We start from the raw sequence: 56346 nt of genomic DNA on the forward strand, positions 1-56346 counted from the left end.
GGACCCCGGCCACCGTCCCGAGCAGGCCGCCGACCACACCCAGCCAGGTGAAGATGTACACGTGCGGGTCGGAGATCAGCCTCCACGGGAAGATCGCGATCCCGACGACGCCGGTGATCAGCGCCCCGGTACGGAAGTCGACCAGTCGGGGCAGCAGGTTGGCGAGGTCGTAGGCCGGCGAGACGACGTTGGCGGCGATGTTCACCGACAGCGTCGCGATCAGGACGGTCAGCAGCGCGAACAGGATGCCGACCGGGTTCTCCATCTTCGCGGCGAGTTCGATCGGATCCCACACCGGTGCGCCGTAGACGGCCTACGAGCCGGAGGTGACGAGGACGGACAGCAGCGCGAAGAGCGTCATCGTGGTCGGCAGGCCGAGCGCCTGCCCGCGGATCTGGGCGCGCTGGCTGCCCCCGAAGCGGGTGAAGTCGGGGATGTTGAGCGACAGGGTCGACCAGAACCCGATCATGCCCATCAGCGCGGGGAAGAAGACCTTCCAGAACCCGCCGCCCCAGCCCAGTTCGGACGGCTGGTCGAGCAACGGACCGAACCCGCCCGCCTTCACGGTGATCCATGCCAGCAGCGCCAGCGCGCCGACGATCACGAACGGCGCGGCCCAGTTCTCGAACCGCCGGAGGGTCTCCATCCCACGGGCGATGATGGCCATCTCGATCAGCCAGAACAGCAGGAACGACACCCACTGCGTCCATGGATAGCCGCCGAACTCCGCTGCCGTGCGCCAGGATTCTCCCAGCAGCTTGCCGGCCAGCAGGAAGATCCCCTCGCCGCCGATCCAGCTCTGGATGCCGAACCAGGCGCAGGCCACCGCCGCCCGGATGAGCGCGGGCAGGTTGGCGCCGCGCAGTCCGAACGCGGCCCGGGCGAACACCGGGAACGGAATGCCGTACTTCGTCCCGGCGTGCCCGGTGAGCAGCATCGGCACGAGCACCACGAGGTTGGCGAGCGCGATGGTCAGCACGGCCTGCTTCCAGTCCATGCCGAGCGCGACGAGCCCCGAGGCGAGCGTCCAGGACGGGATGTTGTGGGCCATGCCGACCCAGAGCGCCAGGAAGTTGTAGGTGGTCCAGGTGCGCCGTGCCACCGGGACCGGCCGCAGGTCGTCGTTGGTGAAGCCGTTGGACGGCAACTCTCCTGCGGCCGGTTCGAGTTCGACCCGGCCGTCGGAGTGATGCCGCTGCCCGCCGCCGCTGGTCGCGGTGTCGGCCATGGTCAACTCCCCTCCGCGTGAATGGCGTTACGTCTGGGGTTGGCGGGACAGGTGCGGGATGACGTCGGTCCCGTAGGCGTCGATGGTGGCCTCGACGGCGTCGTGCATGGCGTAGACGGCGAACTGGTCGACGCCGAGGGAGCGGAGGTGCTCCAGGCGGGCGAGTTGGGCCTGCGGCGGGCCGATGAGGCAGAAGCGGTCGACGATCTCGTCCGGCACGAAGGCGGTGTCGGGGTTCCCGGCCCGGCCGTGGTGGCTGTAGTCGTAGCCCTGGCGGCCCTTGATGTAGTCGGTGAGGGCCTCCGGGACGAGCTCGGAGTGTGCGCCGTAGTGGCTGACCAGGTCGGCCACGTGGTTGCCGACCATCCCGCCGAACCAGCGGCACTGCTCCCGGGCGTGGGCGAGCGCGGCGGGCGAGTCGTCGGCGGTCACGTAGGCGGGGGCGGCGACGCAGATGGTGACGGCGTCCGGGTCCCGGCCGGCCTCGGCCGCTGCGGACCGCACCGCCTTGACCATGTACTCGGTGAGGTACGGGTCGGCCAGCTGGAGGATGAATCCGTCGGCCTGACGACCGGTCAGTGCGAGCGCCTTCGGCCCGTACGCGCCCATCCAGATGGGGAGTTGGGCGCCTGGGCCGACCCACGGAAGGTGCATCTCGGTGCCGTCCACCTCGACCGTCCGCCCCTCGGCCAGCTCCTTGATGGCGTGCATGGCCTGGGAGAGCCGGGCGAGGGTGGCGGGGTGGCGTCCGGCGACCCGCATGGCGGAGTCGCCGCGGCCGATGCCGCAGACGGTGCGGTTGCCGTACATGTCGTTGAGCGTGGCGAACAGGGAGGCGGTGACCTCCCAGGTCCGGGTGGAGGGGTTGGTGACCATCGGTCCGACGGTCAACCTCCGCGTCTCGGCGAGGATCCGGCTGTAGATGACGAACGGCTCCTGCCACAGGACGCAGGAGTCGAAGGTCCAGCCGTGGCTGAACCCGGCCTGTTCGGCGCGGATCATCCGGTCGATGAGCAGGCGGGCGGGCGGGTCGGTCTGCAGGACGAGGCCGATGTCCATGGGTGGCTCCGGGGAGGGTGGTTCCGCCGCCCGGGCGGTCGTGCGCACAGGCCCGGGCGGCGGCGCGGGAGAGTGGTCAGGTCAGGTACTGGCAGGTGTCGCGGCGCAGGAACGTGCCGTGGCCGGCCCGGCCGAGCCAGGTTTCGCCGTCCAGCACGACGGTGCCGCGCGAGAGCACGGTGCGGGCGCGGCCGGTGAGTTGGCGGCCCTCGTACGCCGAGTAGTCGACGTTCATGTGGTGCGTGGCGGCGGAGACGGTCTGCACGGCGGTGGGGTCGTAGACGACGAGGTCGGCGTCGGCGCCGGGCGCGATGGTGCCCTTGCGCGGGTGCAGCCCGAACATCCGGGCGGGCGTGGTGCAGGCGATCTCGATCCAGCGCCGACGGGTGATGTGCCCGTCCACGACGGCCTGGTGGAGCAGGTCCATCCGGTTCTCCACGCCGGGCAGGCCGTTGGGGATCTTCGAGAAGTCGCCGCGGCCGAGTTCCTTCTGCCCGGTGAAGCAGAACGGGCAGTGGTCGGTGGAGACCACCTGGAGGTCGTTGGCGCGCAGTCCGCGCCAGAGCGTCTCCTGGTGCTCGCGCGGCCGAAGCGGCGTGCTGCACACGTACTTGGCGCCCTCGAAGCCGTCGGCACCGGTCTCGGCGAGGTTGTCGGTGGAGAGGAACAGGTACTGCGGGCAGGTCTCGCCGAAGACGTTGAGCCCGGCGTCGCGGGCCTGGACGAGCTCGGCGAGGGCGGCGGCCGCGGAGACGTGGACGACGTAGAGCGGGCTGCCGGCGACCTGGGCGAGCTTGATGGCCCGGTGGGTGGCCTCGGCCTCCAGGAGTTCGCGGCGGACCTCGCCGTGGTAGCGGGGTGCGGTGTGCCCGGCGGCGAGGGCCTGTTCGACCAGGACGTCGATGGCGATGCCGTTCTCGGCGTGCATCATGATCAGCCCACCGTTGACCGCGCCGCGCTGCATGGCGCGCAGGATGCGGCCGTCGTCGCTGTAGAAGACGCCGGGGTAGGCCATGAAGAGCTTGAAGGAGGTGGACTCGCCGGAGTCGACGAGGGCGTCCATCTCCTTGAGGACGCCCTCGTTGACGTCGGAGACGATGGTGTGGAAGGCGTAGTCGACGGCGCAGTTGCCGTCGGCCTTGGCGTGCCAGGTGTCCAGGCCCTCGCGCAGCGAGCCGCCGACGGACTGCACGGCGAAGTCGACGATGGTGGTGGTGCCGCCCCAGGCAGCGGCCCGGGTGCCGGTCTCGAAGGTGTCGGAGGCCGAGGTGCCGCCGAAGGGCAGTTCCATGTGGGTGTGGGCGTCGACGCCGCCCGGGATGACGTAGTGGCCGGTGGCGTCGATGACGGTGTCGGCGCTCCAGGCCTCGGCGGCGGAGCTGCCGGTGGTGGCGAGGGCGGCGATGCGTTCGCCCTCGATGAGGACATCGGCGTGGAGTTCGTCGGCGGCGGTGATGACGAGGCCGCCGCGGACGATGGTGCGCTGGTGCGGGTCGCGGGTGGTCATCGCGCTGCTCCTCAGGCCTCGGCGAGCGGTCCGTAGGAGTCGGGGCGGCGGTCCCGGTAGAACGCCCACTGCTGGCGGACCTGTTCGATCAGGCCGAGGTCGAGGTCGCGGACGACGAGCTCCTCCTCCTTGTCGGAGGCGACGTCGCCGACGAACTGGCCGCGCGGGTCGACGAAGTAGGAGGTCCCGTAGAAGTCGTTGTCGCCGTACTCCTCGGTGCCGATGCGGTTGATGGCGGCGACGAAGTACTCGTTGGCGACGGCGGCGGCGGGCTGTTCCAGCTGCCAGAGGTAGGCGGAGAGGCCTCGGCTGGTGGCGGAGGGGTTGTAGACGATCTGCGCTCCGGCCAGGCCCAGGGCTCGCCAGCCCTCGGGGAAGTGGCGGTCGTAGCAGATGTAGACGCCGACCTTGCCGACGGCGGTGTCGAAGACGGGCCAGCCGAGGTTGCCGGGCTTGAAGTAGTACTTCTCCCAGAAGCCCTTGACCTGCGGGATGTGGTGCTTGCGGTACTTGCCGAGGTAGCTGCCGTCGGCATCGATGACGGCGGCGGTGTTGTAGTAGACCCCGGCCTGTTCCTCCTCGTAGACCGGGACGACGATCACCAGGCCGAGTTCACGGGCGAGGTCCTGCATCCGGCGGACGGTGGGGCCGTCGGGGACGGCTTCGGCCCAGCGGTAGTGCTCGGCTTCCTGGACCTGACAGAAGTACGGGGCGTTGAAGACCTCCTGGAAACCGATGATCTTCGCGCCCTGGGCGGCGGCCTCGCGGGCGTACCGCTCGTGAAGGGCGATCATGCTCTCCTGGTCGCCGGTCCAGCGGGTCTGGACGAGCGCGGCACGGACGATCTGCGACATGGATACCTCCGCAACTCCGCCGCCCGGCCATGGGGTCGGGCCTGCGGTCTGAGGGTTGACGGGGCGGGCGGGTCTCGTCTGCGGACCGACGGGGATCCACAGGGGTCTACGTGCGTAGAAAGCGGCCTGTAGACCGTAGGCCGGGCCTCGGTGGCCTGACAATACGTTGGCGGTAACGCATCTGGGGCGATCTCGTGACGCGGACACGCAGAGGGTCCTGGATGGGATGAAACGATCATTTACCCCGCGAGTGGGGTCCTTACGCATGCGAGTGCCGTTCGGCGGTTCCGGTCCAGAACGGCTCGACGGCCGGTCGGCCGCTCGGCCGGGGTGGATTAGCGCGGCGCAGCCGAAGGCGGCCGGCCGAGGGGTAACGGGCAGCCGGCGGCGAGCCGACCGGCGGCGGAGCCGGGCGATCCGGCCCCATCCGGCTTGACTTCGTCCGGTTGGCTCGGGAAGGATCCGGCGCATGGACACCGGCACCACTCTGGTCTGCCGCCTGCACGTCGATCTGCGACGCCAGGCGAGTTCCATCTGTGCCTGTTGACCTTGGCTCTCCGCGCTGCCCCCGCCCTGTGACGTCCGCCAGGGCCCGCGCCGCACACCCGCACCCAGCGTTCTGATTCCCGCCCCGCCCGGCGCATCCGCGCGTGCCGTGCCGCTCCGTCGGCCCGTGCCCTCGCCCGCCGCCGGACCAGGGCGCACCCCGCCGACGTTCCCGCTGCACCCGAGGACGCCCCCATGAGCCTGAACCTCGCCCCCGACGAACCCGCTGCCGCCCAAGCCCCGACCCCGGCACCGGCACCGGCACCGGCCAGAACAGCCAAGGCCAAGGCCACGGCCACGGCCACCGCCACCGCCACCGCGGAGACCCGCGCGCCGCTCACCCCGAGCGCCCTGCGCACCGTCGTCCGCGAACTGGCCGAACAGCCCGACCAGTGGATCCACCTCGTCCGGCTCTCCACCGAGGAGCGCTGGTATCGGCGGCTGGTGGCCGACGACGACCACGAGGTGTGGCTGATCAGCTGGCTGCCCGGCCAGTCCACCGGCTTCCACGACCACGGCGGCTCGCGCGGCGCGTTCACCGTCGCCCTCGGCGAGCTGGAGGAGCTGTCCCTCGGCGGGCCGGAGCAGGGCCTGCTGATCCGCCGGGTCCCGGCCGGCACCGCCCGCGCCTTCGGCCCCGAGTACGTGCACGACGTGCGCAACACCGCGTCCGGCCCGGCCGTGACCCTGCACGCCTACTCGCCCCCGCTGGGCTCGATGGCGCACTACGACCTGCGGGCCGGCGGGCTCGTCCGTACCTCGGAGGAAGGACCGGAGCAATGGTGACCACGATCGACGACCTGGTGGAGCGGGCCCGCGAGGGCGTCCACCGTCCGCGCGCCCGAGAGGCGTACCAGTCGCAGCTGGACGGCGCGCTGCTGGTGGACATCCGTCCGGCGGCGCAGCGGGCGGCGGAGGGGGAGATCCCCGGCTCGCTGATCATCGAGCGCAACGTCCTGGAGTGGCGGCTGGACCCGACGGGCAGTCACCGGATCCCCGAGGCGTCGGATTACGACGTCGAGGTGATCGTGGTCTGCTCGGAGGGGTACGCCTCCAGCCTGGCGGCGGCCTCGCTGCGCGAGCTGGGGCTGCACCGGGCGACCGATCTGGACGGCGGCTTCGTCGGCTGGGCGGCCTCCGGGCTGCCGACGCGCCGGGGCGGCTGAGAGTCTGGAGGGCCGGGGCGCTCGGCGGCTGACGGGCTGATCGTCCGGGGCCCGAGCCCTCGACCCGCCGTCAGGGTGTCCGTGTCCCACCCCTCTGACCTGCCGGAACGTCGGGCGTCCGGTCGGCCCCGGCCGTCCGGAGGCGGGGTCCGGGCCCCGTGCCGGGTGGTAAGTGAGAGACAGGAGATGATGCAGGTCATAGTCTGATCAGAGTTTCCGCCGGTCCGAAGCTGGGCAGCCACGCGGGCGGAAGAACGCCCGGGCGGTCGATCCGACAGACGCCGTCACGGCAGCGGCCGGTACGGCCCACGCCGTCGCCGCTTGTCGACGAACCGCCATCAACCGTACGACCGAAACAGGCGCCGCCTCCCCGGGGCGCCCTGACGAGGAAACTCCCCGTGATCAGATTCGAGGGCGCCGGCAAGCGCCACCCCGACGGCACCATCGCCGTCGAGGGCCTGGACCTGGACGTCCCGACCGGTCGGATAACCGTCCTGGTCGGACCGTCCGGGTGTGGCAAGACCACCCTGCTGCGCATGGTCAACCGGATGGTCGAGCCGACCTCGGGCCGGGTGCTGCTGGACGACACGGACGTCGCCGAACTGGAGCCCGCCAAGCTGCGCCGTGGCATCGGCTACGTGATCCAGCAGGCCGGCCTGTTCCCGCACCGCAAGGTGATCGACAACGTCGCCACCGTGCCCTACCTGCTCGGCTGGGACCGCAAGAAGGCCCGCGCCCGGGCCGCCGAACTGCTCGAACTGGTCGGGCTCGCTCCCGAGACCGGCAAGCGGTACCCGTTCCAGCTGTCCGGCGGCCAGCAGCAACGGGTGGGCGTGGCCCGCGCCCTCGCGGCCGACCCGCCGGTGCTGCTGATGGACGAGCCGTTCAGCGCCGTCGACCCGGTGGTGCGCGCCGGGCTCCAGGAGGAACTGCTGCGGCTCCAGTCCGAGCTGCACAAGACGGTGCTGTTCGTCACCCACGACATCGAGGAGGCCGTCCGGCTCGGCGACCAGGTGGTGGTCCTGCGCGAACACGGCCGGATCGCCCAGCTCGCCGACCCGCACACCCTGCTCACCACCCCCGCGGACGACGGCGTGGCCGCCTTCCTCGGCCGCGACCGGGGCCTGCGCGGCCTCGCCCTGCGCCCCGCGACCACCATCGCCGTCCGCCCGGTGGCCGACGGGCTGCGCTACGGCGGCTGGGAACTGGCGCTGGACGACGAGCGCCGCCCGATCGGCTGGATCGACCGCGACGCCGCCACCGCCGAGCTGCACCCGGTCTCCGGCTACCGGCCGGACGCCGACACCCTGCGCACCGCGCTGGACGCCGCCGTCCTCTCCCCCGCCGGGGCCGCCGTGGCCCTGGACGCCGACGGCCGGGCCACCGGCACCGCGAGCCGCGAGGCCGTCCTCGCCGCACTGTCCACCCCTGTGGCCGCCGCGGCGGCCGACGCAGCGGGCACGGCGGGCGGTGCGGGAGCCGGTGGCCCTGTGGACGCGGCGGGCGGTGCGGCAGCCGGCGCGGCGGCCGGTGACCTCACGGACGGGGCGGCCGGTGGACGGTGAACCGATCGTCCGCTGGTACTGGATCGGCGACCACCTCGGCTACCTCGGCGACCTGCTCGCCGACCACGCCGTGATCTCCCTGCTTCCGGTGCTCATCGGCCTGCTGCTGGCCGTCCCGCTGGGCCTGGCCTGCACCCGCTTCCCCCGGCTGTACCAACCGCTGTCCGCCGTCTTCAACATCGTCTACGCGCTGCCCTCGCTGGCCGTGTTCGTGGTGCTCATCCCCTACACCGGCCTCGCCACCCAGGCCACCGTGATGATCCCGCTCACCTTCTACGCGCTCGCCGTGCTGCTGCCGACCACCGTGGACGGCCTGCGCGCCGTCCCGGACCCGGTCCGGCAGGCCGCCACCGCGATGGGGTACGGGCCGTGGCACCGGCTGACCTCCGTCGAGCTGCCTGCCGCCGTGCCGTACCTGATCGCCGGGCTGCGGGTCGCGGCGGTGTCCAGCATCTCGCTGGCCAGCGTCGGCGCGCTGATCGGGCGCGGCGGGCTCGGCTACCTGTTCATCGACGGCTTCCAGCGCACGTTCCCGACCCCGATCGTGGCCGGCATCGCGCTGATCGCCGCCCTCGCGCTGGCCGTCGACCTGCTGCTGGTGGGCGCCCGCCGGCTGCTCGCGCCCTGGGCCGTCCGGGAGAAGGGAGCCGGTTCGTGAACTGGCTGAACTGGCTGGGCGACTTCTTCTCCGCCCCCGACCACCGCAGCGGCCCGGACTCGATCGTGCACCGGATCACCGAGCACCTGGTGCTCTCCGGCGAGGCCCTGCTGTTCGCAGCGCTGCTCGCCGTGCCGCTCGGGCTGCTGATCGGTTACACCGGGCGCGGCGTCACGCTCGTGACGGCCTTCGCCGGTGCCACCCGCGCCCTGCCGACGCTCGGCCTGGTGACGCTGGCGGTGCTGCTCGGCGGGGTCGGGGACACGGCCGTGCTGATCCCGCTGGTCGCGCTCGCCGCGCCGCCGCTGCTGGTGGCCGCCGTCGAGGGGGTGCGCGGCACCGACCCGGACGTCCGGGACGCGGCGCGCGGCATCGGGCTGACCCACCCGCAGGTGCTGTGGCAGGTCTGCCTGCCATCCGGGGCGCCGACCCTGCTGGCGGGCTTTCGCACCGCGACCGTCCAGGTGATCGCGACCGCCACCGTGGCCGCGTACGTCGGGCTGGGCGGCCTCGGCCGCTACGTCATCGACGGACTGGCCACCCGCAAGTACGCCGTCACCGTCGGCGGCGCACTGCTGGTGGTGCTGCTCGCGGTCGGCGCCCAGCTGTTCTTCGCCCTGCTCGCCCGGTACGCGCTCCCGCCCGGGATGCGCGCCCAGCGCCGGGCCCGCTGAACCTCGTTCCCCATCCTCTCCGGAAGGACATCTGTCACCATGTCGACAAACCACGGAAGCAGGCGCGCCGTCGTCCTCGGCACGCTCGCCGCACTCGCCCTCGGCGCCACCGCCTGCGGCTCCTCCGGCGGCGGCGACCCGCTCGGCGGCGGCTCCGCGGCGGGCTCCCCCGCCGCCTCGGGCGCCGGCGCCGGCTCGACGGTGGTCGTCGGCTCGGCGAACTTCCCGGAGAACGTGCTGCTCGGCTCGATCTACTCGCAGGCCCTCAAGGCCAAGGGCGTCAAGGTCGAGGAGAAGTTCAACATCGGCAGCCGCGAGGTGCTCTACGGGCAGCTCCAGAGCGGCAGCCTGAGCGTCCTGCCCGAGTACAACGGCTCGCTGCTCGCCTACCTGGACGCCAAGTCCACCGCCGCCACCACCGAGGAGGTGAACGCGGCGCTGGCCAAGACGCTGCCCGCCGCGCTGGGGATCCTCGACTCCTCCCCCGCCGAGGACAAGGACTCGCTCAGCGTCGCCCAGGAGAACGCCGACAAGTACGGCCTCAAGAGCATCGCCGACCTGGCCGCCAAGGCGGGCGAGTTCACGATAGGCGGTCCGCCGGAGTTCAAGTCCCGCCGCGAGCAGCAGCTCAAGGACGTCTACGGGCTGAACTTCAAGGAGTGGAAGCCCACCGGCGACGCCACCGCGAACGCGCTCAAGGACGGCACCATCCAGGTCGGCAACGTGTTCACCACCGACCCGAAGATCGTCCAGCTGAAGCTCGTCCCGCTGACCGACCCGAAGAACCTCTTCGGCGCGCAGAACGTCACCCCGCTGGTCAACAAGGCGAGTGTGAACCCCACCGCGACGGCGGCCCTCAACGCGGTGTCGGCCAAGCTCGACACGGCGGGGCTGACGGCGCTGATGAAGCGCGTCGCGATCGACAAGGACGACCCGTCGGCGGTGGCCAAGGACTGGCTGAAGGCCAACGGCCTCGGCTGACCACGCCTCGGCCGGCCCCTTGGCCGTGCCCGGTCGCGCCCCGGCCGTTCCTTGCTGGCGCCTCGCCCGCGCCCTGGCCGTGCCTTGCTGGCGCCTCGCCCGTGCCCTGGCCGTGCCTTGCTGGCGCCTCGCCCGTGTCTTGCGAACGCGGCGAGTCGGCGGCCCGGGAGGTCCCCCTCCCGGGCCGTCCGCGCTCGCGGGAGGATCTTCCCTTCGACGCCGCGGACATGACAGTGTGACGCCATGCGCACTCGTCTCCTCGCCGCCACCCTCACGGCATTCGCCGCGGTGAGCCTCGCTGCCTGCTCCAGCTCCGGACCGGGCCCCCACCCGGCCACCGCCGCGGCCGGCTCCCCCACCACCCCGGCCGCCGCCTCGGCTCCCGCCCCCGGCACCGCCTCGACGCCGTCGGCGCCCGAGTCGCCCTCGGCCTCCGCGCCCGACCCGGCCGCCTCCCCCTCGGTGCCCGCGGCCCCCTCGGCGCCCGCGCCCGACAGCCCCTCGGCCCCCGCCCCGGACTCCGGTTCCTCCGGAGCCCCCGCCCCGGCCAAGCCCACGCCCCCCAGCGACGCCGGCCTGCCCGGAAAGCCGGGCACCGACCTGACCGGCAAGCTGGTCGCCGCGCTGGACGCGATCGACCCTGCAATCGTCGGCGGCAAGCCGGACCAGGCCGTGGACCGGGCCCGCAACCAGTGCCAGGCGCTGTTCCAGTTCCCCAAGGACAAGTCGAAGCTGGTCGAGCTGGCCAACCAGCGCTTCACCTCGCCCGACCACCCGCAGGGCTTCGGACCGGACACCGCCGCGAAGATCAACGACGCGCTGCGGACCACCCTCTGCCCGCCGCCGGCGTGACCCGGAGCGTCCACCCGAACCGCCCGGTGTCCTGAGCACCGGGCCGCCGTGGCCGCGCTCCCGCCGACGGGCGCGCGGCCACGGCACCTTCGCTCTTCGGCGCCTTCGCTCTTCGGCGGATCCATCCTTCGGTGCATCCGCCCTTCGGCAGCGCGGCCACCCCGCCCCACCGGCCACCTCCGCCGCACCGCCCACCTCCACAGCCCCGGCCGCACCGCGCACACCCGGCCGATCGGACGGCCCTTCGGCCACGAGGGCGGTGTGTCGACGAACTGTTAGGTCTCTTGACAGACCAGTGGTCTAGTCCAACCATAAGCATGTCGATCCGACCGGGATGCACTGTGGGGGTGTGACCACCGGCGGCTGAGGCACTGCCCTGCCCTGCCCTGTCCCGCACCACCCCCGCTCCGTACGGCGTGCGCACACGCGTACCCGCCACCCGCCTCCGCGCGAGTCGGTGGGCTTCCGCGCGCCCGCACATCCGGACACCCAGCAGTCCCGCACGTCAGCACACCCACACGTCCGCACGTCCGGGCCCGCGCAGCCGACCCCACACGGCCGTCGCGCCCCGATCATGCGCGCATCCCCAACGTCCTGCCCCACCACGTATGTTGGAGAATCCATGCGTCTACGCAGAACCATCCAGGCGGCCCTGACAGCCTGTGCCACGCTGGCCGCCTCGGCCGGCCTGGTCGCCGCCGGGACGGGCTCCGCCCAGGCCGCGACCCCGCTCCCCAGCCGGGTCTTCGCCCCCTACTTCGAGTCCTGGACCGGGCAGAGCCCCGCCGCCCTGGCCGCCCAGTCCGGGGCCAAGCACCTGACGATGGCGTTCCTCCAGGCCGCCACCAAGGGCTCCTGCACCCCGTACTGGAACGGCGACACCTCCAAGCCGGTCTCCTCCTCGACCTTCGGCGCCGACATCGCCACCATCCGGGCCAACGGCGGGGACGTGATCCCCTCCTTCGGCGGCTACACCGCCGACAACACCGGCACCGAACTGGCCGACAGCTGCACCGACGTCAACCAGATCGCAGCAGCCTTCGAGAACCTCGTCACCACCTACGACGTCAGCCGGATCGACCTCGACATCGAGGACAACTCGCTGACCAACACGGCCGGAATCGACCGTCGCAACAAGGCGATCAAGATCGTGCAGGACTGGGCCGCCACCAACGGGCGGAACGTCCAGTTCTCCTACACGCTGCCGACCACCACCACCGGGCTCGCCTCCAGCGGTCTCGCCGTGCTGAAGAACGCGGTCAGCAACAACGCCCGGATCGACGTCGTCAACATGATGACCTTCGACTACTACGACGGCGCCACCCACGACATGGCGGCCGACACCCAGACCTCCGCGCAGGGCCTCTACAACCAGCTCGCCAAGCTCTACCCGTCCAAGACCCCAGCCCAGCTGTGGGGTTCGATCGGGATCACCGAGATGCCCGGCATCGACGACTACGGCGCGGCCGAGACCTTCACCGTGGCCAACGCCACCACCGTCTACAACTGGGCGGTGTCGAAGGGCATCAACACACTGTCCTTCTGGGCGCTCCAGCGCGACAACGGCGGCTGCCCGGGCAAGGCGGGGGACGACTCCTGCTCCGGCATCAGCCAGAACACCTGGGACTTCACCCACATCTTCGCGCCGTTCACCAGCGGCTCGACGGTGACCAACGACTTCTCCGTGGCCGTCAACCCCAACTCCGCGACGGTCACCGCTGGTTCGTCCACGTCGGCGGCCATCGCCACGGCAGTGACGGCGGGCTCGGCGCAGAGCCTCAACCTGTCGGTCAGCGGCGCCCCGGCCGGCGTCACCGCCACCGTCACCCCCGGCAGCGTCACCGCCGGCACCGGCGCCACCCTCAACGTCACCACCACCTCGGCGGTGGCGCCCGGGAGTTACCAGCTGACGGTCACCGGCAGCGCGGCCTCCGGCAGTCACACCGGCGTCTTCACCCTGAACGTCACGGGCACCCAGCCCGGCAACGACTTCTCGGTCGCGGTGAACCCGAACTCCGGCACCCTGGCCGCTGGTTCGTCCACGTCCGCGGCCATCGCCACGGCAGTGACGGCGGGCTCGGCGCAGAGCCTCAACCTGTCGGTCAGCGGCGCCCCGGCCGGCGTCACCGCCACCGTCACCCCCGGCAGCGTCACCGCCGGCACCGGCGCCACCCTCAACATCGCCACCACCTCTGCCACCACGGCGGGCAGCTACCCGCTCACCGTGACCGCCACCGGGCCGTCCGGCACCCACACCGCCACGTACGCGCTGACCGTCACCGGGACGACCCCGCCGCCGACCGGCCTGGTCAACGGCGGTCTGGAGACCGGCAGCCTCGCCCCGTGGACCTGCCAGAGCGGCGGCGCCGTGGTCTCCACCCCGGTCCACTCCGGCTCCTACGCGCTCCAGGCGGCGGCGACCGCCGGCCAGACCGGCGAGTGCTCGCAGACCGTCACGCTGAAGCCCAACACCAGCTACACGCTGAGTGGTTGGGTGCAGGGCAACTACGCGTACCTCGGCGTCAGCGGTGACGCCACCGCCAGCTCCTGGACCAACGCCTCCGGCTGGACCAAGCTGACCGTCCCCTTCACCACCGGCGCCTCCGGCACCGTCACCGTGTACCTGCACGGCTGGTACGGCCAGGGCAACGTCTTCGGCGACGACTTCTCGATCGCCTGAGCTGCGCCCGACGGCTGACGACTGACGACTGACAGGGAACGAATGACAGATAACAGCTGACAGATTTCATCATCTGTCAGCTGTTATCTGTTTTCTGTTTGTTGTTCGTCGCCGGTCGGCGGCCGTCAGCTCCCGGCCACCACCTCGACCTCCGCCGTTCTCATCCGCCCGGGCCGACACAGCGTCACGTACGCCACCATCGCCAGCACCCCGCTCGCCAGGACGACCACCGCCAGCAGCACCGACGACGGCCGGCCGCCGAGGCTGCTCAGCGGTGCGACCACCGCCCCGCACAGGAAGTTGCCGGTGCCGAGCAGTGCCGACGCCGTCCCGGCCGCCCGCGGCTCGACCAGGCTGAGCGCCTGCGCGGCCGTGTTCGGCAGGACCACACCCATGCTGCCCATCATCACGAACAACGGCGGGCAGAACCCGACCAGCCCGAAGTCCCAGACCGCCGTCAGCAGCACCAGCGCCACCCCGGCGACCACCGCCGTCGCCAGCCCGGCCAGCATCAGCCCCCGCGGGGCGAAGCGGCGCGCGAGCACCCGTCCGTTCAACTGCGTCATGACGACGATGGCCAGCGAGTTCGCCCCGAACAGCAGGCTGTAGGTCTGCGGCGAGACCTGGTACACGTGCTGAAGCACCGTGGACGACCCGCTGATGTAGCCGAACAGCGCACCGAAGGCGAAGGCGCTGGTCAGCGCCAGCCCGAGGAACGGCAGGTTGCGCAGCAACCGCCCCATCGTGCGCAGCGCCGCGCCCACCCCGCCGGTGCCCCGGTTCTGCGTCGGCAGGGTCTCGCGCAGCGCCCCGAAGGCGGCCAGGGTCAGGAGCAGCCCGAGCGCGGTCAGCGCGCCGAAGGTGCCGCGCCACGAGGTGAACCGCATCAGTTGCGCGCCGAGGATCGGGGCGAGGATCGGCGCCAGCCCGGATATCAGCGCGATGGAGGCCAGGAACCGCAGCATCGCGACGCCCTGGAAGCGGTCCCGGGCGACGGCCCGGCCGATGACCAGCCCGGCGGATCCGGCCGCGCCCTGGATGAAGCGGGCGATGATCAGCACCGTCAGGCTCGGCGCGATCACGCACACGACGCTGGCCAGGGTGTAGAGGACGAGCCCCGCGAGCAGCGGCGGGCGGCGGCCGTAGCGGTCGCTGAGCGGTCCGAAAAGCAACTGCCCGGCCGCGACCCCGAACATGGAGAAGGTGAGGGTGAGCTGGACGGCGGCCGGTTCGGCGACCAGGTCGTCGGCGATCTCGGGCAGCCCGGGCAGGTAGAGGTCGGTGGTGAGCGGGCCGAGCGCCACGAGACCGCCCAGGACGGCGATGGTGGCCCGGCCGGGGCGGGACTGGCCGGTGGTGGGGGCGGCGGAGGGAGCGGTCGACGTGTCGCCGGCAGGGCCGACGGTCGGGCCGGGCATGGGGCTCCTCACGGAACGGGGAACGGGACGGGACGGGGGCGGGACGGGTTTGTCCACGCTCCGTCCTATCGCAGCCCCGGCCGTTTCCGACAGCGGGGGTCCTCCCGCTGGTCCACCGTCGGCCACACCGGCGGCACCCGCGCACGACGACGGCCCGCCCGCACCTGTCGGTGCCCGGCGGGCCGGTCGGAGCCTGACGGCGTTCTCGGAGCCTCACGGCTTGCTCGGTGCGGGCACCCGGCGCGGTACACGGAACCCGGCGCAGCGCTTGGTGCCCGGCTCAGTGCAGGGTGCCCGGCTCAGCGCACGGAACCCGGCTCAGTGCTTGGTGGGCCGCTCCGCGCGCAGGGCCGCCTGCACCGCCGCGCCGTCCTGCCACGCGTAGAGCTGGTTGCCGGTGAGCGTCACGTTGTAGTGCCCGCAGGTGCCACTGGCCTTGGCCGCGACGCCCTCGGGGAACCAGCCGGCCTTGAGCGACAGCGGCACCGAGTGCGCGGACTTGCCGGGCAGGCCGGTGCTGCAGCCGACGGGCAGCCGGCCTTCCGGGAGGGTGGCGCGCAGCAGGCGGTCGTCGCCGGTGGTGGACATCAGGTACTTCACCGAAGAGGCGTTGTCGGGCAGCCAGGTCGGCATCGAACGGCGCTCGGCCTTGGCCTGGCTGCCGGTGTCGTAGGTGGCCTGCTCCTGGTGGCGTCCGTCGTACCACTCGGACACCCTCGGGCCGATTGCCACGGCCGCCACGGCGACGGCCATGCCGGTGCCCGCGACTCCCAGTGCGACCTTGCTCACGATGCCCTTCATGCCCGTCTGTCCTCTCCGTCTCCGGTTCCGGTCCGGTCGGCGAGGTCTGCCGCCCGGGTGTATCCATCGTGGCCCTTGCCGTCCCTCCGGAGCGTCACCACGAGGTCGCGATCTTGTCTCCATCCCACGGGGTACCGTCTCCACCTTCAGAGGTATGTCCAGCGGCCCGGTCTCGGGGTTACGCGGTGGGGCGCCCAGGCTGGCACACCGTCTTCAAGTGCCGCCCGGGCCTCGATCGAGCGTCACTCAAGCCGGCCTCCGGCGCAGCCCGGCCTGCTGCACCCGGATGCATCAGCGCGCCCCTGAGGCGTCGTCGGGCCCGGGGCCGGCGACGGTGCCGGCCCCGGGTCGGATCGCTGGTCGGATCGTTGGTCAGAGCACAGGCCGGACCGCCGATCAGAGCACCGGTCAGAGCACCGGTCAGATCGGCGCCGACACCGTCTCCGGCACCGGCCGGGCGACCGGGAAGGGTCGGCCGTCGAGGGTCCAGTGCGGGTCGATGGGGCGCAGCAGCGAGGCGTACACCTGGGCGGCGACGTCCGGGTGGCGGATCTCCCCGGTAGGCGGGCCGGCCGGGATGCCGTGCCCGGCGCAGGCGACCCAGGCCGTGCGCTCCTCGACGGTGCGGCCGCCGTGGCCGCCGGCGTCGACGTGGCCGTGGTCGGTGACGACGATGACGGTCCACTGCTCGTCGGCGTGGTCGGCGCGGCCTCGGACGGCGTCGAGCAGTCGGCCGAGGCGTTCGTCGGCGGTGCGCATGGCCGCCCGGTACTCGTCGCCGCAGCCGAGGAAGTGGGCGGTCTCGTCGACGGCGCCGAGGTAGACGAAGGAGGCCTCCGGGTCGGCGGTGCCCAGGACGTGGACGGCCTCGCGGGTGACCTCCTCGTCGACGGCCTCCCAGGCTTCGGGGGTGTCCTCGGCCGGGGCGATGTACGAGAGCCGGCCGGGGGCGCGGAACAGCGGGCCGCCGGACTCGTTGATCATCAGCGGGTCCCAGCCGGCCGCGACGAAGGTGCGGCGGCGGTCGCCGCGGGCGAGCCGGGTGGCGAAGTCGGGGAACACGTCGAGCCGGTTGCCGCCGAGGTGGTTGCCCCAGACACCGTGCTTGGCGGGCTCGACGCCGGTGACGATGGTGGCCCAGCACGGCCCGGACATGGTGGGCGTGGTGTCCGCCACGGTCACCGGCACCAGGAACCCGGCCTCGGCGAGCTCCTGGAGGCGCGGCATCGGCACGTGCTCCAGGTAGTCGTGGCGGACGCCGTCGATCCCGACGACGAGCACCCGGGGGCGGGGCCACTGGGCAGCGGACATGGCGGGGGGTTCCTTTCGGTCGTGCACACCCGGCCGCGCCCGCCGAGGGCGCCGCCGACCGCGCCATGCTCCACCGCGCGCCGTACCGTCCGGCATCCACCCGCCGAACGCGGGGTGTCCGCCGGGTGTCAGGCGGCCGTACGGACGAACCGGCGGTCGGCCCGGCCGAGTTGGGAGACCGGTCCGGCGGCGCGCAGCACGACGTCCAGGACGCGGTCCGGGTCGGCGGCGTAGCAGTGCGCGAACCACGGCAGGTTCGCCTCGACGACGGCCCAGTGCTCGACCGGGTCGTAGGGGTCCGCGATCGGGCCGACGTCCAGGGCGACGGCGCTGGGCAGGGTGTCGCCGACTGCCGCGAGCAGGAGCCGGGCGAAGGCGCCGGCCTCGGCGGTCAGCGGCGCCGGGTCGAGCCGGCCGAAGCGGGCGTAGCGGCTACCGGTGAGCACCTCGCCGTCGCGGACGAACAGCCGGTACTCGGCGGCGAAGGTCACCGGCTCGCTGACCAGGACGGGCGTGTCGGGGCCGATCCGGTCGCCGGCGCGCGGCAGGCGGGTGCCGTCCGGGTAGACCGCGGGCGGGAGCGACTTGTCGGCGGGTGGCTTGACGAACGCCGGGCGGCGCAGCGTCCACGCCTCGGCGAGGGTGGTGAGCTCGATCCGGCGCCGGGTGAACTCCTCGGGCAGGCGGGTGAGCCAGTCGTCGTCGGGTTCGAGCAGGGCGAGGCCGAGCGGTCCGGCGATCCGGGCCGCGGAGAGCGGGCCGCCGTACCAGTGGACGGGCCGCCCCGCGAGTCGCTCGACCGTGGCCGGGCCGTCCAGGACGGCGGTGTCGAGGCCGCGCCGGGCGGCGGCCTGGGTGAGCAGCGCGGTGGTGCTGGTCCGCTGGGCGGAGCTGAGCAGCACGTGGTCCGAGCGCACCTCGCGCGCCGTCGCTGCCGAGTGGGGCACGGTTGCGGGCGCCCCGCCCGGGCGCACCTCACCCGGGCCCGGCGCGGCGGGGCGCGTCACGGCTGGGGGCGGAACTCGTGGACGACCTCGATGCGGCCGACGATGTTCCGGTTGAACTCCGGCAACTCCTCGGCCGGGACCCAGAGTTCGAGGATCGTACGGCCGCTCGCCCGCTGCACCGGATAGCGGGCGAGGAAGGCGGTGTCGACCTCGAAGCGGGTGACGTAGCCGACGCCGGAGGCGGGGACGTTCCAGTCGCGGGCGATGCGGATCGCGTAGTCCTCGTTGAGGACGGGGTAGAAGATCGGCTGCTCGGGCAGCCGGGGCGGCCAGGCGCGCCGGCCGGACGCCTCGACCAGGGCCAGTTCCTCGGGGCCGGTGGGGCGCCAGAGGGTGGTGGTCGGGGCGGTGCCGGGCGTGGTGGGCTTGCTGTTCACGGTGGGCACGGTAGCCGGGCCGCGACGGCCCCGGCCACCGGAATTCCCGAGGTGGACGGCCCGTCAGTGGTAGGCGGACTCGCCGGTGATGGCCTCGCCCAGGATCAGGGTGTGGATCTCGCTGGTGCCCTCGTAGGTGAGCACCGACTCCAGGTTGTTGGCGTGCCGCAGCACCGGGTACTCGGTGGTGATGCCGTTGGCCCCGAGGACGGTCCGGGCGCTGCGGGCGATCTCCAGCGCCGTGCGGACGTTGTTGAGCTTGCCGAAGCTGACGTGCGGCGGGCGGGCCGCGCCCTCCTCCTTGAGCCGGCCGATCCGCAGGGCGACCAGGTAGGCCTTCTCCACCTCCAGCATCATCTCGACGAGCTTGTGCTGGGTGAGCTGGAATCCGGCGATCGGGCGGCCGAACTGGATCCGGCTCTTCGCGTAGTCGAGGGCGGCGGTGTAACAGTCGCGGGCGGCGCCGACGGTGCCCCAGAGGATGCCGTAGCGGGCCTCGTTGAGGGAGGAGAGCGGTCCGCGCAGGCCTGTGACGCCCGGCAGGACGGCGTCGGCGGGCAGGACCACCTCGTCGAAGGCGAGTTCGCTCGTGACGGAGGCGCGCAGGGAGAGCTTGCCGTGCACGTCGGTGGCGGTCAGGCCGCGCGCTCCGCGCTCGACCAGGAAGCCACGCACGCCCTCCTCGGTCTGCGCCCAGACGACGGCGACGTCGGCGATGCTGCCGTTGGTGATCCACATCTTGCTGCCGGAGAGCACCCAGTCGCCGCCCTTGCGCACCGCGCGGGTCCGCATGTTCGCCGGGTCGGAGCCGAAGTCCGGCTCGGTGAGGGCGAAGCAGCCGATCAGCTCACCCGCGGCCATGCCGGGCAGCCAACGCTGCTTCTGCTCCTCGGAACCGAAGGCGTGGATCGAGCGCATCGCGAGCGAGCCCTGCACCGAGACGAAGCTGCGCAACCCGGAGTCGGCCGCCTCCAGCTCCATGCAGGCGACCCCGTACGCCACCGCGCCGGCGCCCGCGCAGCCGTAGCCGTCGAGGTGCATGCCGAGCACGCCGAGGGCGCCGAGTTCGGGGGCGAGTTCGCGGGCCGGGAAGACGCCGCGCTCGAACCAGTCGCCGATGTGCGGGCGGATCCGCTCCTCGGTGAACCTCCGGACGGTGTCACGGATCAGCCGCTCCTCGTCGGAGAGCAGGTCGCCGACGGCGAGCAGGTCGGACGGGTCGATCCGGGTCGGCTTCGTCATCGAAGCTCCTTGTAGTGTCGGCGGGATATCGACGGGATCCCGGTCTCGGCGCGGTACCGGCGAGTATGGCGCAACCGCCCGGACGGTGGGCGGGCGCGAGCGAGTGAGGAAGACGACATGGCGGGCGAGGCGTACGCGGTCGGTCAGGTGACGGCGGAGGAGTTGGACGGCGCGGCGGAGGAACTGGCCGGGCTGCTGGTCGACACCGTCCACGGTGGCGGGTCGCTCGGCTTCCTCGCACCGCTGGGGCGGGCCGAGGCCGTCGCGTGGTGGCGGGCGCTCGCCCCGGAGGTCGCGGCGGAGCGGCTGCTGCTGTGGACGGTCCGGGCGGAGGCCGACGGGCGGCTCGCCGGGACGATCCAGCTGCGCCCGGCGGTGCCCGCGAACGGGCGGCACCGGGGCGAGGTCGCCAAGCTGATGGTGCACCCGGCGGACCGGGGGCAGCGGCTGGCCGGGCGGCTGCTGGCGGTGCTGGAGGAGCGGGCGGCCGAGCTGGGGCTTCGGCTGCTGGTGCTGGACACCGAGACGGACAGCCCGGCCGAGCGGCTGTACGAGGCGGCCGGGTGGACGCGGGTCGGTTCGGTGCCGGACTACGCGACCGACCCCTCGGGGCGCGCGCACCCGACGACGATCTTCTTCAAGGCGCTGGGCGGCTGACGGACCGCCCTTCACCCCACCCCGCACAGCCGCAGCAGCGCCGTCGCCGCCGCGCCCGCGACCACCACCGCCGGAAACGGCGCCCGCCGCAGCGCGAGCACACCGGCGACCAGGACGCCCGCCGGGCGGGCCCAACCGGCGAAGCCCTGGCCCTGAGTGAGGGCGCCGGTGGCGACCAGGGCGACCAGCAGTACGGCCGCGGCGACGGCGAGCAGGTGCCGCACGCGCTCCGAGAGGGCGAGCCGGTGGCCGAGGAGCGGCCCGGCGAGGCGGAAGGCGTACGTCCCGACGGCCAGCAGCAGCACGGCGTACAACGGCATCATCGGGCTTCCTCCCGCTCGATCACCGGGACGCCCGGCTCCTCGACCGACGCCCCCTTCCGCGACTCCCGCGACTCCCGCGAGTTCCGCGAGTTCTGCGAGTTCTGCGGCTCCCGCACCTCACGACCCTCCCGCACCTCACGACCGTCACGGCCCTCGCGACCGTCACGGCCCTCGCGACCCTCGCGCGTTCCGGGCCGCCCGGCGAACAACAGCCCGACGAGGGCGAGCAGGACGGGCAGCCCCGCCGGGACGAACGGCGTGGCCGCGACCGCGACGACGGCGCCTGCCACGGCGGCGGTACGGACGCGGCGGTCCGCGAGCGAGGGCAGCACGAGCGCGAGCAGCACGGCGGGGAAGGCCGCGTCGAGGCCCAGCGCGTCCGTGTCCCCGATCAGCCCGCCGGCCAGGGCCCCGAGGACCACCGAGACGTTCCACACCACGAACAACGCCAGTCCGCAGAGCCAGAAAGCGGCCCGTCGCCGTCGCCCGTCGTCCTGCCGCAGGACGAACGCGGCGGTCTCGTCGGTGATCAGCTGCGCGCCGAACACCCGCCGCCACCACGGGCCGTCGAGCACGTCGGCCACGGCGAAGCCGAAGGGCAGCAGCCGGGCGTTGAGCACCAGTCCGGTGGCGACGGCGGCGAGCGCACCGCCGCCGGACAGCACCACGCCGACCGCCGCGAACTGGGAGCCGCCCGCGAAGACGAGGACGGAGAGCGCGACCGGCACCCACAGGGGCAGGCCGCCGGAGGCGCTGATCGCACCGAAGGAGGCGCCGACGAGCGCGTCGGCGAGGCAGACGAGAGCGATGTCCCGAAGGGTGGCACGCTCCAGTGTTCGGAGTGGCGAACGCATGTCCAACAGCCTGAACCCAACGCCCGCCGTTCGTCAAGGCGAACGATTGGACCGACAGGGCGAACGGCGGGCGGATGCGGACAGCCGCCCTCACGAGTGGCAGCATGAACGGCACCAGCCGCACGGGAGCCGGAGAAGGAGCCAGGAGAGCGTGAGTGGCAAGCATGAGTGACCGGACCACCCCGAGCGCGGGTTCCGGCGCGGACCTGATCGGCCTGATCTCCGTCTCCATCCGGCGCGAGCGCGAACGCGGCGGGCTGTCGATGGCGGAGCTGGCCCGGCGCGCGGGCATCGCCAAGTCGACGCTCTCCCAGCTGGAGTCGGGCGCGGGCAACCCGAGCGTGGAGACGCTCTGGGCCCTCGCCGTCGCACTGAACGTGCCGTTCAGCCGCCTGGTCGACCCCCCGCGCCCGGCGGTCAAGGTGATCCGGGCCGGCGAGGGCCCGGTGACCCACTCCGAGCGCGCCGACTACGCGGCGACCGTGTTGTCCTCCTGCCCGCCGAACGCCCGGCGCGACATCTACCGGATCGAGGCGCAGCCGGGCGAGACCCGGGCCTCCGACCCGCACATGCCCGGCACCGTCGAGCACGTGCTGGTCGGCTCGGGCCGGGCGCTGGCCGGGCCGACGGAGGCCCCGGTCGAGCTGGGCCCGGGCGACTACGTGAGCTACCCGGGCGACGCCCCGCACGTCTTCCGCGCGCTGGCGCCGGACACCCTCGCGGTGATCGTCATGGAACACATCTGACGGCTCGCCAGATATGCTCCACTACTTCAACAGCCCGTCCAGGAAGGGGTTTCCGAACACCCGGTGCGGGTCGTGCCGGTCCAGGACGGCGACCGCCTCATCCCAGCCCGGCCCGCCGCCGTCGCGCAGGCTCGCGGGGATGACCCGACCGATCAGGTCCGGGTCGGACCAGGCCGCGTCGGCGGTGTACGCCCAACCCTTGGACCACTCGACCCGCAGGCCCGCCCGGGTGCCGTCGAAGGTGTGCAGCAGCCACTGCTCCAGGTCGCGGGCGAAGCGTTCCAGCCCCGGGGTACCGGGGAAGGCCAGGACGTCGAGCCAGACCGCGGTGTCCCACTCCGGACGGTCCGCCCGAGGACGCAGCGCGGACAGCAGCGGCGGCCGCGCGCCGGGGACGCCGGAGGAGGTCGGGTCGTCCACGCCGGTGACCCGGATCTCCACCGCGCCGTTCACCGGGAACTCCCCTCGGGCCTGGTAGTCGGCGAGCAACTTCCGGTAGTAGGCGGCGAATTCGCTGACCACCCACTGGATGTCGGCACGCTTGGCGAGGACCGCGTAGCCGTTGGCGGTGACCCGCAGGGTGGTGGGCCGGACGTACTGCAGCAGGCTGCGCGACGGGCCCCAGAGGTCGGAGCGCAGGCCGCCGGCGAGCAGGTGGGTGATCAGGTCGCCGCTGAGCAGGTCGCGGAGCAGCCCGCCGGAGAGGAGGACGTCCGTGAGGTCGCCGGTGAGCGCCACCTTGGCGATCAGGTACTGGAGTTGGCCGAACAGCGGGGCCGATCCCCAGGCGCCGGCGACGATCTGGCCGGCGAGCCGGGCGACCGGTTCCGGAATGCTGTCCGAGAAGGGGTAGTTGTAGGGCTGGTCGACGGGCAGGGAGCCCAGCGGTTTGGCCGGGGCGACGCTCCAGGTCTTCAGCCAGGGGTACTCGGTGTAGGCGAACCAGATCGCCTCGACCCGACCGTCGCGCTCGACGAAGTCGGCGAGGGTGCGCGGGCCGCCACCGCCGAGCAGGCCACCCAGGAGCCCACCGCCGCCGCCTCCGGTGCCGGGGCGGGCGAACAGTTCGGCGGCCGGGATGTCGAGACGGCTGACGCAGCGCAGCGGCCGGTCCGCGCCGGCCCGCAGCACGACTTCGGTGAGGAAGGCGCGGCCCAGGTGCACGAGGAAGGCGGCGCTGTCGGCCTCGGCGCGCTCGAAGGTGCGCAGCGCGTAGCGGCCGGTGGCCGGGTCGAGGACGACGGCGGTGAGCCGGACGACCTGGTTGCTGACCGAGCCGTAGCCGTGCCCCTCCGGCCGGAGTTCGTGGGCGGCGGGTACGGCGGTGCCGTGGCCACCGATGGCGAGCACCCCGCCGACGGTCAGTTCGCCGGGTGCCGGGCACGCGGTCAGGCCGAGGCCCCGGTCGGCCAGGTGGGCGAGCAGGTCCTCCATGGTGGCGCCGGTCTGGACCCGGACGGTGGTCGGCGAGTCGGCGGTCATCGCGGTGAGGTGGCGGCTGGTGTCCACGAGCAGGACGCGGGCGCTGTCCGGGGTCCCGTTGGCGACGGTGAGCGGCGCCCAGGTGTGCCGGTAGCCGGTGGCACGCAGGCGCCAGCCGTTGGCGTGCGCCCAGTCGGCGAGCGCCGGTACCTCCTCCGGTGTGCGGGGCGCGCAGGTCCACAGCTGGTCGGTGCGGATCTCGCCGGACCAGTTCTGGAAGACCCGCTGGTACAGCTCGGTGCCGGCGGGCAGGCCGGGCGGCACCGGGGTGGCCGCCTCGGCGCTGTCCGGGCCGATGGTGCCGCGCAGCAGCCAGGCCGCGCCGCCCAGGGCGGCCGAGGCGCCGAGCATCTGCCGCCTGGTGAGCCCGCCGCCCCTGGCGTTTCCACGGCGCTTCCCGTGGCCCGTCTGCGGAGCCGCGCCCGGGGCCGTCCTCGACTCCACCCCCGGGTCGGTCCCCCTGCGGTCTTCCGTGCCCCCGGCCATGCCCCGCCCTGTCGTCGTCATGAGTCCGCCCCCACTAGCCGGTCACCCGCGCCGAGCGGCGGTGATGCCGCACGGCGATGATGCCAAGCAGCGGCGATCAGGGTGGGGCCGGTGTGAATCCGGCCCAGGCAGGAGCGTACGAAGTGGCGTACGGCAGTTTGAAGCACTCCACGCAGCTATTCATCCATTCGGGTGATCATGCCCCGGGCCGGCGCCCGCTCCCGGCACAACGCGGAGCGGTACGTGCGTCCGCCCCGGCCGCCTCCCTCCCGGCTGCCACGCGAAACCCTTGTCCACCGCCCGGACCTGCGCATACGTTGATCTTTTCCACCTCGCGCCCGGAGGCACCGCCATGCCCGCACCCCTGATCGCCGCCGCCACCGTCACCGTGGCCGTCGCCCAGCCCGCCTGCGCCGACGCCGGCCGCCCGGACACCGTGGCCGTGAACGTCGAACGGCACGCGCAGGCGGTACGGGAGGCCGCCGCGCGCCTGGTGGTGTTCCCCGAGCTGTCCCTGACCGGGTACGACCTGGCCGCGCCCGCGCTCGGCCCGGCCGATCCGCGCCTCGCCCCGCTGGTCGCCGCCTGCGCCGCGACCGGCACGACCGCCCTGGTCGGCGCGCCGGTCACCGAGCCCGGCGGGGGCGAGTCCATCGCCACCCTGGCCGTCACCGGCGAAGGCGCCGTCGTCGTGTGCCGGAAGACGCGGCTGCACGGCGCCGAGAACGACCGGTTCACCCCCGGCGACGGGCCCGCCGCCCTGGAGCTGGACGGCCTGCGGTTCGGCCTCGCGATCTGCGCCGACGCCGCCGATCCCACGCACGCCGAGGAGACCGCCGCGCTCGGCATCGACGCCTATGTCGCCTCCACCCTGTACGGCGCGGGGCCCGCGCAGGCCGCCCGCCGCGACGGGCACCTCCGCGACCGCGCCGCCGCCCACGGGGTGTGGGCCGTGCTGGCCACTTCCGCCGGGGCGAGCGGCGAGCAGCCGCAGACCTCGGGCGGCTCCGGCTTCTGGGCGCCGGGCGGCGCCCTGATCGCCCAGGCCGGCACCGCGCCGGGCGAACTCGTCCGCGCCGAGCTGCCCCGGCGGTAACGACGGAGGCGGCCCGGCGGACGCGGCCCGACCGTCACCGTGGACGCGACCGGGCCGGAACGGCGAGCGTGGCCGGGCTGCGACAACCGGATGCGGCCGGGCGGAAATACCCGGGGCCCACGCGCGGCTGTGGTGATCGGAGACCGCTCGGGGCCGGACCACCGGCCCGTTCAGGAGGTGCAGCGCGTGATGGGTGACGAGCAGGAGAACCAGCGGGAGTACCGCGTCGAGCACGACTCGATGGGCGAGGTCCGGGTGCCGGCCGCCGCGAAGTGGCAGGCGCAGACGCAGCGGGCGGTGGAGAACTTCCCGGTGTCCGGCCAGCGGCTGGAGCGCGCGCACATCGCCGCGCTGGCCGGGATCAAGGCCGCAGCGGCCCGGGTGAACGCCCGCCTCGGCGTCCTGGACGAGGACACGGCGGCGGCGATCGCGGCGGCGGCCGAGGAGGTCGCCGAAGGGCGGTGGGACGACGAGTTCCCGGTGGACGTGTTCCAGACCGGTTCGGGCACCTCGTCCAACATGAACGCCAACGAGGTGATCGCCACCCTGGCCGCCGAGCGGCTGGGCCGCCCGGTCCACCCGAACGACCACGTGAACGCCAGCCAGTCGTCCAACGACGTCTTCCCGTCCTCGATCCACATCGCCGCCACCGCCGCCGTCACGCACGACCTGATCCCGGCGCTGGAGCACCTGGCGGAGGCGCTGGAGCGCAAGGCCGCCGAGTTCGCGCAGGTGGTCAAGTCGGGCCGGACGCACCTGATGGACGCCACGCCGGTCACCCTCGGCCAGGAGTTCGGCGGCTACGCCGCCCAGGTCCGGCACGGGCGGGAGCGGCTGCTGGCGACGCTCCCCAGGGTCGCCGAACTGCCCCTCGGCGGCACGGCGGTGGGCACCGGGATCAACACCCCGCCGGGCTTCCCGGCGGCGGTGATCGAGGAGGTCGCCCGCACCACCGGCCTGCCGCTCACCGAGGCGCGGGACCACTTCGAGGCGCAGGGCGCCCGCGACTCCCTGGTCGAGCTGAGCGGGCAACTGCGCACGGTGGCCGTCGGATTCACGAAGATCGCGAATGACCTGCGGTGGATGGGCTCGGGCCCGCGCACCGGCCTCGGCGAGATCAACCTGCCGGACCTGCAACCCGGTTCGTCGATCATGCCGGGCAAGGTGAACCCGGTGCTCCCCGAGGTGGTGCTGATGGTCGCCGCCCAGGTGGTCGGCAACGACGCGACGGTCACCCTGGCCGGCGCGAGCGGCAACTTCGAGCTGAACGTGATGCTCCCGGTACTCGCCCGCAACGTGCTGGAGTCGGTGCGGCTGCTCGCCAACAGCGCCCGCCTGCTGGCGGACCGGACGGTGGACGGCATCACCGCCAACGTCGAACGGGCCCGGGAGTACGCGGAGTCCTCCCCCTCGGTGGTCACCCCGCTGAACCGCTACCTCGGGTACGAGGAGGCGGCGAAGGTCGCCAAGCGGGCGCTGGCCGAGCGGAAGACGATCCGACAGGTCGTGCTGGAGCACGGCTACGTGGAACAGGGCAAGCTCACCCGTGAGCAGCTCGACGAAGCCCTCGACGTCCTGCGGATGACCCGCCCGTGACGGCCACCGACCCGCCCGTGACGGCCGCGGCTCCCTGACGACGTGCGCCGGGGCGCGGAGGACGGTTCGGCCCTCCACGCCCCGGACGCGGGCTGTCAGTGACGTCAGCCCTTGGCGCGGCCGGCGCGGCCGAGCCGCATCGCTGCTCCGTTCGCCGTGATCGTGGCCATCGAGATCGCCGCGAGACCGAGCAGGAACATCACGGCACCGACGATGACGCAGGTGACGATGTTCCTGCCCTGCGCGGCCGATCCGGAGACGAGCCAGGGAGAGACGATCGTCCACGCGCCGAGCACGGTGGCCGCCCAGGCCCTCGCGTGGGTGCGCTCGTAGGCCGACCCGTATCCCGCCATCAGCACGCAGTAGGCCAGGCCGACGATCAGGCAGGTCACGGTCAGCGTGTTGAAGGCGGTGAAGCCGACGATCCATGGCGATGCCGCCAGGAAGAGGCCCGCCAGCACGGCCAGGGCCTCCGTGGCCTGGGCGCGCGGGGTCGAGGTGATCCGCTCGTAGTGCTCCCGTAGTTCGACGATGTCCGGGTGATGCTCCATGCCCATCGGAATCTGGGTAGACACCGATACCACCTCCTATGGTTCGGAACATGGAGGGCTCTTGCCCCGTACCCATTCTGGCGCTTCTCCGATGATTTGCGCCTTTTGGCCGTAAATGCTCGACAACCATCCGATCACGGCGGTGACCTGCGTCTCACCACTCCGGCCCCCCATTGCCTATGCAATTCGTTGCATAGCAGGATGCCGGACATGGCACTGGAGCACGCGATCCTCGTCTCACTGCTGGAGCAGCCGGGCTCGGGCTACGAACTGGCCCGGCGCTTCGACCGCTCCATCGGGCGCTTCTGGACCGCCACCCACCAGCAGATCTACAAGGTGCTGCGGCGGATGGAGGCCGACGGCTGGGTCGCCGCCGAAGAGGTCGCCCAGGACGGCCGACCGGACAAGAAGGTCTACTCGGCGGCCGACGCCGGACGGGCCGTGCTCGCCGGCTGGCTGCGCGAACCGGTCGAGCCGGAGTCCGTCCGACACGAGCTCGCGGTCAAGATCCGCGCCGCCGCCTTCGACGACCCGGCCGCGCTGATCTCCGAGGTCGAACGGCACCGCGAGAGCCACGCCGCCCTGCTCGCCCGCTACCTGCACGGCGAGCAGCGCGACTTCCCCGACCTCACCGCGCTCGACACCCAGCAGGAGCTCCAGCACGTGGTGCTGCGCGGCGGCATCGAGTACGAGCGGATGACCCTCGCCTGGCTCGACGACGTGCTCGCCACCCTGCACCGCCTCGCCGTGGATGACAGGTCACAGATGACGGGTGACAGATAACAGAATCTGAACGCTGAAATCTGTCAGTTGTCATCTGTTCACTGTTCGCCGTCACCCGCCGGCCACCACCCGCCGCCTCCTCACCCGCCACCCCTCACCCTCGACCCCCGGGAGCCCGTGATGCTCTTCAACCCGCGTACGTACGACCCCGCGCAGTTCGACGAGCCGACCCGCCGGCTGCTGCGCGCGACCGTGGACTGGTTCGAGTCCCGCGGCAAGAAGGCGCTGATCGACACCTACGTCGACCGCACCTGGTACGCCGACTTCCTCGAATTCGCCGCCAAGGAGGGCCTGTTCGCGGAGTTCCTGACCCCGTCCGCGGCCGACCCGGGCAAGCGCTGGGACACCTCCCGGATCGCCGAGCTGAACGAGATCCTCGGCTTCTACGGCCTCGGCTACTGGTACACCTGGCAGGTCACCATCCTCGGCCTCGGGCCGGTCTGGCAGAGCAAGAACGAGGCCGTCCGGGCCCGCGCCGCAAAGCTCCTGACGGAGGGTCACGTCATGGCGTTCGGCCTCTCCGAGCGCACCCACGGCGCCGACATCTACTCCACCGACATGATCCTCACCCCGGACGGCGAGGGCGGTTTCACCGCGACCGGCTCCAAGTACTACATCGGCAACGGCAACGTGGCCGGCCTGGTTTCGGTGTTCGGCCGCCGCTCCGACGTCGAGGGCCCCGAGGGCTACGTCTTCTTCGCCGCCGACAGCCGCCACGACGCGTACCACCTGGTCAAGAACGTGGTGAACGCCCAGATGTACGTCAGCGAGTTCCGGCTGGAGGGCTACCCGGTGCGCGCCGAGGACGTGCTGCACACCGGGCAGGCCGCCTTCGACGCCGCGCTGAACACCGTCAACGTCGGCAAGTTCAACCTCTGCACGGCCTCGGTCGGCATCTGCGAGCACGCGATGTACGAGGCCGTCACGCATGCCCACAACCGGGTGCTGTACGGCCGGAAGGTCACCGACTTCCCTCACGTGCGACGGGAGTTGACCGACGCGTACGCCCGTCTGGTGGCGATGAAGATGTTCAGCGCGCGGGCCGTGGACTACTTCCGCACCGCCTCCCCCGAGGACCGCCGCTACCTGCTGTTCAACCCGATGACCAAGATGAAGGTCACCACCGAGGGCGAGAAGGTCATCGACCTGATGTGGGACGTCATCGCCGCCAAGGGCTTCGAGGCGGACACCTACTTCGACAAGGCGGCGAAGGACATCCGCGGCCTGCCGAAGCTGGAGGGCACCGTCCACGTCAACCTGGCGCTGATCCTCAAGTTCATGGGCAACTACCTGTTCGCCCCGAGCGACTACGCTCCGGTGCCGACCCGGCTGGACGCCGCCGATGACGCCTTCCTGTTCCGCCAGGGCGCGGCCCGCGGCCTCGGCGCGATCCGTTTCCACGACTGGCGCACCGCGTACGACCGCCACACGCAGCTGCCGAACGTCGCCCGCTTCCGCGAACAGGCCGACGGCTTCTGCGAGCTGCTGCTCAGCCACGCGCCGAGCAAGGAGCAGCAGGCGGATCTGGACTTCCTGCTGGAGATCGGCCAGCTGTTCGCACTGATCGTCTACGGCCAGCTGGTGCTGGAGCAGGCGGAGCTGACCGGCCTGGACGAGGACGTCCTGGACCAGATCTTCGACGCGCTGGTCCGCGACTTCTCCGCGCACGCGACCGAGCTGCACGGCAAGGCCTCGACGACCCCGGAGCAGGCCGCCTGGGCGCTGGCGAACGTGCGCCGGCCGGCCGCCAACGCGGAGCGGGCCGCCGCCGTGTGGGCCCGGGTCGAGGAGCTGTCGGGCGCGTACGAGATGCGGCCGTAGCCGCCGCGCGGAACGTGGAACGACCCCGGGGGTGCGGACCGGGGGCACGGGCCTGAACCCCCGGTCCGCACCTCCGGCCCACGCCCCCGGGGCCCCGCCCCCTCGGTGCCCCGCCCGACGCCGCCCGGACGTACCGTGGAACACGGAGGGCGCGTCATGCACGGCACCGGGACCCACTTCACCGACCGGACCGACGCGGGCCGGCGGCTGGCCGCCCGCGTGGGCCACTTGGGCGGCGCCGACACCGTGGTGGTGGCGCTGCCCAGGGGCGGGGTTCCGGTGGCCGCCGAGGTGGCGGCCGCGCTCGGCGCGCCGCTGGACATCTGCGTGATCCGCAAGCTCGGCGTGCCCTACCAGCCCGAGCTGGGCATGGGGGCGATCGGCGAGGACGGCGTCCGGGTGCTGAACGAGCAGGTCATCCGGCTGGCCGGGGTCGGCGACGACCAGCTGGCCGCCGTGGAGCGGCGCGAGCGCACCGAGTTGGAGCGCCGGGCCCGCCGCTACCGGGGCGGCCGCCCGCCCACCGACCTGCGCGGCCGCACGGTGATCGTGGTGGACGACGGCGTCGCCACCGGCTCCACCGCCCGGGCCGCCTGCCGGATCGTCCGGGCCCGGGGCGCGGCCCGGGTGGTGCTCGCCGTCCCGGTGGCCCCGGCGGACTGGACGGAGCGCCTGTCCGAGGTCGCCGACGAGCTGGTCTGCGTCGGCACACCGTCGCCGTTCTTCGCGATCGGCGAGTTCTACGGGGACTTCGCGCAGACCGGCGACGAGGAGGTCCTGCGGCTGCTCGCCGAGGCCGCGGGCGGGCGGCGCGCGCCGGGGCCGGTGGACGTGGACCGCGAGCTGGTCCTGCGCGCCGCCGGTGTGCGCCTCGCCGGCCGGTTGACCGTCCCCGCCGCACCGAGCGGCATCGTGCTCTTCGCGCACGGCAGCGGCAGCGGCCGGCGCAGCCCGCGCAACCGTCACGTCGCCCGGTACCTGAACCGCTCCGGGCTGGCCACGCTGCTGTTCGACCTGCTCACCGAGGCCGAGGAGCCGGACCGCCGCAAGGTGTTCGACGTCGCTCTGCTCGGTGACCGGCTGACCGCCGTCGCCGAGGAGCTGAGCCGGCTGGAGGAGACCCGCGGCCTGCCGCTCGGCCTGTTCGGCGCCAGCACCGGCGCCGCGGCCGCCCTGCACACCGCCGCCGCGCTCGGGCCCGCCGTCGGCGCGGTGGTCTCCCGCGGCGGGCGCCCCGACCTCGCCGGTCCCGACGTCCTGGGCCGGGTGAGCGCCCCGACGCTGCTCGTGGTCGGCGGCCTGGACACCACCGTGATCGACCTGAACCGGCGGGCCCGGGCCCGGCTGCACTGCGTGAGCGAACTGGCGGTGGTGCCGGGTGCGGGCCATCTGTTCGAGGAGCCGGGCACGTTGGACCAGGTCGCCGAGCTCGCCGGGGCCTGGTTCCTGCGCCACCTCCCCCCGCTCGGGACCGCCCAGGACCCGGTGTCGCGGGCCCCGTGAACCGGTCCCGATCGGCAGCACATTTTGCGCAGCCGAATGCGGGATTTCCTGATCAGCTTGTACACATTGAACAGTGAAATCCCGACCTGTTGCCCAGCCACCCGGACAGGAGCAAGCTCTCCGCCAGCCGCACCGCCCACCCGTTCGCGGCGCGGCCGCCTCAAGCGGACGCCTCAGAGCCGAGGCCAAAAGTGGAGGAACGACCGATGACCCCGCAGTCCCACGCCCTTGAGCTGACCCCCGAGGAGCGCGAGGCCGGCCTCGACGCCGACCAGCTGCGCCGCCTCGTCGGCCTCGTCGAGCACGACCCGGCCACCGACCCGTTCCCCGTCACCGCGCAGGACGCGGTCGTCTTCGTGGTCGGCAACGCCACCCAGACGGCCCAGTTCTACCAGGCCGTGTTCGGCATGGAGCTGGTCGCCTACTCCGGCCCGGAGACCGGCCGTCGTGACCGCAAGGCCTTCGTGCTCCGCTCCGGCTCCTGCCGCTTCGTGATCAAGGGCGGGGTGCTGCCGGACAGCCCGCTGCTGGACCACCACCGCCGCCACGGCGACGGCGTCGTCGACCTGGCCCTGGAGGTCCCGGACGTCGACAAGTGCATCGCGCACGCCCGCGCGACCGGCGCCACCGTCCTGGAGGAGCCGAACGACGTCTCCGACGAGAACGGCACCGTGCGCCGCGCGGCCATCGCCACCTACGGCGAGACCCGCCACACCCTGATCGACCGCTCCCGCTACCACGGCCCCTACCTGCCGGGGTACATCACCGCGCAGAGCAAGGTCCAGCACCCGGAGGGCTCGCCCAAGCGCCTGTTCCAGGCCCTCGACCACGCCGTCGGCAACGTCGAGCTGGGCCGGATGGACGAGTGGGTGTCGTTCTACAACCGGGTCATGGGCTTCGTGAACATGGCCGAGTTCGTCGGCGACGACATCGCCACCGACTACTCCGCCCTGATGTCCAAGGTCGTCGCCAGCGGCAACCACCGGGTGAAGTTCCCGCTCAACGAGCCGGCCATCGCCAAGAAGCGGTCGCAGATCGACGAGTACCTGGAGTTCTACACCGGCCCCGGCTGCCAGCACATGGCGCTCGCCACCAACGACATCCTCACCACCGTCGACGTGCTGCGCTCGCGCGGCGTGGAGTTCCTCGACACCCCCGACTCGTACTACGACGACCCGGAGCTGCGCGCCCGGATCGGCAAGGTGCGGGTGGACATCAACGAGCTGAAGTCGCGCGGCATCCTGGTCGACCGCGACGAGGACGGCTACCTGCTGCAGATCTTCACCAAGCCGATCGGCGACCGCCCCACCGTCTTCTACGAGTTCATCGAGCGGCACGGTTCGCTGGGCTTCGGCAAGGGCAACTTCAAGGCGCTGTTCGAGGCGATCGAGCGCGAGCAGGACGCCCGCGGCAACCTGTGAGTGCTGGGGAACTCTGAGCACGGTCGGGCGTACCGTGAGGACGGTCGGCTGAGCACGGTCGAGGAGGAGCAGGGAGATGGCGTACTACCGGCAGCTGGGCAGCATCCCGCCCAAGCGGCACACCCAGCACCGCACACCCGAAGGCGGGCTGTACTACGAGGAGTTGATGGGCGAGGAGGGGTTCTCGTCGGACTCCTCGCTGCTCTACCACCGGGGCATCCCCTCGGCCGTGGTGAACGCGGTGCCGTGGGAGCTGCCGGACCAGTCCACGGTGCCCAACCACCCCCTGCTCCCCCGCCACCTCAAGCTGCACGAGCTGTTCGCGGACCAGGAGTGGAAGTCCGCGGACGTCGTCGGCAGCCGCCGCCTGGTCCTCGGCAACGGCGACGTGCGGATCTCGTACGTCGCCGCCGGGGCCCCGAGCGAGCTGTACCGCAACGGACTCGGTGACGAGTGCGTGTACGTGGAGTCCGGCTCCGGCACGGTCGAGACGGTCTTCGGCTCGATCGAGGTCGGCCAGGGCGACTACGTGATCATCCCGCGCGCCACCACCCACCGCTGGGTGCCGACCGGGGACGAACCGCTGCGCGCGTACTGCATCGAGGCGAACAGCCACATCACCCCGGTCAAGCGCTACCTCTCCAAGTACGGGCAGCTGCTGGAGCACGCGCCGTACTGCGAGCGGGACTTCCGCGGCCCGGTCGGCCCGCTAGTCGTCGACGCCACCGGGGACGCCGCCGGAGACGTCGACGTGCTGGTCAAGCACCGCGGCCCGAACGGCGTCTCGGGCACCCGCTACACCGTGCCGCACCACCCCTTCGACGTGGTCGGCTGGGACGGCTGCCTGTACCCGTACGCCTTCAACATCCGGGACTTCGAACCGATCACCGGCCGGGTCCACCAGCCGCCGCCGGCCCACCAGGTGTTCGAGGGCAACGGCTTCGTGATCTGCAACTTCGTTCCCCGCAAGGTGGATTACCACCCACTGTCGATCCCGGTGCCGTACTACCACGCCAACGTGGACAGCGACGAGGTCATGTTCTACTGCGGCGGCGACTACGCGGCCCGCAAGGGCTCGGGCATCGGCCAGGGCTCGATCTCGCTGCACCCCGGCGGGCACACCCACGGGCCGCAGCCCGGCGCGTACGAGCGCAGCATCGGCGTGGAGTTCTTCGACGAACTCGCCGTCATGGTGGACACGTTCCGCCCGCTGGAGCTCGGCGAGGGCGGCCGGGCCGGCGAGGACGGCAACTACGCCTGGACCTGGGCCGGGCGGGGGCCCGGGCGATGAGCGCCGCCTCGTCCGCCGCGCCCGACTCACCGGCCACCGGGGCGATCCCCGAGCTGTTCCACGGGCTCTTCGACGACGCCGCGGTGTTCCCCCCGGGGAACCTGCCGGTCGCCGAGGCGGTGCCCGCGCACCGCGGGCACCGCGCGGCCTGGTACGCCGAGGCGGTCGGCCCGCTCCTGTGCGGGGCCGGCCGGCTGGGCGAGTTGGCCGCGGCGGTGGCGGGCGGTGCGCCGCTCGGGGTCGGGCTCGTACTGCCGGGGGGCAGTGCCGAACTCGGCCCGGCGCTCGCCGCCGCCGCGCCCTTCGAGGTGGCCGGCGTCGAACTCGCCGTCCGGGACGCCGCCGAGGCGGTCGCCGCCCTGGACCGGCTGCTGCCGCCGGACGTCCCGGCCGCCATCGAGCTGCCGCGCGAACTCCTGCGCGGCGACGGCCTGGGCGAAGTGCTGGACGTGCTCGTCGACAGCCCCTACCGGGCGAAGTTCCGCACCGGCGGGGTGGTGGCCGAGGCGTTCCCGGACGAGGAGGAGCTGGCCGCCTTCCTCACCGGCTGCGCGCTGCGCGGACTGCCGTACAAGTGCACCGCCGGACTGCACAACGCCGTCCGGCACACCGACCCGACCACCGGCTTCGAGCACCACGGCTTCCTCAACGTGCTGCTGGCCGCGCAGGAGACCGACCGGGCCGCAGCAGCGGCGGTGCTGGCGGAACGCGACGGCGCGGTGCTGGCCAAGGCCGTCCAAGCGCTGACCGATCGTCAGGTCACGGTGATCCGGAACTCGTTCACCGCGTTCGGCACGTGCAGCATCGCCGAGCCCCTGGACGACCTGGCCGCGCTCGGCCTGCTGTCGTCCACGTCACAGCCCCAGGAGGACCGTTGAGCACCACCCCCCGCAGCTGGCTCGCCAGCGCCCAGGACTCGCCGTTCGGCGTGCACAACCTGCCGTACGGCGTGTTCACCGCCGCCGACCAGCCCGGCCGGCGCCGGATCGGCGTGCGCGTCGGGGACTTCGTGCTGGACGCCGCGGCGGCCGCCCGGGCGGCCGGGGCGCCGTCCGTGCTGCTGGCCGCGGACTCGCTCAACCCGCTGCTGGCGGCGGGGCGTTCGACCTGGACGCAGGTCCGGGCCGACCTCACGCGGTGGCTGACGGACGAGTCCTACCGCGAGGCGCTGTCGCCTGCGCTGCTGCCGGCGGGCGAGGTCCAGCTGCACCTGCCGTTCGAGGTCGCCGACTACGTCGACTTCTACGCCTCCGAGCACCACGCCACCAACCTGGGCCGGATCTTCCGCCCGGGCTCGGAGCCGCTCACCCCCAACTGGAAGCACCTGCCCATCGGTTACCACGGGCGGGCCGGCACGGTGGTCGTCTCCGGCACCCCGGTGGTGCGGCCCCACGGGCAGCGCAAGGCGCCCGCCGACCCGGCGCCGTCGTTCGGGCCGACCCGGCGGCTGGACATCGAGGCGGAGGTCGGCTTCGTCGTCGGCACCCCGTCCGAGCTGGGCCGACCGGTCGTCCTGGACGACTTCCGCGAGCACGTGTTCGGCGTCTGCCTGGTCAACGACTGGTCCGCGCGCGACATCCAGGCCTGGGAGTACGTGCCGCTCGGCCCGTTCCTCGGCAAGTCCTTCACCACCTCCGTCTCCCCGTGGATCGTCCCGCTGGACGCCCTGCAGCACGCCCGGGTCGCGCCGCCCGAGCGCGACGTCGAGCCGCTGGCGTACCTGGACGACCGCGGCGGCGAACCGTGGGGACTGGACCTGGCGCTGGAAGTCCGGCTGAACGGGCACCTGGTGTCCCGGCCGCCGTTCGCCTCGATGTACTGGACGGCACAGCAGCAGCTCACCCACATGACGGTCAACGGCGCCTCGCTGCGCACCGGCGACCTGTTCGCCTCGGGCACCGTCAGCGGGCCGGAGCCGGAGACCCGCGGCGCGCTGATCGAGCTGACGTGGAACGGCGAGGAGCCGCTGAAGCTCCCGGACGGCACCACCCGGACGTTCCTGGAGGACGGCGACGAGGTCACCATCACGGCCACCGCGCCGGGGGCGGACGGCGCCGTCATCGGGTTCGGCGAGGTGACGGGGCGGGTCCAGCCGTAGCCGGTCCACAGCCGCTGGCCCACAACTGACGGCGAACAGATGACAGATAACAGCTGACAGATTTCATCATCTGTCAGCTGTTATCTGTTACCCCCGCCCCCTCCTCGAACTCCCCCCGCGCACCGGACCCACCGCGCCTACAGGCCCGCCCCACCGGTGGCGTCGATGACCCGGCCGGTGACCCAGCGAGCGTCATCGGAGGCGAGGAAGGCGACGATGTCCGCGACGTCCTCCGGTTGCCCGACCCGGCCGAGGGCCGCGAGCGAGGCCGCATGGGCCTCCGCCTCCGCGTTGCCGCGCAGCCAGCCGGCGTTGACGTCGGTGTCGACGACACCCGGCGCGACCGAGTTGGCGGTGATCCCGCGCGGGCCGAGCTGCTTGGCGAGGTTGAGGGTGAAGGTGTCGAGCGCCCCCTTGGTCGCCCCGTAAGCGATGATCTCCGGCATGGCGAGGCGGGCCGCGCCGCTGGAGACGTTGATGATCCGGCCGCCGTCGCGCAGCCGGTGCAGTCCGTGCTGAACGACGAAGAACGGCGCACGGACGTTGACGGCGAAGACCTCGTCGAAGCCCTCCTCGGTGAGCGCGGCGAGGTCGGCACTGCGCCCGATCCCGGCGTTGTTCACGATGATGTCGACGCCGCCGTCGGGCGCGTGCGCGCCGATCCCGGCATCGAACGCCTCCCACAGCGCGGCCGCGTCCCCGTGCCGGCCGAGTTCGGCGTGCAGCGCGAAGGCTCGGCCGCCGTCGGCGCGGATGCCCGCGACGACCTCACCCGCCGCCTCCTGATCGCGGGCGTAGCCGACGGCGACGGTGGCGCCGTCGCGGCCGAGCCTGCGGGCGATCGCCCGGCCGATCCCCCTGCTGCCCCCGGTGACCAGCGCGGTCTTGCCCTTGAGTGCCTGCCTGCCCATGACTGAGCCCCTTCCCGCTTCGCCCACCCTATTTGTTGAGTGGTCACTCAAGAAAGACGCTAACACACTTGTTGAGCGGGTGTTCTAAAATTCCGGCATGACCGAGAACCCGACGCGGCCCCGGCGCGGACGACCGCCGACCTTCGACCGGGGCGAGGCGCTGACGGCGGCGACCCGGCTGTTCTGGGAGCGCGGCTACGAGGCCACCTCCGTCACCGACCTGACCACCGCCATGGGCATCCGGCCCGGCAGCCTCTACGCCGCGTTCGGCGACAAGCGCTCGCTCTTCGAGGAGGTCGTCCGCCACTACGGCCACTCCCCCGTCGGCGCGTTCGCGGAGGCCGCCCTACAGGAGGAGACCACCGCGTTCGCGGCCTTCGCCCGGATCCTGCGCGAGGCGGCGGCCATCTACCCCGACCCCTCCCACCCGGCCGGCTGCCTGGTGATCAGCGCCGCCACCAACGTCTCCCCGCAGGACGCCGAGGTCCAGGCCCACCTGCGCGACCTGCGCAACCGCAACCTCCACGCCTTCGAGACCAGGCTGCGCACGGCCCGGGCGGACGGCGAACTCCCGCCCGACGCCGACCCGCACGCGCTGGCCGGCTACTTCGGCACGGTCATCCAGGGCATGTCGCAACAGGCCCGGGACGGCGCCACCGCCGCCGACCTGGCCCGGACCGCCGAACTCGCCCTGCGCGCCTGGCCGTAGGGCCCCGAACCGGGCCCGGGCGGCCGGCCGGCGGGCCGCGAGGACGGCCCGCCGCCCGCCGGGTGATCACGGCTCCGCGCCGCCCCGGTACGGTGGACGACAGGAGTCGTCAAGACCGAGGAACGACCGAACGACGGGAACGGACCCGATGAGCGCAGAGGTGGCGGAGGTCCAGGTCTCCCTGGACGGCGGGGTCGGACGGATCGTGCTGAACCGACCGCGGGCGCTCAACTCGCTGACCCACGGCATGATCACCACCGTCCACGCGACGCTGGCCGAGTGGGCCGCGGACGACCGGGTGCGCACCGTCGTCCTGACCGGCGCCGGCGAGCGCGGCCTCTGCGCCGGGGCCGACCTCCGCGCACTGCACGACGACGTCAAGGCCGGCGGGGCCGGCACCCGGGCCTTCTTCCGCGACGAGTACCGGCTGAACGCGCTGATCGCCCACTACCCGAAGCCGTACGTCGCGGTGATGGACGGCATCACCATGGGCGGCGGCATCGGCCTGTCCGCCCACGGCGCGGTCCGGATCGTCACCGAACGTTCCACCGTCGCCATGCCCGAGACCCGGATCGGGCTGGTCCCGGACGTCGGCGGCAGTCGGCTGCTCGCGCTCGCCCCGGGCGAGTTGGGCACCCACCTCGGCCTCACCTCGGCCTCGATGGGCCCCGGTGACGCGCTGCTGTGCGGGTTCGCGGACCACTTCGTCCCCTCGGCGCGGATCGCGGCGCTGCTCGACGCCCTGGCCGAGAGCCCCGACCCGGCCGCCGTCGTCGCCGCGCACGCCGAGCCCGCGCCGGGGGCCCCGCTCGCGGAGCAGCGCGGCTGGATCGACGCCTGCTACGCGGCCGACAGCGTCGCGGAGATCGTCGAACGACTGCTGAACTCCGGTGTGGCGGAGGCGAAGGAGGCCGCGGAGCTGGTCCTCGGCAACTCCCCCACGGCCGTCACGGTGACCCTCGCCGCGCTGCGCCGGGCCCGCACGCTCCCCTCCCTGGAGGCCGTGCTCGACCAGGAGTACCGCGTCTCCTGCGCCGCGCTGGGCGGGCATGACCTGGTCGAGGGCATCCGCGCCCAGGTGATCGACAAGGACCGCACCCCGCGCTGGTCCCCGGCGACGCTCGCCGAGGTCGGGGAGGCGGACGTCGCCCGCTTCCTCGCCCCTCGCGTGGGCGACGAGTTGGGCCTGGCCTGACCGGGCGGCGGCGCCGGCCCCGCACCGCCACGCGTCATGAACCACGCGTCATGAACCACGATCAAGGAGCCCGCATGACCCGCCCGAGCCCTCCGCCGCCTACCGGGGACGCCGACCCGCTGTCCCGGGTGCCGCTCGGCGAGCAGGTGCGCGGACTACTGCTGGAGGGCCTGCTGAACGGGCGCTGGCAGCCCGGCGACCGGATCGTGGAACGGCGCCTGGCCGCCGAGTTGAACGTCAGCCAGGCGCCGGTGCGCGAGGCGCTGCGCTCGCTGCAGTCGCTCGGGCTGCTCGACGCCGAGCCCAACCGGGGCGTGCGGGTGCGCGAGATCAGCCCGGCCGAACTGCGCGAGGTCTACCAGGTGCGGGCCGCACTGGAGCGGCTGGCCGCCGAGTCGGCGGTCATCCGCCTGGCCGGGGACACCGCCGCCCTGGAGCAGCACGCGGAACGGATGGCGGCGGCGGCCGGGGCGGGTGACGCGCTCGGGCAGGCCCGGCACGGCGTGGCCTTCCACCGCGAGATCGTGGCCGCCGCCGGCAACGGGGCACTGCTGCGGACCTGGGAGGGGCTGGGCGTGGAGGTGTGGACGGTGCTGTCGCTGCACCGGGTCCGCCCGGAGCTGCACGAGAACGCGGCCGACCACGCTCCGCTGATCGAGGCCTTCCGGCGGCGGGATCCGGAGGTCGGGCGGCTGCTGGCGGAACACGTCCTGGAGTACGCCGACCGCTCCGCCTGAGCGGATCCGGACGGGGTCCTGGCCCGGGATCATAGTTCGCATAAAGATGATCGATCATCGCTCACATTACCCTCCAGTAGCGGTTGACGCGCCGCCGGATCACTCCCTACCGTCCATAGAGACCTTCCATGGAGAGAAATGTCATTCCGCATCCCGGAATCGGCACTCTGAAGCGCCGGCAAAGGGGAACCATCCGTGTCCCAGCTCGACCAGCTTCCCGACCACGACCCCGAAGAGGTGGCGGAGTGGCGCGCCTCCCTGGACGCCGCCCGCGACTTCGGCGGAGCGCACCGCGCCGCCCACCTGCTGCGCCGCCTCGTCGAACACGCCGAACTGCGCCGGCTCGACGTCCCGCCGCTCCTGGACACCCCGTACGTCAACACCATCCCGACCGGCGCCGAGCCCGAGTTCCCCGGCGACGAGGCGATGGAGCGCCGGATCACCGCCTGGAACCGCTGGAACGCCGCCGCCATGGTGACCAGGGGCAACCACCGCGGCGGCCTCGGCGGGCACATGGCCACGTACGCGTCCGCCGCCTGGCTGTACGAGGTCGGCTTCCAGCACTTCTTCCGCGGCAAGGAGGCCGACGGCTCCGGCGACCAGCTGTACGTCCAGGGCCACGCCGCGCCCGGCGTCTACGCCCGCGCCTTCCTCGAAGGGCGCATCGGCGAGGCCCAGTTGGACCGCTTCCGGCAGGAGGCCGGCGGCGACGGCCTGCCCTCGTACCCGCACCCGCGCCGGCTGCCGTGGTTCTGGGAGTTCCCGACCGTGTCCATGGGCCTCGGACCGCTGTCGGCCATCCACCAGGCCCGGTTCAACCGGTACCTGACCGCGCGCGGCATCAAGGACACCTCCGGCTCGCACGTGTGGGCGTTCCTCGGCGACGGGGAGATGGACGAGCCGGAGTCGACCGCCGCGCTCGCCCTGGCCGCCCGCGAGGGACTGGACAACCTCACCTTCGTGGTCAACTGCAACCTCCAGCGCCTGGACGGACCGGTACGCGGAAACGGAAAGATCGTCCAGGAGCTGGAGCGCCAGTTCCGCGCCGCCGGCTGGAACGTCGTCAAGTCACTGTGGGGCGAGGCCTGGGACGACCTCCTGGCCCGCGACACCACGGGCGCGCTGGTGCGCCGGCTCGGCGCGGTGCCGGACGGACAGTTCCAGACCTACGCCGCCTCGGACGCCCACTACGTCCGCGAGCACCTGTTCCAGGCCGCGCCCGAACTCCGGGCGATCGCCGAAACCGTGGACGACCAGCGGCTGTTGGAGATCGTCGCGACCTCCCGGGCCGGACACGAACCGCGCAAGGTGTACGCCGCCTACCGGGCGGCGCTGGAGCACCGGGGCGCCCCCACGGTGGTACTGGTGCAGACGGTCAAGGGCTGGACGCTCGGCCCCGGCTTCGAGGCCCGCAACGCCAACCACCAGATGAAGAAGCTCTCCGGGGCCGAGTTCCGGGCGATGCGCGACCTGCTCGAACTCCCCATTCCGGACAGCGCCTTGACCGGCGAGCTGGTCCCGTACGCGCACCCGGGCCCGGACTCCCCGGAGACCCGCTACCTCCGGGAGCGGCGCGCCGCGCTGGGCGGCCCCGCGCCCGCCCGCCGGGTGCGCTTCACCCCGCTGCCCGAGCTGCCCGCGAAGCCCTTCGAGACGCTGCTCAAGGGCTCCGGCACGCAGGAGATCGCGACCACCATGGCGTTCGTCCGACTGGTCAAGGACCTGATGCGGGACAAGGCCACCGGCCACCGCTGGGTGCCGATCGTCCCGGACGAGGCACGCACCTTCGGCATGGAGTCGCTCTTCCCGAGCGCCGGCATCTACTCGCCGCTGGGGCAGACCTACGACCCGGTCGACCGCGACCAACTGCTCCACTACAAGGAGTCGGCGACCGGCCAGATCCTCAACGAGGGCATCACGGAGGCCGGTTCGATGGCCTCGCTGACCGCCGCCGCGACCGCTTACGCCACCCACGGCGAGCCGGTGATCCCGTTCTACATCTTCTACTCGATGTTCGGCTGGCAGCGCACTGCCGACCAGATGTGGGCCCTGGCCGACCAGTTGGGCCGGGGCTTCCTGATCGGCGCCACCGCCGGACGCACCACGATGACCGGCGAGGGCCTTCAACATGCCGACGGTCACTCGCAGTTGATCGCCTCCACCAACCCGGCGGCACTGTCCTACGACCCCGCCTTCGGGTACGAGGTCGCGGTGATCGTCCGCGAGGGCCTGCGCCGGATGTACGGCAGCAGCCCCCGACACCCGTACGGCGAGGACGTGTTCTACTACCTGACCGTCTACAACGAGCCGCTGCCACAGCCGCCGCTGCCGACCGGCGCGGATGTCACCGACGTCACCGATGTCACTGACATCACCGACGGCATCCTGCGCGGGCTGTACCGCTACCGCCCGGCGGAGCCCTCCCCGGACGGCGACGCGCCGCGGCTCCAACTGCTCGCCTCGGGCACCGCCGTTCGCTGGGCACTCGCCGCCCAGCAACTGCTCGGCGAGGACTGGGACGTGGCGGCGGACGTCTGGTCGGCACCCTCCTGGACGGAGCTGCGCCGGGAGGCACTGGACTGCGACGCGGCCAACCTGACACAGGCTGCGGCCGGTACAGGCGCGGCGGCGTGCGTCCCCTACGTGACGCGGGCACTGGCAGGGGCGCCCGGGCCGGTGCTGGCGGTCAGCGACTGGATGCGCGCGGTGCCGGACCAGATCCGCCCGTGGGTGGAGCAGGACTGGACGTCGCTGGGCACGGACGGCTTCGGCCTCTCCGACAGCCGGGACGCGGCGCGCCGGCACTTCGGCGTGGACGCCCAGTCGGTCGCGGTGGCGGCGCTGGCCGCGCTGGCGCGCCGGGGTGAGGTCAAGGCGGAGACCGTCCGGCAGGCGGCCGAGCGCTACGGGGTCCGCTTCTGACCCCTGGCGGCCCGTGTCCGGAGCCCTGGGCCCCGGCTCCGCAGCGGGGAGCCGGGCCCGTGACGACCGTCTCGCATACCAAGACTGGCGCGAGGCGGGGCGCGTCGTAGATCGTTGGATGGTCAGGGCGCGCCCGCGCGGCGCCGAGCAGCGGAATGGGAGTCAACGGCGATGACCGAGACCGAGACCTACGAGACGATCCTGGTCGAGCGCAAGGGCCGGGTGGGGCTGATCACGCTCAACCGGCCGAAGGCGCTCAACGCGCTGAACACCCAGCTGATGAACGAGGTGGTCGCGGCCGCCACCGCCTTCGACCGGGACCCGGAGATCGGCTGTCTGGTGATCACCGGCTCGGAGAAGGCGTTCGCGGCCGGCGCCGACATCAAGGAGATGCAGGGCAACCGGTTCCCGGACGTCTACCTGGACGACTGGCTGGGCCCCTGGGACCGGCTCGGCGCGCTGCGCAAGCCGGTGGTGGCGGCGGTGGCCGGGTTCGCGCTGGGCGGCGGCTGCGAGCTGGCGATGCTGTGCGACATCCTGCTGGCGGCGGACACCGCGAAGTTCGGGCAGCCGGAGATCAAGCTCGGCGTGATCCCGGGCATCGGCGGCTCGCAGCGGCTGACCCGGGCGGTCGGCAAGGCGAAGGCGATGGAGCTGTGCCTGACCGGCCGGATGATGGGCGCCGAGGAGGCCGAGCGGGCCGGCCTGGTCTCCCGGATCGTCCCGGCGGACCAGCTGCTGGCCGAGGCCCTGACGGTGGCCGAGACCGTCGCGGCGATGTCCACCCCGGCGGCGGTCATGATGAAGGAAAGCGTCAACCGCGCCTTCGAGACGACCCTCGCCGAGGGCGTCCGTTTCGAGCGCCGGCTGTTCCACGCGGCGTTCGCCACGGCGGACCAGAAGGAGGGCATGGCGGCGTTCGCCGAGAAGCGCCCGCCGTCCTTCACCAACCGGTGACCTGGCCGCTCACGACTGACAGCTGACGGGTAACAGCCGACAAGCAACAGATAACAGCTGACAGATTTCGTCATCTGAAATCTGTCAGCTGTTATCTGTTATCTGTCGGCTGTTACCCGTCAGCCGCCATCACACCTCGTCCACCAGCGCGGTGTTGAGCCGGGCGAGCCCGCTACGGGTGGCGGCGACCACGATCTGGTCGCCGGGGGTGAGGCGCCGGGTGCGGTCGGGGAAGTTCCACTGCAACTGCGCGCTGCGGGCGAACCGGACGGCGATCACCCGGACGCCGCCCGGGTCCTCCAGGTCGTGCCGGTTCATCCCGATCAGCCCGCTGCCGTCCTCGACCGTCAACTCGGCGATCAGCAGCACGTGCCGGAACACCGACAGCATCCCGCGCACCTCGCGCCCCATCAGGGCGGCGGCGAAGGCGGGTGCGGCCAGGTACGAGACCGAGCGCGAGGCCGCGTTGTCCAGCGTCGCGTAGAAGTGCCCGGCGAAGTTGTCATCGAACAGCCGCACCACCACGCGGACTTCGGGATTCCCGTGGCGCGCCTCCAGGGCCGCCTCCAGGTTGGTGGCGTCGTCGCCGCTGACCGCGACCAGCGCCCGACTGTGCTTCAACCGGGCGCGGCGCAACTGCTCCTCGAACGGGCCGTCGCCCAGGACCACCGGGATGCCGAGCGCCCGGGCGGCGGCGATGCCCCGGGCCTGCGGGTCGCGCTCCATGCAGACCACCGGCACACCCAGTTCGTGCAGCTGGGCCGCGACCCGGGTGCCGACGTTGCCGAGGCCGACGACGATCACGTGGTCCCGGGTGCCGGCCCCGGGGTTGCGGGGCTGCCCGCGCCGCCCGGAGCCGAGCACCTCGACCGCGATGGCGGTGGCGACCGGGGCGAAGGTGATCCCGCAGATGGTGATCACCACCTGTGCCACCCGCTGCCACAGCCCGCCCGTCCCGGTCCCGGCGGCGATGTCGGCGAGTTGGTCGGGCTGGGCGGCGCCCGCGAGGTCGAGCAGCGAGATGTAGAGGGTCCAGCCGAAGTTCCGGTTCAGGTACCAGAGCACGCCGAAGGCCATCAGCACTGCGGCGAGGGCGGTGAGCAGCACCAGCCGCATCCGGGCGCTGGTGAAGAAGCGCATCATGTCGAGCAGCCGCCAGCGCGCCCGCCGCGCCCAGCTGATCGGTTCCCTGGGTTCGATGCGCAGCGCTTGGAGGGCGGCCACGCCGCCCGGCTCCTCCTCGGGCACCGGCTCCTCCTCGGGCACCGGCTCCGGTTCCGCGTCGCGGCGGACGCCACCGGGGCGCACCGGCCCGTCGTCGCCGAACTCGCTGGCGAGCCGGACGAAGTCGGCCGAGTCGCCGCGCTGTTCGGGCAGCAGGCGGATCCTGCTGAGGTCCTGGCGGTCGATGTGGTCGGCGACCACGCAGATCCGGTCGGAGGTGATGGCGTCGTCGAAGGCGATGTGCAGGAAGCGTCCGCCGATCTCGACCGAGTTGGGCCGCCCGAGCGCCGCCGCGGCGAAGGCGGGTGCGGCGGTGGCGGAACCGGAGAGCGCGGCGCCGTTCCTGAGCAGCCGTTCGATGTTCTCGCCGAGGCGCTGGTTGAACATCCGGAGCACGATCCGGATGTCCGGGTTGTGGCCTTGGGCGCTGAGCGCGGCGTGGATGTTGTCCTGGTCGCTGCCCTCGACGAGGGCGAGGCCGCGGGCGGTGTCGATCGACACCTCGCGCAGCGCCTCGTCGGTGATGCTGGCGTACTCGACGACGGCGGCGACGCCGGGGAGTTGCTCGATCTGCGGCGCGTGGTCGCGGGTGCGATCGGCGACCAGGACGACGACCGGGACCTCGTAGTGCTCGACGAGTTCCAGGACCAGCCGGTGGGCGAGTGCGTTGCCCCCGCAGACGATGTAGTGCTGACTGACCGGCTCGACCGAACGGGTCCCCCACCCTTCAGAAGTCATACCGCCGGATGATATCGACGGCAGGCGGCCGGACGGTGTCGTTCCGGCGACCGGAAGGCCACCGGAGCCGCTCCATCGAACATTCGTCTCCTCCGCGCTCCCTCTCCCGTCCCCCTTCCATCCCCCCTCCGCCTCCTCTCCTCCCTCTCCTGTCTCCGTCCCCCGAACGGCCGTACCCGACGCGCCGGTCGGCGGTGGCCCGGCCAGTCTGGGGTTCGACCCCTGCCCGTCCCCGGCCCCGAGGAGTACACCACCGTGGTTTCCCCGATCATCACCCCCGACGGTTCCCCGGTCCAGGGTCCGCTCGGCCAGCTCGCCAAGGCCGCCTGGCAGGTCCTGCTGCTCGCCGGAATCGTCTCGCTGGCCCTCGGAATCGTCGTCTTCGTCTGGCCGAGGGAGACCCTGCTGGTGGTGGGCGTGCTGTTCGGCCTCTACCTGCTGGTCATCGGCATCGTGCAGCTGGTCGCCGCGTTCGGCACCCACGCGTCCACCGCACTGCGGGTGCTGGCCTTCATCAGCGGGGCGATCTGCGTCCTGCTGGGGCTGCTCTGCTTCCGCAGCGCGGCGCAGTCGCTGGTCCTGCTGGCGATCTGGATCGGCATCGGCTGGCTGTTCCGGGGCATCACCCAGCTCGCCGCCGCGGTCTCCGACCCGGAGATGCCGGCCCGTGGCTGGCAGGCCTTCGCAGGAGCGGCCAACACGGTGGCCGGTGTGCTGCTGCTGGTCTGGCCGGTCGGTTCGATCGCCGCGTTGACCGTCCTGGCCGGCTGCTGGCTACTGATCCTCGGGCTGATCGAGATCGTGACGGCCCTCCAGATGCGAGGCCGGGCCAAGCAGATCCCGGCGGGGGTCTGACTTCACGACCTGACTTCACGGGCCTGACTTCACGGGCCTGACTTCACGGGCCTCACTCCGCAGCTAGCGCGTCGGCGCGTAGCCGATCCGGAACGTGGCGGCCTCCAGCCGTTCCGGCGTGAGCCGGACGTCCGTCAGCCGCTCGGCCAGCGCGAACGCGGCCTCGGTGTGCAGGTCATGACCCTCCCCGTCGAGCTGGAAGCCGCAGGCCGTCAGCAGCGCGGGGACACCGGGGGCGTCGGCGTCCGAACCGTGCCGCTGGGTGGGGAACAGCGGCTCGAACTGGAGCCGGCAGCTGCCCTGCTCCCACCAGTTGAAGTGGTCCACCGCGACGGCGTTCCGGAAGTGCGAGACCAGCCGGGTGCCGTCGGCGAGGCGGCGGATGACGTCGGGCAGGCTGCCGAGGTAGCCGAAGACCTCGACGACGACGGCCCACCCGTCGAGTTCGGTGACGGCGACGAGCAGCCGGTCATCCTCCGGCTCGATCCGGGCCTCCGCCTCCTCGTCCTCCCCGTCGTCGAAGGTCTCCCAGGCGGCGACCACGGCGTCCAGGCCGGTGACCTCCCGACCGGGCAGGGCGCCGAAGCGGCGCAGCAGTTCGTCGGCGGTGATCCCCTCGACCAGCGTCAGGCAGTGGGCCGCCCCGGGGATGGGGTAGCGCTGCTCGAACCAGGTGTAATCGGTGGCGTGTGCAGTCATGCGCCGATGCTGCCAGCTGCCTGTGACACCGCCGGCCGGGGCGGCGGTTGCGCGGCGTCCTCAGAGCCAGACCGGCGCGTCCGTCCCCCAGCGCCCCGGCGGGCGGGACCAGTCGGTGGGCGCGCCGGTGTAGGCGATGGGCGGCAGGGCGTGGCGCAGCCGTCCGTAGGCGGAGTCGGTCTCGGCGAGCCACCGGGCCGGGTCGTACGCCCCGGTGTCCGGAGCGCCGTCCGCCGGGGCAGCAGGGGCGGGCGCCTCGGGCGGGATGCCGTGCAGCAACCACGAGGCCGTACCGGCGAGGGAGAACCGCAGGTGGCGGCCGCCGGGCCGACCGGTGCGCTGCTCGGTGAGGGCGCGCAGGACGGCGGCGGCGACGAGGTAGCCGGTGCCGTGGTCGAGGGCCTGGGCGGGCAGTACGCCGGGGCGGCCGTCGGGGCCGGCCTCGTGGGCAGCGATGCCGACGCCGGCCTGGACGAGGCTGTCGAAGCCGCGCCGGCCGGCCCAGGGGCCGGTCCAGCCCCAGGCGCAGAGCTGCGCGACGATCAGGCCGGGGTGGCGGGCCGACAGTGCGTCGGGGGCGAGGCCGTGCTCGTCGAGGGCGCCGGGGCGGTAGCCGGTGACGAGGACGTCGGCGGTGGCGAGCAGGCCGTCGAAGACGGCTCGGTCGGCGGGATCGGCGAGGTCGAGGCGGGTGGAGCGCTTGCCGAAGCCGGTGTCGGCGTGGGCGTCGTCGGCCTCGGGGAGCTGGGGCGGGTCGACGCGCAGGACGTCGGCGCCCAGCAGGGCGAGCGTGCGGGTGGCGACCGGTCCGGCGATGACCCGGGTGAGGTCGAGGACGCGGATCCCGGCGGCGGGCCGCTCCGGGCCGGCGTCGCCGAGCGGGCGGACGGGCGCGGTGCCGGTCACCCGGCTCTCCACCAGGGGGTGCATGGTGGCACTCACCGGCGCGACGGCCACGGCGAGCGCCCCCGCTTCGAACGCCCGCTCCTGGACCTGCTCCGCCGGCAGTCCACCCAGCAGCTCGGCGAGTTGTTCGGGCCCGGCGTCGGCGGGCAGGTCGAGGGCGGCGAGCAGTCGGGTGCGGTGGTGCGGGTAGTTGGCGTGGGTGCGGACCCAGCCGTCGGCGGTGCGCCAGAAGCCGGAGTGCGGGGCGAAGCTGACGGGCGTGCGACCGTCGACGGTCAGGTGGCGTTCGCTGACGAAGGCGGTGGCGACGGCGCCCTGGTCCACCCGGACGGCGGGGACCGGGCCGCCGGCGCGGTGGGCGGCGAGTTCGGCGGCGGCCAGCGAGCAGGCGGCCACGGTGGCCCGGGCGAGCCGGCGCACCGGCAGGCCGGAGGGCAGGACGTCGCCGGGGCCGTGGAAGGAGACCCGCCCCAGCAGGTCGGCCGATCCGCCGAGGGCGGTCCAGAGTTCGGCGGTGGGCCGGTCCGTGGGTTCCCCGCCGGGGGCGGGCTGTTCGGTGGGCACGGCCTGATCGGTGGAGGCGGGCTGATCGGCGGGCGCGGCCTGATCGGTGGAGGCGGGCTGTTCGGCGGGCCGGGTGCCGGGGAAGGTCGGACGCTCTGTCATGCCCGGCATTGTGCTCCCGTTCTCAGGCGCTCGCCGTGACGCCCGCCACCAGCATCAGCAGCACCGCCGAGACGAGGGTCATCCGGCGCGCCGCGCGCGGGGTGCCGCCGAGCCGTCCGCCCAGGCGTCCGCTGGCGTGCGCGACCAGCCCGTACACGACGGCGCAGGCCAGCACGTTGAGCGAGCCGAGGGCGAGCACCTGCCCGCCGACCGGCAGCGCGGCGCCCGGCTCGACGAACTGCGGCACCAGGGAGAGGTAGAGCAGCAGCCCCTTGGGGTTGAGCAGGGCGGTCAGCATGCTCTGGCGCAGCACGGTCGCGGTGGGCTGCGGCTTGGGCTCGGTGAGGGCCGTGGCGCCCCCGCCCTTGCGCAGCGCGAGCAGCATGGTGACGGCCAGCACCAGCAGGTACGCGGCGCCGGTGAGGCGCAGGACGGGCAGGGCGGCGGGGACGGCACGCAGCGCGGCGGCCAGGCCGGCGCTGGAGAGCAGGGTGTGGACGGCGTAGCCGGCGCAGACGCCGCCGACCGCGGTGAAGGCGGCGCGCCGGCCCTGGCCGAGGCCCCGGGCGGCGATGTAGAGCCAGTCGGGCCCCGGTGTGCAGACCAGCAGCAGGTCGACTCCGAGGAAGAGGAGGAGGGCGTGGGTGTCCATGGGTGGCGGTGACCTGTCGTGCTCGTTCGGGCGGGTCCCGGCCGTTGGTCCGGTGATCCTCGCGGCACCTGTCCGGTGCGTTCGGTCACTGAAGGTAGCCGGATAGCCCTGGCACACGATGGCCACTTCCTGCTCGCCCGGCCCGCGTTTTGGCAGAATATTGCGCCATGGACCGAATCGACCGCAGAATCCTCCGCGAGCTCCAGCAGGACGGCCGCCTGACCAACGCCGACCTGGCCGCCCGGGTGGACCTCACCCCCTCCCCCTGCCTGCGCCGGGTCCGACAACTGGAGCAGGACGGCGTGATTCGCGGCTACCGCGCGCTCCTGGACGGCACGGCGGTCGGACGCGGCTTCCAACCCTTCGTCACGATCACCATGCGTCACGAGGATCAGGTGACGGTCGCCGAGTTCGAACGCCGGGTGGCGGAGCTGCCGGAAGTGGTGGAGGCGCACCGCCTCTTCGGGGAACCCGACTACCTGCTGCGCATCGCGGTGGCCGACATCGCCTCGTACGAGCGCTTCATCACCGACGTGCTCTCCGGCCTGCCGGGGATCGCGCAGGTCAACTCCCATCTGACGATGAAGCAGGTGAAGGCCGACCGGGGGCTGCCGATCGGCGGGTAGGGCGCGAACGGGGGCTCGGAGGGCTCGGACGGTTCAGAACGTGAAGCGCAGCGACCGGACCCGGTGGTCGAAGTTGGACGGAACGATGTCCGGCTCGCCGACCGACCGCACCTCGGGCAGCCGGGCGAACAGCTCGCGGAACAGCACCTTCATCTCCTGCCGGGCCAGGTGCGCCCCGATGCAGTAGTGCGGCCCTCCGCCGCCGAAGCCGAGGTGGGGGTTGGGCGTGCGGGTGATGTCGAACGCGTCCGGGTCGGGGAAGACCGTCTCGTCCCGGTTGGCCGAGCCGAAGAACAGTGCGACCTTCTCTCCCGCGCGCAGCAGCGGGCCCCCGGGGCCGCCGAGCTCGTGGTCGACGGCGAGGGTCCGGCGGAAGTGGATGATCGGCGTGGCGTGGCGGATGATCTCGTCGACCGCACCGCCGAGCCCCCCGTCGAGGTCCGCGAGCAGCAGGGCGCGCTGCTCCGGGTGCGCGGTCAGCAGGTGCAGGCCGTGGGCGAGCGCGTTGCGGGTGGTCTCCACGCCGGCCACCAGCAGCAGGGAGAAGAACGCGCCGAGTTCGCGTCCGGTGAGCCGACGGCCGTCCACGTCGGCGGTGACCAGGGCGGAGATCAGGTCCTCGGTGGGCCTGCGGCGGCGCTCACGGCCGATCGAGGCGACCATGCCCTGCATGCGGGCCAGTGCCAGCAGCCCGCGCCCGGGCATCCGGATCCGGCGGCGCAGCGGGCGGGCCACGCCGATGTTCTCGGAAGCGTGGTTGACCTGGTCCAGGATCATTCGGCGCGGGTGTTCCGGGATCCCCATCATGGTGCAGATCACCTGGAAGGGGAGCTCGGCGGCCACGGAGGTGACGAAGTCCTCCGGCCGCCGCCGCTCGACGTCGTCGACCAGACGGGTGGCGACGCGGCGGATGTCCTCCTCTACCTGGCCGAGCAGCCGGGGGGTGAAGGCTCGCGAGACGATCCTGCGCAGCTGGGCGTGCCGGGGGTCGTCGAGGTTGACCATCGAGTCGCCGAACACCAGCCGGACCCAGCGGGGCGGTTCCGGGGTGGTGACGCCGGGGCCGCTGAGGAACACCGCGGGGGTGCGGCTGGCCTCGACCACGTCGGCGTGGCGGACCAGCGCGTGGAAGCCCCGACCGGTGGCGGGATCTCCGAAGAACACCGGCGCGGGGAGTCGGCGCAGTTCGGCGAAGGCGACCGCGCGGGCGGGGGCGGGCAGCTGCCAGAAGCGGGGGTCGGCGAGGTCGGCGGCGGGGGCCGCCAAGCCGGTCGAGGTCTCCATGGCCGGGCCTCCTGCTTCGCGTTCGGGGTTCGCCCGGCGGCCACCATCGGTGCCGGGGTGTGCACATTTAGTGAGCAAGCGGAGGGCGATGTCAAACCGCGTCGATGGTCGTACGAACGGGTTGGTGCGGCGGCCGGACCGGGTGTCTCGACGCGCGGCGGCACGGGGCCGGGCATGGTCTCACGGGGTGGAACCGGCCAATACCGGAGGGTGCGGTCCGGGCCGGGCGGGACGGGTGCGACGATGAGTGCCATCGTGATGACCGACCGGATCCGCCTGCTGCGCGCCGTGGTCTTCGCCGCGCTGTGCGTGGCGCTGGCCGCCGCGGCGCACGTCGCCATGGCCGGAGCCGGGGTCTCACCGCCGGTGCTGGCCGGCGCGTTCGGGGCCGTCCTCGGTCTGACCTGGCTGCTCGCCGGCAGGCGGCGCGGGCTCGGCGCGATCAGCGCCTGGATGGTCGCGGCGCAGAGCGCGCTGCACCTGCTGTTCGAACAGGCCGCGGCGCTCGGCCGGGGAGGCGGCGGTCTCGGCCGGCTCGCCACCACGGACTGGGCCTCGCTGCTGCTCTGCAACCCCGAGCGGATCCCCGGCGGGCTCTCCCCCGTCGAGCTGGCCCGGATGGCGGGCCTCGACCCGGACGTCCCGCCCGCCGCCAACGGCCTGCACGCCATGGCGGGCATGCACCACGGGACGGCGGCGGCGGGTGTGGTTTCCGCCCCGGTATCGGTATCGGTACCCACGTCCGCGTCGGTCTCCGTGTCGGTCTCCGCGTCTACTTCGGCTTCGGCTTCGGCTGATGGGACGGCGCTGGACGTGGCCGGGATGGCAGGGATGCCCTCCGGGACGACACACGGCATGGCGCACGGGATGGCGCACGGGATGTCCCTCGGGATGATCGCCGCCCACGCGCTCGCCGCGCTGGCCTGCGCGCTGCTGCTGTGGCGCGGTGACGCCGCGCTGGTCCGGCTCTTCGACCTGCTCGGCGCGCTCGGCACCGTGGTCGCGGGAGTGCTGGTGCTCCCGCTGCTGGCGCTGTTCGCGCGCCCCTTCGGCTACCGCCCGCCGACTGCGCCCCGGCCCACCGGCGGCCGGACCCGGCCATCCCGGTCGGTGCTGCTCACCCATGCCGTGGTCCGGCGCGGCCCGCCGGCGCTCGCCCTCGCCTGCTGACGCGCCCGCCGCCCCCACTCCTCCGCCCACCGCCCCCGGCAGCCCACCGCCGCCGGGGACCGCAGGGCCCACGGGGTTCGCTCGACGGGCAGGTCGCCCTGCCGCTCGGCCGTGCCTTCGCCGCCGTGCCGCCAGGGCCCGGACCCGCGCCCGCCCACCGTCTCCTCCGTGGAGGCGCCGTGGGCCGCGCGGAAGTCCCATGGACCGCCGGCGGCGCCGCCTCGGGTGGCGCCGCTCCCAGCCCTCCCCTCAGGACCTTCGCATGCCTGACTACGACGGCGCACCGGCTTGGGCCGGCGCCACCGTCCTACCGCTCCACGGCCTCCGGCCCGTCCGGGGCCTGACCGCCCCCGAGCCCCCTCACGCCGAGCCCGTCCAGCAAGCGGGCCGACCACTCCTCCGACGGACCGGCGGCGGCGCTCACCCGGACGCGGCCGCGCAGTTGCTCGGCCCGCTCCAGCCACGCTCGGCAGCCGGCGCAGCGCGCGACGTGCCCGTCCAGCCGGCCATCCGGCAGTCCGGTCGGTTCGCCGTCGAGCCGGGCCGACAGGGCGGTACGGAACTGCGCGCATCTCATACGACCATCGTCCCGCACTGCCCTCGCGGTGGGACCGGCCGGGTGGGAGGCCGCCGTGGATGACGAGCAGCTCACCGCGCTCGCGCTGACCGCCCGCGCGGGCCGGGCCCCGGACGTCGAGGCCTTCGTCCGTGCCACCCAGCGGGACGTCTGGCGGTTCGTCGCCCACCTCACCGACGTCCAGTCCGCCGACGACCTCGCACAGGAGACCTTCCTGCGCGCGCTGCGCGGCCTGCCCGCGTTCGCCGGCCGCTCCTCGGCCCGCACCTGGCTGCTGTCGATCGCCCGGCGCACGGTGATCGACCGGTACCGGACGGCCGCCGCCCGACCGCGCTGCGCGGCGCTGCCGGACTGGCAGGAGGCGGCGGAGCGGCAGGGGGCCGAACCGGCGGCCGGGTTCGAGGACGGCGTCGCGCTCGGGGACCTGCTCGACCGGGTGCCCGCCCAGCGGCGGGAGGCCTTCGTGCTCACCCAGGTGGTCGGCCTGAGCTACGCCGAAGCGGCCGAGGTCGCCGGTTGCCCGATCGGCACCGTACGCTCCCGAGTCGCCCGCGCCCGGGAGGAGCTGATAGCCCGGCTCCGCGCGGCCGAGGGCGGGGAACTCGCAGCGGCCTGCTGAGCGGACGGACGGCAGGTGGCGGCAACAGATGACAACTAACAGATAACAGATTTCGAAATCTGTTATCTGTTAGTTGTCGGTTGCCATCTGTCCGTCGCCCGCCACCCCCGCCCGCCCATCCGTCGGCCCATCCGAAAATTCCCCCACATGTTCGGAACTGGAGCCCCCGCGCCTCCGACTGCTGTACCGGACCCCGCCGCCGAGGCGGTGTCCGGGACAGCAGCCGGGCAACGGAGGGACTCCATGGCAGCGCAACAGCCACTGGCCGCCGCCACACTGACGGACCGTCATTCCGATGCGGCGGACCGGTGGATCCTGGTCGTGGCCGCCGGGCTGCTCTCGTTCGTCGCGATGCTCGACATGAACGTGGTCAACCTGGCCCTCACCGATATCTCGGCCAGCCTGCACGTGTCCGCCGGGGTCGCCCAGTGGGCCACCCTCGGCTACCAACTCCCTCTGGTGGCGCTCCTCCTGCCCGCCGGGCGCTGGCTGGACCAGGTGGGCACCCGCTCGGCGCTGCTGCTCGCCGTCAGCTGCTTCGCCGCGTGCAGCGTGCTGGCCTCCCTCGCCCCCTGGGCGGGCTGGCTGATCGCCGCCCGGCTGCTCCAGGGCGCCTTCGGCGCGGTGCTGTTCGTCCTGATGCCTGTGCTGGCCGCCACCTCCGTCCGCCCCGAGTCCCGCGGACGGGCGATGAGCGTCCCGGCGACGCTCGGCCCGCTCGGCGCCGTCACCGGGCCGGTCATCGGCGGCCTGCTGCTGGACCACTTCGGCTGGCGGGCGGTCTTCCTGATCAAGCTGCCGGTCTGTCTGGCCGCCGTGCTGATCGTGCGCCGGTACGCCCCGCGGCGGGACCGCCTGCGCCCGCCCGACCGGGCATCACTCGGCGACGCCGCCCTGATAGGCGCGGCCGTCGCCGCCGTGCTGCTCGCGCTGACCCTGGCCCCGGAGGCGCCGCTGTGGCTGCTGCTGGCGCTGCCCGCCGCCCCTCTGGTGCTGGTCTGGCTGCGCCGCCCCGGGGGCAGGCCGGTCGCCGAGGTGCTGCGGGCCGCCGGAACCGTCGGGGTCAACGCGTCGGTGCTGGCCCTCGCCGCCGGCTTCGCGGCCTGCCACTACCTGCTCGCCCAGCACCTGCGCGGCCCGGGTGGCGAGAGCGCCACCGCCACCGCGCTCACCATGCTGGCCTTCCCGCTCGGCATGGTGCTGGCCGGCCGGGCCGGTGGGCGGCTGGCCGACCGCTGGGGCGGCCGCCCGACCGCGCTCGCCGGCGCCACCGTCACCACCCTCGGCCTGGCGCTGCTCGTCCCGCTGGACACCGGCTGGTCCGCCGCCGACGTCGCCTGGCGGCTCGCCCTGGCCGGTGTCGGGATGGGCCTCAACGGCGGCCCCACCCAGGCCCTGGTGATGACCGCCTCGCCCCCCGGGAAGCTCGCCACCGCGGGCTCCGCCGTCCAACTGGCCCGCAGCCTGGGCTTCGCCCTCGGCCCGGCCCTGGCCGGCGCCGCCGCGCTGGCCGGCGACCGCGCCACCACCGGCACCCGGGCGGGCATCGCCATGGCCGCCCTGGTCGCGGCGACGGCCGTGGTCCTGCTCGCCCTGCACCGCCGTCCACGGACCTGAGACCGCCGGACCGCGTCTCCCCGCGCCCGCGCCCGCGCCCGCACCCCCAGAGCCCGCGCCCCCAGAGCCCGCACCCCGTCATGCCCGCACGACCGGAGGAACACCGCAGATGACCGACACCGTCCACGATCCGGCGCCGGCCCACCCGGCGGACGAGCCGCGCTGCCCGTACGGGTACGACCAACTCCCTGACCCCGTACCGCTGTACGGCCCCGCGTACAAGAGCGACCCGTACCCGCTCTACCGGCGGATGCGCGAGGCCGGGCCGGTACACCGGGTGGAGTTCCCGAGCGGCATCCACGCCTGGCTGGTGACCGGCTACCAAGCCGCCCACGAGGCCCTCAACGACCCCCGGTTCGGCAAGAACCACGCGCTGGGCAACGAGGACTGGCGCAAGCTGGCGTCGATCATGCCGGAGCCGCAGCACTCCCAGTTGCAGGTCCACCTGCTGCACCAGGACCCGCCCAAGCACACCACGATGCGCAGGCTCGTCCTGGACGCCTTCGCGCCGCGTCGGGTGGAGTCGTTGCGCCCGCGCTTCCAGGAGCTGGCCGACGCACTGGTCGACGAACTGCCCGAGGCCGGCGGCGCCGACCTGGTGGCCGGCTTCGCGGCACACTTCCCGTTCCGGGTGCTCGCCGAAGTGAT

The 56346-nt window shown here is 73.1% G+C and carries 51 protein-coding genes and 1 pseudogene (2 of these 52 running past the window's edge); 31 read left to right on the plus strand and 21 right to left on the minus strand.

Annotation, left to right across the window (positions count from 1 at the left end; translation table 11 throughout):
- From ACIP37_RS10725 to ACIP37_RS10740, 4 genes and pseudogenes are all read right to left on the minus strand, one after another.
- Window positions 1-1228, minus strand: a pseudogene (locus ACIP37_RS10725) (NCS1 family nucleobase:cation symporter-1) (it extends 320 nt beyond the left edge of the window).
- A gap of 27 nt (window positions 1229-1255) precedes the next feature.
- Window positions 1256-2287 carry a TIGR03842 family LLM class F420-dependent oxidoreductase gene (locus ACIP37_RS10730; RefSeq protein ID WP_363616574.1) on the minus strand — a complete coding sequence of 344 codons (1032 nt, stop codon included), beginning with the start codon at window positions 2285-2287 and terminating at the stop codon, window positions 1256-1258.
- Between the two features lie 76 nt (window positions 2288-2363).
- Complete coding sequence (gene hydA / locus ACIP37_RS10735) at window positions 2364-3794, minus strand: dihydropyrimidinase (protein ID WP_400804814.1); 1431 nt, start codon at window positions 3792-3794, stop codon at window positions 2364-2366.
- An 11-nt stretch (window positions 3795-3805) separates the two neighbouring features.
- Window positions 3806-4648: a nitrilase-related carbon-nitrogen hydrolase gene (locus ACIP37_RS10740; protein ID WP_400804811.1), complete on the minus strand. Its 843-nt coding sequence runs from the start codon at window positions 4646-4648 to the stop codon at window positions 3806-3808.
- 469 nt (window positions 4649-5117) lie between these two features.
- Between ACIP37_RS10740 and ACIP37_RS10745 the strand changes: the two genes are divergently transcribed.
- The 9 genes from ACIP37_RS10745 (at window position 5118) to ACIP37_RS10785 (ending at window position 13770) form a co-directional block, all read left to right on the plus strand.
- Window positions 5118-5195, plus strand: a complete 78-nt coding sequence (locus ACIP37_RS10745; protein ID WP_106981192.1) for a putative leader peptide — start codon at window positions 5118-5120, stop codon at window positions 5193-5195.
- A 194-nt stretch (window positions 5196-5389) separates the two neighbouring features.
- Window positions 5390-5980 (plus strand): cysteine dioxygenase, encoded by a 591-nt coding sequence (locus tag ACIP37_RS10750; protein ID WP_400804808.1) that lies wholly within the window; start codon window positions 5390-5392, stop codon window positions 5978-5980.
- The gene (locus tag ACIP37_RS10755) at window positions 5974-6360 is read left to right on the plus strand and encodes a rhodanese-like domain-containing protein (RefSeq protein ID WP_363579460.1); all 387 of its coding nucleotides are present in this window, start codon (window positions 5974-5976) and stop codon (window positions 6358-6360) included. Before ACIP37_RS10750 ends, ACIP37_RS10755 begins: the two co-directional genes overlap by 7 nt.
- Window positions 6361-6758: 398 nt before the next feature.
- Entirely contained in the window at window positions 6759-7925 is a 1167-nt protein-coding gene (locus tag ACIP37_RS10760) for an ABC transporter ATP-binding protein (RefSeq protein WP_400804805.1), read from the plus strand.
- Window positions 7915-8583 carry an ABC transporter permease gene (locus ACIP37_RS10765; protein WP_363579463.1) on the plus strand — a complete coding sequence of 223 codons (669 nt, stop codon included), beginning with the start codon at window positions 7915-7917 and terminating at the stop codon, window positions 8581-8583. The genes ACIP37_RS10760 and ACIP37_RS10765 overlap by 11 nt, the downstream gene beginning before the upstream one ends.
- Window positions 8580-9257, plus strand: a complete 678-nt coding sequence (locus ACIP37_RS10770) for an ABC transporter permease (protein ID WP_363579465.1) — start codon at window positions 8580-8582, stop codon at window positions 9255-9257. Before ACIP37_RS10765 ends, ACIP37_RS10770 begins: the two co-directional genes overlap by 4 nt.
- 39 nt (window positions 9258-9296) lie before the next feature.
- Entirely contained in the window at window positions 9297-10238 is a 942-nt protein-coding gene (locus tag ACIP37_RS10775) for an ABC transporter substrate-binding protein (protein WP_400804801.1), read from the plus strand.
- A gap of 243 nt (window positions 10239-10481) precedes the next feature.
- On the plus strand, window positions 10482-11090 hold the full coding sequence (locus ACIP37_RS10780; RefSeq protein ID WP_400804799.1) for a hypothetical protein: 609 nt from the start codon (window positions 10482-10484) through the stop codon (window positions 11088-11090).
- Between the two features lie 622 nt (window positions 11091-11712).
- Window positions 11713-13770, plus strand: a complete 2058-nt coding sequence (locus ACIP37_RS10785) for a glycosyl hydrolase family 18 protein (protein ID WP_400804796.1) — start codon at window positions 11713-11715, stop codon at window positions 13768-13770.
- A 125-nt stretch (window positions 13771-13895) separates the two neighbouring features.
- Here ACIP37_RS10785 and ACIP37_RS10790 read toward each other — a convergent pair whose 3' ends face one another.
- From ACIP37_RS10790 to ACIP37_RS10815, 6 genes are all read right to left on the minus strand, one after another.
- Entirely contained in the window at window positions 13896-15188 is a 1293-nt protein-coding gene (locus ACIP37_RS10790) for a multidrug effflux MFS transporter (protein WP_363579473.1), read from the minus strand.
- A gap of 318 nt (window positions 15189-15506) precedes the next feature.
- The gene (locus tag ACIP37_RS10795) at window positions 15507-15989 is read right to left on the minus strand and encodes a hypothetical protein (RefSeq protein WP_363579474.1); all 483 of its coding nucleotides are present in this window, start codon (window positions 15987-15989) and stop codon (window positions 15507-15509) included.
- Window positions 15990-16409: 420 nt separating this feature from the next.
- Window positions 16410-17300 (minus strand): alkaline phosphatase family protein, encoded by an 891-nt coding sequence (locus ACIP37_RS10800; RefSeq protein ID WP_363616554.1) that lies wholly within the window; start codon window positions 17298-17300, stop codon window positions 16410-16412.
- Between the two features lie 128 nt (window positions 17301-17428).
- On the minus strand, window positions 17429-18202 hold the full coding sequence (locus tag ACIP37_RS10805; protein WP_400805275.1) for an ATP-grasp domain-containing protein: 774 nt from the start codon (window positions 18200-18202) through the stop codon (window positions 17429-17431).
- Window positions 18203-18303: 101 nt separating this feature from the next.
- Entirely contained in the window at window positions 18304-18684 is a 381-nt protein-coding gene (locus ACIP37_RS10810; RefSeq protein WP_400804791.1) for an ADP-ribosylation/crystallin J1, read from the minus strand.
- A gap of 63 nt (window positions 18685-18747) precedes the next feature.
- The gene (locus ACIP37_RS10815) at window positions 18748-19926 is read right to left on the minus strand and encodes an acyl-CoA dehydrogenase family protein (protein ID WP_363579482.1); all 1179 of its coding nucleotides are present in this window, start codon (window positions 19924-19926) and stop codon (window positions 18748-18750) included.
- Between the two features lie 117 nt (window positions 19927-20043).
- Between ACIP37_RS10815 and ACIP37_RS10820 the strand changes: the two genes are divergently transcribed.
- Window positions 20044-20583: a GNAT family N-acetyltransferase gene (locus ACIP37_RS10820; RefSeq protein ID WP_363579484.1), complete on the plus strand. Its 540-nt coding sequence runs from the start codon at window positions 20044-20046 to the stop codon at window positions 20581-20583.
- Window positions 20584-20594: 11 nt separating this feature from the next.
- On the opposite strand, the gene ACIP37_RS10825 is transcribed toward ACIP37_RS10820, so the two are convergent.
- Both ACIP37_RS10825 and ACIP37_RS10830 read right to left on the minus strand, forming a co-directional pair.
- Entirely contained in the window at window positions 20595-20903 is a 309-nt protein-coding gene (locus ACIP37_RS10825; RefSeq protein WP_400805274.1) for an AzlD domain-containing protein, read from the minus strand.
- A complete protein-coding gene (locus tag ACIP37_RS10830) occupies window positions 20903-21760 on the minus strand; it encodes an AzlC family ABC transporter permease (protein ID WP_400804786.1) in 858 nt (285 codons plus the stop codon). The genes ACIP37_RS10825 and ACIP37_RS10830 overlap by 1 nt, the downstream gene beginning before the upstream one ends.
- Window positions 21761-21924: 164 nt before the next feature.
- Here ACIP37_RS10830 and ACIP37_RS10835 point away from each other — a divergent pair, with 164 nt between their 5' ends.
- Window positions 21925-22506 carry a helix-turn-helix domain-containing protein gene (locus tag ACIP37_RS10835; RefSeq protein ID WP_363367331.1) on the plus strand — a complete coding sequence of 194 codons (582 nt, stop codon included), beginning with the start codon at window positions 21925-21927 and terminating at the stop codon, window positions 22504-22506.
- Between the two features lie 21 nt (window positions 22507-22527).
- Here the strand turns inward: ACIP37_RS10835 and ACIP37_RS10840 are convergent, their stop codons facing one another.
- A complete protein-coding gene (locus tag ACIP37_RS10840; protein ID WP_400804783.1) occupies window positions 22528-24339 on the minus strand; it encodes a cholesterol oxidase substrate-binding domain-containing protein in 1812 nt (603 codons plus the stop codon).
- Window positions 24340-24826: 487 nt separating this feature from the next.
- Between ACIP37_RS10840 and ACIP37_RS10845 the strand changes: the two genes are divergently transcribed.
- Together ACIP37_RS10845 and ACIP37_RS10850 are read left to right on the plus strand one after the other, a co-directional pair.
- Entirely contained in the window at window positions 24827-25570 is a 744-nt protein-coding gene (locus ACIP37_RS10845; protein ID WP_400804780.1) for a carbon-nitrogen hydrolase family protein, read from the plus strand.
- Window positions 25571-25759: 189 nt separating this feature from the next.
- Window positions 25760-27166: a class II fumarate hydratase gene (locus tag ACIP37_RS10850; RefSeq protein ID WP_363579494.1), complete on the plus strand. Its 1407-nt coding sequence runs from the start codon at window positions 25760-25762 to the stop codon at window positions 27164-27166.
- Between the two features lie 104 nt (window positions 27167-27270).
- On the opposite strand, the gene ACIP37_RS10855 is transcribed toward ACIP37_RS10850, so the two are convergent.
- The gene (locus tag ACIP37_RS10855) at window positions 27271-27741 is read right to left on the minus strand and encodes an SPW repeat protein (RefSeq protein WP_063349890.1); all 471 of its coding nucleotides are present in this window, start codon (window positions 27739-27741) and stop codon (window positions 27271-27273) included.
- Between the two features lie 186 nt (window positions 27742-27927).
- Between ACIP37_RS10855 and ACIP37_RS10860 the strand changes: the two genes are divergently transcribed.
- The 7 genes from ACIP37_RS10860 to fahA all read left to right on the plus strand — a co-directional run bounded on the left by ACIP37_RS10860 (window position 27928) and on the right by fahA (window position 36634).
- Window positions 27928-28500, plus strand: coding sequence for a PadR family transcriptional regulator (locus ACIP37_RS10860; protein WP_363579496.1), 573 nt, complete (start codon window positions 27928-27930; stop codon window positions 28498-28500).
- A 120-nt stretch (window positions 28501-28620) separates the two neighbouring features.
- The gene (locus ACIP37_RS10865; protein WP_400804775.1) at window positions 28621-30321 is read left to right on the plus strand and encodes an acyl-CoA dehydrogenase family protein; all 1701 of its coding nucleotides are present in this window, start codon (window positions 28621-28623) and stop codon (window positions 30319-30321) included.
- A gap of 156 nt (window positions 30322-30477) precedes the next feature.
- Window positions 30478-31824: a phosphoribosyltransferase family protein gene (locus ACIP37_RS10870; protein ID WP_363579500.1), complete on the plus strand. Its 1347-nt coding sequence runs from the start codon at window positions 30478-30480 to the stop codon at window positions 31822-31824.
- 206 nt (window positions 31825-32030) lie between these two features.
- Window positions 32031-33245: a 4-hydroxyphenylpyruvate dioxygenase gene (gene hppD, locus ACIP37_RS10875; protein ID WP_363579502.1), complete on the plus strand. Its 1215-nt coding sequence runs from the start codon at window positions 32031-32033 to the stop codon at window positions 33243-33245.
- A gap of 76 nt (window positions 33246-33321) precedes the next feature.
- Window positions 33322-34536 (plus strand): cupin domain-containing protein, encoded by a 1215-nt coding sequence (locus ACIP37_RS10880; protein WP_363579504.1) that lies wholly within the window; start codon window positions 33322-33324, stop codon window positions 34534-34536.
- Window positions 34533-35414, plus strand: a complete 882-nt coding sequence (locus ACIP37_RS10885) for a hypothetical protein (RefSeq protein ID WP_400804771.1) — start codon at window positions 34533-34535, stop codon at window positions 35412-35414. Before ACIP37_RS10880 ends, ACIP37_RS10885 begins: the two co-directional genes overlap by 4 nt.
- Entirely contained in the window at window positions 35411-36634 is a 1224-nt protein-coding gene (gene fahA / locus ACIP37_RS10890; RefSeq protein WP_363579508.1) for a fumarylacetoacetase, read from the plus strand. Before ACIP37_RS10885 ends, fahA begins: the two co-directional genes overlap by 4 nt.
- A 137-nt stretch (window positions 36635-36771) precedes the next feature.
- Here the strand turns inward: fahA and ACIP37_RS10895 are convergent, their stop codons facing one another.
- On the minus strand, window positions 36772-37545 hold the full coding sequence (locus tag ACIP37_RS10895) for an SDR family oxidoreductase (protein WP_363579510.1): 774 nt from the start codon (window positions 37543-37545) through the stop codon (window positions 36772-36774).
- A 97-nt stretch (window positions 37546-37642) separates the two neighbouring features.
- On the opposite strand from ACIP37_RS10895, the gene ACIP37_RS10900 reads away from it, so the two are divergent.
- From ACIP37_RS10900 to ACIP37_RS10920, 5 genes are all read left to right on the plus strand, one after another.
- Window positions 37643-38254, plus strand: a complete 612-nt coding sequence (locus ACIP37_RS10900) for a TetR/AcrR family transcriptional regulator (RefSeq protein WP_400804766.1) — start codon at window positions 37643-37645, stop codon at window positions 38252-38254.
- Between the two features lie 148 nt (window positions 38255-38402).
- A complete protein-coding gene (locus tag ACIP37_RS10905; RefSeq protein WP_400804763.1) occupies window positions 38403-39449 on the plus strand; it encodes an enoyl-CoA hydratase/isomerase family protein in 1047 nt (348 codons plus the stop codon).
- Between the two features lie 74 nt (window positions 39450-39523).
- Entirely contained in the window at window positions 39524-40186 is a 663-nt protein-coding gene (locus ACIP37_RS10910) for a GntR family transcriptional regulator (protein ID WP_363579516.1), read from the plus strand.
- A 195-nt stretch (window positions 40187-40381) separates the two neighbouring features.
- Window positions 40382-43108: a pyruvate dehydrogenase (acetyl-transferring), homodimeric type gene (gene aceE / locus ACIP37_RS10915; RefSeq protein WP_400804759.1), complete on the plus strand. Its 2727-nt coding sequence runs from the start codon at window positions 40382-40384 to the stop codon at window positions 43106-43108.
- A gap of 171 nt (window positions 43109-43279) precedes the next feature.
- Entirely contained in the window at window positions 43280-44065 is a 786-nt protein-coding gene (locus ACIP37_RS10920; RefSeq protein WP_371520303.1) for an enoyl-CoA hydratase, read from the plus strand.
- 129 nt (window positions 44066-44194) lie between these two features.
- On the opposite strand, the gene ACIP37_RS10925 is transcribed toward ACIP37_RS10920, so the two are convergent.
- The gene (locus ACIP37_RS10925; protein WP_400843616.1) at window positions 44195-46027 is read right to left on the minus strand and encodes an NAD-binding protein; all 1833 of its coding nucleotides are present in this window, start codon (window positions 46025-46027) and stop codon (window positions 44195-44197) included.
- A 255-nt stretch (window positions 46028-46282) separates the two neighbouring features.
- Here ACIP37_RS10925 and ACIP37_RS10930 point away from each other — a divergent pair, with 255 nt between their 5' ends.
- Entirely contained in the window at window positions 46283-46882 is a 600-nt protein-coding gene (locus ACIP37_RS10930) for an HdeD family acid-resistance protein (protein ID WP_363579522.1), read from the plus strand.
- Window positions 46883-46945: 63 nt separating this feature from the next.
- On the opposite strand, the gene ACIP37_RS10935 is transcribed toward ACIP37_RS10930, so the two are convergent.
- From ACIP37_RS10935 to ACIP37_RS10945, 3 genes are read right to left on the minus strand one after another with little or no spacing between them, the layout of a single operon-like run.
- Complete coding sequence (locus ACIP37_RS10935; RefSeq protein ID WP_063349874.1) at window positions 46946-47581, minus strand: DUF6461 domain-containing protein; 636 nt, start codon at window positions 47579-47581, stop codon at window positions 46946-46948.
- A 60-nt stretch (window positions 47582-47641) separates the two neighbouring features.
- Window positions 47642-49153, minus strand: coding sequence for a CoA transferase (locus ACIP37_RS10940; RefSeq protein WP_400843619.1), 1512 nt, complete (start codon window positions 49151-49153; stop codon window positions 47642-47644).
- A 22-nt stretch (window positions 49154-49175) separates the two neighbouring features.
- Window positions 49176-49805: a LysE family translocator gene (locus tag ACIP37_RS10945; RefSeq protein WP_363579528.1), complete on the minus strand. Its 630-nt coding sequence runs from the start codon at window positions 49803-49805 to the stop codon at window positions 49176-49178.
- A gap of 167 nt (window positions 49806-49972) precedes the next feature.
- Between ACIP37_RS10945 and ACIP37_RS10950 the strand changes: the two genes are divergently transcribed.
- Entirely contained in the window at window positions 49973-50431 is a 459-nt protein-coding gene (locus ACIP37_RS10950; protein WP_400843622.1) for an Lrp/AsnC family transcriptional regulator, read from the plus strand.
- A 33-nt stretch (window positions 50432-50464) separates the two neighbouring features.
- Here ACIP37_RS10950 and ACIP37_RS10955 read toward each other — a convergent pair whose 3' ends face one another.
- Complete coding sequence (locus ACIP37_RS10955; RefSeq protein ID WP_363579530.1) at window positions 50465-51715, minus strand: cytochrome P450; 1251 nt, start codon at window positions 51713-51715, stop codon at window positions 50465-50467.
- A 243-nt stretch (window positions 51716-51958) separates the two neighbouring features.
- Between ACIP37_RS10955 and ACIP37_RS10960 the strand changes: the two genes are divergently transcribed.
- Window positions 51959-52885: a hypothetical protein gene (locus ACIP37_RS10960; protein WP_400843625.1), complete on the plus strand. Its 927-nt coding sequence runs from the start codon at window positions 51959-51961 to the stop codon at window positions 52883-52885.
- Between the two features lie 307 nt (window positions 52886-53192).
- On the opposite strand, the gene ACIP37_RS10965 is transcribed toward ACIP37_RS10960, so the two are convergent.
- The gene (locus ACIP37_RS10965) at window positions 53193-53462 is read right to left on the minus strand and encodes a zf-HC2 domain-containing protein (RefSeq protein ID WP_400843628.1); all 270 of its coding nucleotides are present in this window, start codon (window positions 53460-53462) and stop codon (window positions 53193-53195) included.
- A gap of 55 nt (window positions 53463-53517) precedes the next feature.
- Between ACIP37_RS10965 and ACIP37_RS10970 the strand changes: the two genes are divergently transcribed.
- The 3 genes from ACIP37_RS10970 to ACIP37_RS10980 all read left to right on the plus strand — a co-directional run.
- Window positions 53518-54081 carry a sigma-70 family RNA polymerase sigma factor gene (locus ACIP37_RS10970; RefSeq protein WP_363579536.1) on the plus strand — a complete coding sequence of 188 codons (564 nt, stop codon included), beginning with the start codon at window positions 53518-53520 and terminating at the stop codon, window positions 54079-54081.
- 243 nt (window positions 54082-54324) lie between these two features.
- The gene (locus ACIP37_RS10975) at window positions 54325-55698 is read left to right on the plus strand and encodes an MFS transporter (RefSeq protein ID WP_400843631.1); all 1374 of its coding nucleotides are present in this window, start codon (window positions 54325-54327) and stop codon (window positions 55696-55698) included.
- Between the two features lie 109 nt (window positions 55699-55807).
- Window positions 55808-56346, plus strand: partial view of a cytochrome P450 gene (locus ACIP37_RS10980; RefSeq protein WP_400843634.1) — the beginning only. 832 nt of this gene lie beyond the right edge of the window; only the first 539 of its 1371 coding nucleotides appear in the window; the start codon lies at window positions 55808-55810; its stop codon lies off the right edge, out of view.

This window comes from Kitasatospora sp. NPDC088861 (genome assembly GCF_044750105.1).
GTDB lineage: Bacteria > Actinomycetota > Actinomycetes > Streptomycetales > Streptomycetaceae > Kitasatospora.

Excerpts from the sequence above, each read along its gene's own strand:
- ACIP37_RS10730 (WP_363616574.1), bottom strand. The coding sequence starts at position 2,287 with ATGGACATCGGCCTCGTCCTGCAGACCGACCCGCCCGCCCGCCTGCTC.
- hydA (WP_400804814.1), bottom strand. The coding sequence starts at position 3,794 with ATGACCACCCGCGACCCGCACCAGCGCACCATCGTCCGCGGCGGCCTC.
- ACIP37_RS10740 (WP_400804811.1), bottom strand. The coding sequence starts at position 4,648 with ATGTCGCAGATCGTCCGTGCCGCGCTCGTCCAGACCCGCTGGACCGGC.
- ACIP37_RS10745 (WP_106981192.1), top strand. The coding sequence starts at position 5,118 with ATGGACACCGGCACCACTCTGGTCTGCCGCCTGCACGTCGATCTGCGA.
- ACIP37_RS10750 (WP_400804808.1), top strand. The coding sequence starts at position 5,390 with ATGAGCCTGAACCTCGCCCCCGACGAACCCGCTGCCGCCCAAGCCCCG.
- ACIP37_RS10755 (WP_363579460.1), top strand. The coding sequence starts at position 5,974 with ATGGTGACCACGATCGACGACCTGGTGGAGCGGGCCCGCGAGGGCGTC.
- ACIP37_RS10775 (WP_400804801.1), top strand. The coding sequence starts at position 9,297 with ATGTCGACAAACCACGGAAGCAGGCGCGCCGTCGTCCTCGGCACGCTC.
- ACIP37_RS10780 (WP_400804799.1), top strand. The coding sequence starts at position 10,482 with ATGCGCACTCGTCTCCTCGCCGCCACCCTCACGGCATTCGCCGCGGTG.
- ACIP37_RS10785 (WP_400804796.1), top strand. The coding sequence starts at position 11,713 with ATGCGTCTACGCAGAACCATCCAGGCGGCCCTGACAGCCTGTGCCACG.
- ACIP37_RS10790 (WP_363579473.1), bottom strand. The coding sequence starts at position 15,188 with ATGCCCGGCCCGACCGTCGGCCCTGCCGGCGACACGTCGACCGCTCCC.
- ACIP37_RS10795 (WP_363579474.1), bottom strand. The coding sequence starts at position 15,989 with ATGAAGGGCATCGTGAGCAAGGTCGCACTGGGAGTCGCGGGCACCGGC.
- ACIP37_RS10800 (WP_363616554.1), bottom strand. The coding sequence starts at position 17,300 with ATGTCCGCTGCCCAGTGGCCCCGCCCCCGGGTGCTCGTCGTCGGGATC.
- ACIP37_RS10815 (WP_363579482.1), bottom strand. The coding sequence starts at position 19,926 with ATGACGAAGCCGACCCGGATCGACCCGTCCGACCTGCTCGCCGTCGGC.
- ACIP37_RS10820 (WP_363579484.1), top strand. The coding sequence starts at position 20,044 with ATGGCGGGCGAGGCGTACGCGGTCGGTCAGGTGACGGCGGAGGAGTTG.
- ACIP37_RS10825 (WP_400805274.1), bottom strand. The coding sequence starts at position 20,903 with ATGCCGTTGTACGCCGTGCTGCTGCTGGCCGTCGGGACGTACGCCTTC.
- ACIP37_RS10830 (WP_400804786.1), bottom strand. The coding sequence starts at position 21,760 with ATGCGTTCGCCACTCCGAACACTGGAGCGTGCCACCCTTCGGGACATC.
- ACIP37_RS10835 (WP_363367331.1), top strand. The coding sequence starts at position 21,925 with ATGAGTGACCGGACCACCCCGAGCGCGGGTTCCGGCGCGGACCTGATC.
- ACIP37_RS10840 (WP_400804783.1), bottom strand. The coding sequence starts at position 24,339 with ATGCTCGGCGCCTCGGCCGCCCTGGGCGGCGCGGCCTGGCTGCTGCGC.
- ACIP37_RS10845 (WP_400804780.1), top strand. The coding sequence starts at position 24,827 with ATGCCCGCACCCCTGATCGCCGCCGCCACCGTCACCGTGGCCGTCGCC.
- ACIP37_RS10850 (WP_363579494.1), top strand. The coding sequence starts at position 25,760 with ATGGGTGACGAGCAGGAGAACCAGCGGGAGTACCGCGTCGAGCACGAC.
- ACIP37_RS10860 (WP_363579496.1), top strand. The coding sequence starts at position 27,928 with ATGGCACTGGAGCACGCGATCCTCGTCTCACTGCTGGAGCAGCCGGGC.
- ACIP37_RS10865 (WP_400804775.1), top strand. The coding sequence starts at position 28,621 with ATGCTCTTCAACCCGCGTACGTACGACCCCGCGCAGTTCGACGAGCCG.
- ACIP37_RS10870 (WP_363579500.1), top strand. The coding sequence starts at position 30,478 with ATGCACGGCACCGGGACCCACTTCACCGACCGGACCGACGCGGGCCGG.
- hppD (WP_363579502.1), top strand. The coding sequence starts at position 32,031 with ATGACCCCGCAGTCCCACGCCCTTGAGCTGACCCCCGAGGAGCGCGAG.
- ACIP37_RS10880 (WP_363579504.1), top strand. The coding sequence starts at position 33,322 with ATGGCGTACTACCGGCAGCTGGGCAGCATCCCGCCCAAGCGGCACACC.
- ACIP37_RS10885 (WP_400804771.1), top strand. The coding sequence starts at position 34,533 with ATGAGCGCCGCCTCGTCCGCCGCGCCCGACTCACCGGCCACCGGGGCG.
- ACIP37_RS10895 (WP_363579510.1), bottom strand. The coding sequence starts at position 37,545 with ATGGGCAGGCAGGCACTCAAGGGCAAGACCGCGCTGGTCACCGGGGGC.
- ACIP37_RS10900 (WP_400804766.1), top strand. The coding sequence starts at position 37,643 with ATGACCGAGAACCCGACGCGGCCCCGGCGCGGACGACCGCCGACCTTC.
- ACIP37_RS10905 (WP_400804763.1), top strand. The coding sequence starts at position 38,403 with ATGAGCGCAGAGGTGGCGGAGGTCCAGGTCTCCCTGGACGGCGGGGTC.
- ACIP37_RS10910 (WP_363579516.1), top strand. The coding sequence starts at position 39,524 with ATGACCCGCCCGAGCCCTCCGCCGCCTACCGGGGACGCCGACCCGCTG.
- ACIP37_RS10920 (WP_371520303.1), top strand. The coding sequence starts at position 43,280 with ATGACCGAGACCGAGACCTACGAGACGATCCTGGTCGAGCGCAAGGGC.
- ACIP37_RS10925 (WP_400843616.1), bottom strand. The coding sequence starts at position 46,027 with ATGACTTCTGAAGGGTGGGGGACCCGTTCGGTCGAGCCGGTCAGTCAG.
- ACIP37_RS10935 (WP_063349874.1), bottom strand. The coding sequence starts at position 47,581 with ATGACTGCACACGCCACCGATTACACCTGGTTCGAGCAGCGCTACCCC.
- ACIP37_RS10940 (WP_400843619.1), bottom strand. The coding sequence starts at position 49,153 with ATGACAGAGCGTCCGACCTTCCCCGGCACCCGGCCCGCCGAACAGCCC.
- ACIP37_RS10945 (WP_363579528.1), bottom strand. The coding sequence starts at position 49,805 with ATGGACACCCACGCCCTCCTCCTCTTCCTCGGAGTCGACCTGCTGCTG.
- ACIP37_RS10950 (WP_400843622.1), top strand. The coding sequence starts at position 49,973 with ATGGACCGAATCGACCGCAGAATCCTCCGCGAGCTCCAGCAGGACGGC.
- ACIP37_RS10955 (WP_363579530.1), bottom strand. The coding sequence starts at position 51,715 with ATGGAGACCTCGACCGGCTTGGCGGCCCCCGCCGCCGACCTCGCCGAC.
- ACIP37_RS10960 (WP_400843625.1), top strand. The coding sequence starts at position 51,959 with ATGAGTGCCATCGTGATGACCGACCGGATCCGCCTGCTGCGCGCCGTG.
- ACIP37_RS10965 (WP_400843628.1), bottom strand. The coding sequence starts at position 53,462 with ATGAGATGCGCGCAGTTCCGTACCGCCCTGTCGGCCCGGCTCGACGGC.
- ACIP37_RS10975 (WP_400843631.1), top strand. The coding sequence starts at position 54,325 with ATGGCAGCGCAACAGCCACTGGCCGCCGCCACACTGACGGACCGTCAT.